This is a genomic window from uncultured Kriegella sp., from assembly GCF_963975415.1.
GTDB lineage: Bacteria > Bacteroidota > Bacteroidia > Flavobacteriales > Flavobacteriaceae > Kriegella.
Genome location: NZ_CAXBGN010000004.1, coordinates 1 through 57671, shown reverse-complemented (window position 1 = coordinate 57671; position 57671 = coordinate 1). Strand labels below are relative to the sequence as shown.

The 57671-nt window shown below is 38.0% G+C and carries 56 protein-coding genes (1 of these 56 running past the window's edge); 18 read left to right on the top strand and 38 right to left on the bottom strand.

Annotation, left to right across the window (positions count from 1 at the left end; translation table 11 throughout):
* Positions 1-532: the 5' portion of a TetR/AcrR family transcriptional regulator gene (locus AACZ88_RS09940; protein ID WP_339709428.1), read on the bottom strand. The gene continues 62 nt to the left of window position 1, outside the view; only the first 532 of its 594 coding nucleotides appear in the window; the start codon lies at positions 530-532; its stop codon lies beyond the left edge, outside the window.
* A gap of 72 nt (positions 533-604) precedes the next feature.
* On the opposite strand from AACZ88_RS09940, the gene AACZ88_RS09935 reads away from it, so the two are divergent.
* Positions 605-1039 (top strand): cupin domain-containing protein, encoded by a 435-nt coding sequence (locus tag AACZ88_RS09935; RefSeq protein ID WP_339709426.1) that lies wholly within the window; start codon positions 605-607, stop codon positions 1037-1039.
* A 172-nt stretch (positions 1040-1211) separates the two neighbouring features.
* Here the strand turns inward: AACZ88_RS09935 and AACZ88_RS09930 are convergent, their stop codons facing one another.
* The 4 genes from AACZ88_RS09930 to AACZ88_RS09915 form a co-directional block, all read right to left on the bottom strand.
* Positions 1212-1664 carry a DoxX family protein gene (locus tag AACZ88_RS09930; RefSeq protein ID WP_339709424.1) on the bottom strand — a complete coding sequence of 151 codons (453 nt, stop codon included), beginning with the start codon at positions 1662-1664 and terminating at the stop codon, positions 1212-1214.
* A 63-nt stretch (positions 1665-1727) separates the two neighbouring features.
* Positions 1728-2294: a Crp/Fnr family transcriptional regulator gene (locus AACZ88_RS09925; protein ID WP_339709422.1), complete on the bottom strand. Its 567-nt coding sequence runs from the start codon at positions 2292-2294 to the stop codon at positions 1728-1730.
* A 387-nt stretch (positions 2295-2681) separates the two neighbouring features.
* Positions 2682-3872 (bottom strand): FN3 domain-containing metallophosphoesterase family protein, encoded by a 1191-nt coding sequence (locus AACZ88_RS09920; RefSeq protein WP_339709420.1) that lies wholly within the window; start codon positions 3870-3872, stop codon positions 2682-2684.
* A 306-nt stretch (positions 3873-4178) separates the two neighbouring features.
* On the bottom strand, positions 4179-5036 hold the full coding sequence (locus AACZ88_RS09915; protein ID WP_339709418.1) for an alpha/beta hydrolase: 858 nt from the start codon (positions 5034-5036) through the stop codon (positions 4179-4181).
* Between the two features lie 54 nt (positions 5037-5090).
* Between AACZ88_RS09915 and AACZ88_RS09910 the strand changes: the two genes are divergently transcribed.
* Positions 5091-5720, top strand: a complete 630-nt coding sequence (locus tag AACZ88_RS09910) for a TetR/AcrR family transcriptional regulator (RefSeq protein WP_339709416.1) — start codon at positions 5091-5093, stop codon at positions 5718-5720.
* A gap of 140 nt (positions 5721-5860) precedes the next feature.
* On the opposite strand, the gene blaOXA is transcribed toward AACZ88_RS09910, so the two are convergent.
* From blaOXA to AACZ88_RS09835, 15 genes are all read right to left on the bottom strand, one after another.
* Entirely contained in the window at positions 5861-6718 is an 858-nt protein-coding gene (blaOXA, locus tag AACZ88_RS09905; RefSeq protein ID WP_339709415.1) for a class D beta-lactamase, read from the bottom strand.
* Between the two features lie 23 nt (positions 6719-6741).
* Complete coding sequence (locus tag AACZ88_RS09900) at positions 6742-7623, bottom strand: TraB/GumN family protein (RefSeq protein ID WP_339709413.1); 882 nt, start codon at positions 7621-7623, stop codon at positions 6742-6744.
* An 87-nt stretch (positions 7624-7710) separates the two neighbouring features.
* Positions 7711-8253, bottom strand: a complete 543-nt coding sequence (locus AACZ88_RS09895) for a DinB family protein (protein ID WP_339709411.1) — start codon at positions 8251-8253, stop codon at positions 7711-7713.
* Between the two features lie 171 nt (positions 8254-8424).
* A complete protein-coding gene (locus tag AACZ88_RS09890; RefSeq protein ID WP_339709409.1) occupies positions 8425-9018 on the bottom strand; it encodes a helix-turn-helix domain-containing protein in 594 nt (197 codons plus the stop codon).
* Between the two features lie 294 nt (positions 9019-9312).
* Positions 9313-10116 carry a carbohydrate-binding family 9-like protein gene (locus tag AACZ88_RS09885; RefSeq protein ID WP_339709407.1) on the bottom strand — a complete coding sequence of 268 codons (804 nt, stop codon included), beginning with the start codon at positions 10114-10116 and terminating at the stop codon, positions 9313-9315.
* A 206-nt stretch (positions 10117-10322) separates the two neighbouring features.
* A complete protein-coding gene (locus tag AACZ88_RS09880; RefSeq protein ID WP_339709406.1) occupies positions 10323-10769 on the bottom strand; it encodes a hypothetical protein in 447 nt (148 codons plus the stop codon).
* A gap of 101 nt (positions 10770-10870) precedes the next feature.
* Positions 10871-11527, bottom strand: a complete 657-nt coding sequence (locus AACZ88_RS09875) for a hypothetical protein (protein ID WP_339709404.1) — start codon at positions 11525-11527, stop codon at positions 10871-10873.
* Positions 11511-12002, bottom strand: a complete 492-nt coding sequence (locus AACZ88_RS09870) for an RNA polymerase sigma factor (RefSeq protein ID WP_339709402.1) — start codon at positions 12000-12002, stop codon at positions 11511-11513. Before AACZ88_RS09870 ends, AACZ88_RS09875 begins: the two co-directional genes overlap by 17 nt.
* A 295-nt stretch (positions 12003-12297) precedes the next feature.
* Positions 12298-13350 carry a glycosylase gene (locus tag AACZ88_RS09865; protein WP_339709400.1) on the bottom strand — a complete coding sequence of 351 codons (1053 nt, stop codon included), beginning with the start codon at positions 13348-13350 and terminating at the stop codon, positions 12298-12300.
* A gap of 172 nt (positions 13351-13522) precedes the next feature.
* Positions 13523-14752 (bottom strand): Gfo/Idh/MocA family oxidoreductase, encoded by a 1230-nt coding sequence (locus AACZ88_RS09860; protein ID WP_339709398.1) that lies wholly within the window; start codon positions 14750-14752, stop codon positions 13523-13525.
* A gap of 226 nt (positions 14753-14978) precedes the next feature.
* Entirely contained in the window at positions 14979-16349 is a 1371-nt protein-coding gene (locus tag AACZ88_RS09855) for an MBL fold metallo-hydrolase (protein ID WP_339709396.1), read from the bottom strand.
* Positions 16350-16381: 32 nt separating this feature from the next.
* On the bottom strand, positions 16382-17269 hold the full coding sequence (locus AACZ88_RS09850) for an ATP cone domain-containing protein (RefSeq protein ID WP_339709394.1): 888 nt from the start codon (positions 17267-17269) through the stop codon (positions 16382-16384).
* Complete coding sequence (locus AACZ88_RS09845) at positions 17250-18149, bottom strand: mechanosensitive ion channel domain-containing protein (RefSeq protein ID WP_339709392.1); 900 nt, start codon at positions 18147-18149, stop codon at positions 17250-17252. Before AACZ88_RS09845 ends, AACZ88_RS09850 begins: the two co-directional genes overlap by 20 nt.
* Positions 18150-18563 (bottom strand): hypothetical protein, encoded by a 414-nt coding sequence (locus AACZ88_RS09840; protein WP_339709390.1) that lies wholly within the window; start codon positions 18561-18563, stop codon positions 18150-18152. It abuts the gene before it with no gap.
* Between the two features lie 121 nt (positions 18564-18684).
* Positions 18685-19530 (bottom strand): universal stress protein, encoded by an 846-nt coding sequence (locus tag AACZ88_RS09835; RefSeq protein WP_339709388.1) that lies wholly within the window; start codon positions 19528-19530, stop codon positions 18685-18687.
* A 205-nt stretch (positions 19531-19735) separates the two neighbouring features.
* Between AACZ88_RS09835 and AACZ88_RS09830 the strand changes: the two genes are divergently transcribed.
* From AACZ88_RS09830 to AACZ88_RS09805, 6 genes are all read left to right on the top strand, one after another.
* Positions 19736-20314 carry a DUF308 domain-containing protein gene (locus tag AACZ88_RS09830; protein WP_339709386.1) on the top strand — a complete coding sequence of 193 codons (579 nt, stop codon included), beginning with the start codon at positions 19736-19738 and terminating at the stop codon, positions 20312-20314.
* Positions 20315-20395: 81 nt separating this feature from the next.
* Positions 20396-21478, top strand: a complete 1083-nt coding sequence (locus AACZ88_RS09825) for an HlyD family efflux transporter periplasmic adaptor subunit (RefSeq protein WP_339709384.1) — start codon at positions 20396-20398, stop codon at positions 21476-21478.
* Positions 21478-22740, top strand: coding sequence for an FtsX-like permease family protein (locus tag AACZ88_RS09820; RefSeq protein WP_339709382.1), 1263 nt, complete (start codon positions 21478-21480; stop codon positions 22738-22740). Before AACZ88_RS09825 ends, AACZ88_RS09820 begins: the two co-directional genes overlap by 1 nt.
* Before the next feature lie 2 nt (positions 22741-22742).
* Entirely contained in the window at positions 22743-23426 is a 684-nt protein-coding gene (locus AACZ88_RS09815) for an ABC transporter ATP-binding protein (RefSeq protein WP_339709380.1), read from the top strand.
* 173 nt (positions 23427-23599) lie between these two features.
* Positions 23600-25036, top strand: a complete 1437-nt coding sequence (gene cls, locus AACZ88_RS09810; RefSeq protein WP_339709378.1) for a cardiolipin synthase — start codon at positions 23600-23602, stop codon at positions 25034-25036.
* Positions 25037-25385: 349 nt separating this feature from the next.
* Entirely contained in the window at positions 25386-26261 is an 876-nt protein-coding gene (locus AACZ88_RS09805; protein WP_339709376.1) for a sterol desaturase family protein, read from the top strand.
* A 121-nt stretch (positions 26262-26382) separates the two neighbouring features.
* Here AACZ88_RS09805 and AACZ88_RS09800 read toward each other — a convergent pair whose 3' ends face one another.
* The 7 genes from AACZ88_RS09800 to AACZ88_RS09770 all read right to left on the bottom strand — a co-directional run bounded on the left by AACZ88_RS09800 (position 26383) and on the right by AACZ88_RS09770 (position 33622).
* On the bottom strand, positions 26383-26538 hold the full coding sequence (locus tag AACZ88_RS09800; protein ID WP_339709374.1) for a hypothetical protein: 156 nt from the start codon (positions 26536-26538) through the stop codon (positions 26383-26385).
* Between the two features lie 12 nt (positions 26539-26550).
* Positions 26551-26922: a rhodanese-like domain-containing protein gene (locus AACZ88_RS09795; protein WP_339709372.1), complete on the bottom strand. Its 372-nt coding sequence runs from the start codon at positions 26920-26922 to the stop codon at positions 26551-26553.
* 243 nt (positions 26923-27165) lie between these two features.
* Entirely contained in the window at positions 27166-28905 is a 1740-nt protein-coding gene (sulP, locus tag AACZ88_RS09790; RefSeq protein WP_339709370.1) for a sulfate permease, read from the bottom strand.
* Between the two features lie 134 nt (positions 28906-29039).
* Positions 29040-30689 carry a hypothetical protein gene (locus AACZ88_RS09785; protein WP_339709368.1) on the bottom strand — a complete coding sequence of 550 codons (1650 nt, stop codon included), beginning with the start codon at positions 30687-30689 and terminating at the stop codon, positions 29040-29042.
* Between the two features lie 265 nt (positions 30690-30954).
* Positions 30955-31995, bottom strand: a complete 1041-nt coding sequence (locus AACZ88_RS09780; RefSeq protein WP_339709366.1) for a hypothetical protein — start codon at positions 31993-31995, stop codon at positions 30955-30957.
* Entirely contained in the window at positions 31941-32429 is a 489-nt protein-coding gene (locus AACZ88_RS09775; protein WP_339709364.1) for an N-acetyltransferase family protein, read from the bottom strand. The genes AACZ88_RS09780 and AACZ88_RS09775 overlap by 55 nt, the downstream gene beginning before the upstream one ends.
* 86 nt (positions 32430-32515) lie before the next feature.
* A complete protein-coding gene (locus AACZ88_RS09770) occupies positions 32516-33622 on the bottom strand; it encodes a DUF5009 domain-containing protein (protein WP_339709362.1) in 1107 nt (368 codons plus the stop codon).
* Positions 33623-33942: 320 nt separating this feature from the next.
* Here AACZ88_RS09770 and AACZ88_RS09765 point away from each other — a divergent pair, with 320 nt between their 5' ends.
* Both AACZ88_RS09765 and AACZ88_RS09760 read left to right on the top strand, forming a co-directional pair.
* Positions 33943-35130, top strand: coding sequence for a hypothetical protein (locus tag AACZ88_RS09765; RefSeq protein WP_339709360.1), 1188 nt, complete (start codon positions 33943-33945; stop codon positions 35128-35130).
* Between the two features lie 585 nt (positions 35131-35715).
* On the top strand, positions 35716-36576 hold the full coding sequence (locus AACZ88_RS09760; protein WP_339709358.1) for a helix-turn-helix transcriptional regulator: 861 nt from the start codon (positions 35716-35718) through the stop codon (positions 36574-36576).
* A gap of 104 nt (positions 36577-36680) precedes the next feature.
* Here the strand turns inward: AACZ88_RS09760 and AACZ88_RS09755 are convergent, their stop codons facing one another.
* Positions 36681-37184 carry a hypothetical protein gene (locus AACZ88_RS09755; RefSeq protein WP_339709356.1) on the bottom strand — a complete coding sequence of 168 codons (504 nt, stop codon included), beginning with the start codon at positions 37182-37184 and terminating at the stop codon, positions 36681-36683.
* A 226-nt stretch (positions 37185-37410) separates the two neighbouring features.
* On the opposite strand from AACZ88_RS09755, the gene AACZ88_RS09750 reads away from it, so the two are divergent.
* The 4 genes from AACZ88_RS09750 (at position 37411) to AACZ88_RS09735 (ending at position 41531) form a co-directional block, all read left to right on the top strand.
* On the top strand, positions 37411-37860 hold the full coding sequence (locus tag AACZ88_RS09750) for a MoaF C-terminal domain-containing protein (RefSeq protein ID WP_339709354.1): 450 nt from the start codon (positions 37411-37413) through the stop codon (positions 37858-37860).
* Between the two features lie 439 nt (positions 37861-38299).
* Positions 38300-39151, top strand: a complete 852-nt coding sequence (locus tag AACZ88_RS09745; RefSeq protein WP_339709352.1) for an NAD(P)H-binding protein — start codon at positions 38300-38302, stop codon at positions 39149-39151.
* A 91-nt stretch (positions 39152-39242) separates the two neighbouring features.
* Positions 39243-39971: an SIP domain-containing protein gene (locus tag AACZ88_RS09740; protein ID WP_339709350.1), complete on the top strand. Its 729-nt coding sequence runs from the start codon at positions 39243-39245 to the stop codon at positions 39969-39971.
* 114 nt (positions 39972-40085) lie between these two features.
* Entirely contained in the window at positions 40086-41531 is a 1446-nt protein-coding gene (locus tag AACZ88_RS09735) for an alkyl/aryl-sulfatase (RefSeq protein ID WP_339709348.1), read from the top strand.
* A gap of 90 nt (positions 41532-41621) precedes the next feature.
* Here AACZ88_RS09735 and AACZ88_RS09730 read toward each other — a convergent pair whose 3' ends face one another.
* Complete coding sequence (locus AACZ88_RS09730) at positions 41622-41969, bottom strand: hypothetical protein (RefSeq protein WP_339709346.1); 348 nt, start codon at positions 41967-41969, stop codon at positions 41622-41624.
* 760 nt (positions 41970-42729) lie between these two features.
* Here AACZ88_RS09730 and AACZ88_RS09725 point away from each other — a divergent pair.
* From AACZ88_RS09725 to AACZ88_RS09715, 3 genes are all read left to right on the top strand, one after another.
* Entirely contained in the window at positions 42730-45825 is a 3096-nt protein-coding gene (locus tag AACZ88_RS09725) for a TonB-dependent receptor (protein ID WP_339709344.1), read from the top strand.
* Positions 45826-45843: 18 nt separating this feature from the next.
* Positions 45844-47313: a RagB/SusD family nutrient uptake outer membrane protein gene (locus AACZ88_RS09720; protein ID WP_339709342.1), complete on the top strand. Its 1470-nt coding sequence runs from the start codon at positions 45844-45846 to the stop codon at positions 47311-47313.
* Between the two features lie 311 nt (positions 47314-47624).
* On the top strand, positions 47625-48476 hold the full coding sequence (locus AACZ88_RS09715; RefSeq protein ID WP_339709340.1) for an endonuclease/exonuclease/phosphatase family protein: 852 nt from the start codon (positions 47625-47627) through the stop codon (positions 48474-48476).
* An 870-nt stretch (positions 48477-49346) separates the two neighbouring features.
* Here the strand turns inward: AACZ88_RS09715 and AACZ88_RS09710 are convergent.
* On the bottom strand, positions 49347-50219 hold the full coding sequence (locus tag AACZ88_RS09710) for a hypothetical protein (protein ID WP_339709338.1): 873 nt from the start codon (positions 50217-50219) through the stop codon (positions 49347-49349).
* A 263-nt stretch (positions 50220-50482) separates the two neighbouring features.
* Between AACZ88_RS09710 and AACZ88_RS09705 the strand changes: the two genes are divergently transcribed.
* Positions 50483-50701: a transposase gene (locus tag AACZ88_RS09705; RefSeq protein WP_339709336.1), complete on the top strand. Its 219-nt coding sequence runs from the start codon at positions 50483-50485 to the stop codon at positions 50699-50701.
* A 95-nt stretch (positions 50702-50796) separates the two neighbouring features.
* On the opposite strand, the gene AACZ88_RS09700 is transcribed toward AACZ88_RS09705, so the two are convergent.
* The 8 genes from AACZ88_RS09700 to AACZ88_RS09665 all read right to left on the bottom strand — a co-directional run bounded on the left by AACZ88_RS09700 (position 50797) and on the right by AACZ88_RS09665 (position 57140).
* Complete coding sequence (locus AACZ88_RS09700; RefSeq protein ID WP_089895960.1) at positions 50797-51333, bottom strand: NAD(P)H-dependent oxidoreductase; 537 nt, start codon at positions 51331-51333, stop codon at positions 50797-50799.
* The gene (locus AACZ88_RS09695; RefSeq protein WP_339709332.1) at positions 51333-51791 is read right to left on the bottom strand and encodes a DoxX family protein; all 459 of its coding nucleotides are present in this window, start codon (positions 51789-51791) and stop codon (positions 51333-51335) included. The genes AACZ88_RS09700 and AACZ88_RS09695 overlap by 1 nt, the downstream gene beginning before the upstream one ends.
* 22 nt (positions 51792-51813) lie before the next feature.
* On the bottom strand, positions 51814-52458 hold the full coding sequence (locus AACZ88_RS09690) for a hypothetical protein (protein WP_339709330.1): 645 nt from the start codon (positions 52456-52458) through the stop codon (positions 51814-51816).
* A 53-nt stretch (positions 52459-52511) separates the two neighbouring features.
* Positions 52512-53105, bottom strand: a complete 594-nt coding sequence (locus tag AACZ88_RS09685) for a Crp/Fnr family transcriptional regulator (RefSeq protein WP_339709328.1) — start codon at positions 53103-53105, stop codon at positions 52512-52514.
* Between the two features lie 126 nt (positions 53106-53231).
* Positions 53232-54734 (bottom strand): M20/M25/M40 family metallo-hydrolase, encoded by a 1503-nt coding sequence (locus AACZ88_RS09680; protein ID WP_339709326.1) that lies wholly within the window; start codon positions 54732-54734, stop codon positions 53232-53234.
* Between the two features lie 187 nt (positions 54735-54921).
* Positions 54922-55293, bottom strand: coding sequence for a nuclear transport factor 2 family protein (locus AACZ88_RS09675; protein WP_339709324.1), 372 nt, complete (start codon positions 55291-55293; stop codon positions 54922-54924).
* A 79-nt stretch (positions 55294-55372) separates the two neighbouring features.
* Positions 55373-56128: an SDR family oxidoreductase gene (locus AACZ88_RS09670; protein ID WP_339709322.1), complete on the bottom strand. Its 756-nt coding sequence runs from the start codon at positions 56126-56128 to the stop codon at positions 55373-55375.
* 91 nt (positions 56129-56219) lie between these two features.
* Positions 56220-57140, bottom strand: coding sequence for an AraC family transcriptional regulator (locus AACZ88_RS09665; RefSeq protein WP_339709320.1), 921 nt, complete (start codon positions 57138-57140; stop codon positions 56220-56222).
* Positions 57141-57671: the final 531 nt, after the last annotated feature.

Below are 57671 nucleotides of genomic sequence, written 5' to 3'. Positions count from 1 at the left end.
TAGATTCCTTGTTATTTAATCCGCAAACATCTTTAGTAACTACAAGCGGCTCTATGCCCATCAAAATCGTAAAAAGGTTTGAGAGGTCTTCTTTTTCTTTATTTGTAAAATTTGTTTGCTCAAAGAGCAACTGCAATGTTTTCTTTCTTCTAGCACCCCTTTTTGGAGTAGAAATATTCAAATCCAGCACGGTGCTCAAGTATTTTCGAAATAGTTTTTCATGGTCTATGACAAGGGTATTGTAATAGTCTTGTATTTCAAGAGCCTTATCTTCCATGCTCGTTCCCTTAAGGTTTTTACAAATTATTTCTGGACTTTTAGGGATTATATCGAGTGCGGCCTCTGCGGCCAAAATATCAACATTGGGAAAGTATCTGTAGACTGTTGCTCGCGAAATTTTTGTCCGTTTTGCGATATCCTCAAGATTGAATTCCAATCCATTGTTCAGAAAATACTGGGCACTGACCAAAATTTTGCTTCTGGTTTCTAATTTCTGATTTGTACGACCTGAATTAACGTAGCTTTCGTTCATGAGACAAATATCCCATAAAATTTGGAAAATAAAAAATGAACGCTTAAGTTTGTGAGACAAATATCTCATGAAATGGAGTTAAACAATACAAGATGGGTGTTGGGTCATAAAGTGACAGCTCATGAAACGACCGGCGATTACGACCTTATGATAGCTGAAACTCCTCCAAAAGTACCGGGGCCACCACCACATTTTCATAATTCGTATAAAGAAACGTTCTTGATGATTGAAGGCGAAATGGAGTTCATGGTAAATGGTGAGACAACCATTGTAAAGGCAGGCGAATCAGTTGATATTCCCCCAAAGACTTTACATACCTTCGGGAACAAAAGTGATAAACCATGCAAATGGGTAAACATTCATAGCCCGAAAGGTTTTAGAAATTTCTTCGAACAAATGGGTATTCCTGCAACTGAAGAAAATGCAACTGAAAAATCGTTAGATGCGGCCGTAATCAATAAAGTGATGACAACAGCATCTGAATTTGATATGATAATAAAGGTTTAAAATCCAGAAGCTTATTTATTTGCTAGACAACTTCGCAAGGCACTGGAAATTGGTTTTTATCGCTGACTGAAACCAAAAAAGTCCTCTTAAATAGGGGTAGATAAAACTGTTTTTTCTGTAGTAACGACTTGTACAACGGTTGTCGTTGTTGGCCACTGACGTTGCCTTCTGATTACATTCGGATGGAACACATATAAACCCAAATTATAAAAAGGATTTGTAAAGGAATTCTAAACCACAAATACGAAAGACCATGTCCGTCAAATGTTCCTTTTTGATAATTCACATGGTTTATTGAAGCATAAATATTAGCTGGTAGCATTAGCAGCAGAAAAATGATTAGCGTCCACGCAGCTATATATTTAAATCTTGGAATTAGGAGCCCTATTGCCATGAAGATTTCAAATACTCCTGTGAGATAAACAAAACTTTCTTTGTAAGGTATAAGATTAGGGATCATCATCGACATTCCTTTTGTAAATGCAAAATGCCCGATAGCTGTAAATACAAGCATTATCGACATTGCAATTCTTGCAGATAGGAGAAAATCATATTCATTTTTGATAATTTTAAGTACAAAAAGGGCGATAATAAAACTTGATAAAAGTACAATTAGCGGTTTCATATTTTACATAATTGGTGATATGCAAAGGTCAGCAAGCACCAATGTAAAAACAATGAACCTAAGTTAAGTAATGCGTCTTCTTATTCTGCTCAATGCTTGCGGAGTTACGCCAATATAGGAAGCAATATATTTTAATGGAATTTGCCGTAACAATTGTGGTCTGTCAGAAAATAAGTCCAGATAGCGTTCTTCCGCTGTTTTGCTCAATAAGGAAAGTTCTCTTTTCGATTTTATGAGAAACATATTTTCAGCCATTTTTCGTCCAATACTATTTCCACTGTTTGTGCTTTCATAGACCTCCTGTAAGTCTTTGTGTGAAATTGTCCATAAAATGGTATCCGTCAACGTTTCAATTTGGTATTCAGAAGGGGTTTGCTTTAAAAAGGAATCATAACCTGTGACAAATTCATTTTCGAATAGAAAACCAAAAGTTAAATCGACCTCTTCCCTTGGGACATAAAATCTGACGATTCCTTTACTTATAAACGATAGTTGTTTTTCGATTTCCCCAATTTTTAATAAAGGCGTATTTTTTTTGAGTTTTACTTCTTGCAATTTTGAAGAAAAAAACTGCCAATCAGCATCGTTCATTGGAGTGATGTTTTCAATAAAATTTCTGATTTCGTTCATGGGTTACGTATGCTTATTTGTTTGTGGCTAACGTTTTATATCGACACTAAATATAGCTTTATCGTCTTTGTTTCAGGGGCACAAATTGGGGAAAGTCTTGTGCGCTACCCTTTAAAAATACATGAAAAAATGTAAGTTAAAAACCAATTTTTTTAGGTGGGGGGTGTTGGGAGGTGGTACTTTGTTGCACTGCCCAAGTTCATTATTTATATCGACAGTTTCGTAAACTGCCTGGGCTTGGTTTACCTATCGCCGGCAATCATCAAAAAGCTTCTATGAAGGGTCTATAAAGCTACTTTTTCTGTAATAATGGTTTGTGCAGCGGTTACGGCTGGTGGCCAAAGTTTCTCAATTACACTTTAGTCCCCTGTTTAAATTATGGGCAGCTTAATTATTTTTCTCGATGAACATAGTTAACACCTCTTTATCATCGCTATCGGTTCCCTTAATTTTAATTCCTGTTTTATCAATTAATAGCTTATAGCGCGTCTTATGGTCTGCAACTAGAATGGGAAAATTGTTTTCTTCAACCTTTGCAGTTTGAAAAGAGTACCGGTGTCTATGGCCATTGACCATTAAATCGATACCTGCCTTGTTAAGTATGGGTACAAACTTTGATCTTACTTCAAGATCCCCGTGCCATTCTTGCCCTCTGTTGTGATCATAGGGGGGAATGTGCATAAAAGCGATTTTGTGTTCGGCATTTTTAAAAGCGTCTGATTTTACAACTTCTGATAACCATTTTGCCTGTTCGCTACGATATGCATCAAAATCTGCAAATCCGCTATATTCTATGTCAGAATCAGCCTTATCTTCTCCTGAATCTAAAATAATAAACAATGTTGTTCCGATCGAATAGGTATAATAATATTTGTTTTCCGGGAAATGAAAGTATTTTTTTAGTTCATTTGCCTTTCTACCTCTTGTTTCATGATTTCCCCTTACAATAACCAGCGGTTTCGTTTGTGCAAATATAGCCACACAGGTATCCAGTACCCCGTTGTATAAATCCGATTCCGAATCAAAAGAATCCACAAAGTCACCATCTAACAATACAAAGTCAGTTGTATCCCATTCAACGCCCTTCAAAAGACTGCTTACTTTAGCCGTTTTTTCATGCATATCACTCAGTACTACAAGTGATATTTGTTCTTTCTTTATGGGCTGGGTTGTAAAATAAAGAGGTTCTTTTTTGTATACTTGGGTCGCCACAGTTTTTCCAAAACTCATATCATCTTTTACTTCTTGTGAATAAATACGATAGGCATATTTTGTGGCAGGAGTCAAGTTTTTTAACGTTACACGGTGTAACATACTTATATTCTTTAGTCCGTCAGCGGAGTTAAAAATTTTAGTTCGTTCCTTTTGATAAAAATTTGATCCGTCTTCTTTATAGTATTCGACCCATGATATTGAATTTTCAGAAGTACTCCAACAAATGGTTACTTCATTGGAGGTGAGGTATTGAAGATAGGGACCATGTGTAATTTCAAGATTTTGAGCATGAATCCATTGCGTTGAACACATGAACAAAACAATGGCATAAAAAGAGCTTTTGATGTTGCACTTGCTTCTCATAAGTGGTTGTCTATTTTTTAATAAATACGTTCTCTAGCATTTAAAAATACATTAAAATGTGTAAGCTAAAAACCAATTGTTATAAGAGGGGTTGTTGGGAGGGGCTATTTAGTTACAATGTACCGGTCGTTGTGGCTATAAGCCAATTCCCAAGACACCCAAAAATTGGTTTTATATGTGATGGACATCCAAAAAGCTTTGATTTTTACAAAGCCAAATCAACAAGATGTAGCGAACTTGTTAATAAACATATAACTGTGGGAAAGCACCAAAACCCGTATTGATTTTGGCTGGTTTCGTCATACGTTATTTTTGTAATATGAGTTGTTCAATTTTTTTATTATCGGTGCTGTTTTGAACGTGTTTTGAATTTTCTAACAAAACAGACGCTTTTAAAGAAGGGAAAATTTTATGGGCACGTTTAAGCATTTTTATACCGGGAAACATAATATCCTTTTTTGCAGCAATTATGGTGATAGGCGTTTGTATTGATTTAGCCTCTGCTTCTTTTATTACAGGAACAGGAGTAAAATCCATTTTGAAATATAAAAATACCTTTGCCAGATAATTTAAGGCGAAAGAATCTGGCTCGGTAAATAGTGTTCTTAAAAAATTTTCAAGATATTTCCTTTTTTTAGTTTTTATATAAAATTTCATAGGAACAAATACCTTAAACAATAGCACTAAAGGGTTTCCATTTACAATAAATGCAGGCGCAGCTAAAAACACTTCTTTAATATTTTTTTCGTTGTGAATCAGCGTTTTGAGTATGATCAACCCTCCAAACGAAAAACCGGCCATGACCACATCTTTTAAACCCAATTTATTTATAATCTCATTGATCCAGATACCGTAACTATTGTCTTTCATACTTAATCGCGTCTCTGTACTTCTATTGGGTTGCGCTAAAACATCTAGGGCAAATACTTGAAAATCTTTATAAAGGTTCGAATAGGTTTCCAAGGCAATAGGGGCACAGCCATTTGAACCATGTATAACGAGTATTGGTGGCTTTGTGGCATCTCCAGTTACAATAATATTGGTCTTTCCGAAATCAGTATCAATAATTTGATCTGTATAAACGATATCGAGCGCTCTTAGCTTTTGGTCATAAAGATTCAGTATTTCTTTTTTACCTGATGCCGATTTATATAATGATTTCATTTTGTAATTTTAGGACAAATTTACTAATTATAATTTATTAGGACAAGTTTACTAATGCAAAGAAAAAAGAAACAGATTTTAGATGCCGCTAGAGCCTTATTTAACGAAAATGGTTACCATGATGTAACCATAAGAATGATTGCCCTAAAAATGAATATGAGTTCAGGAAATCTCAATTATCATTACAAAAAACGAGAGGATATTTTTGAAGCCTTATATTTTGAAATGGTTTCGGAATTTGATGATCGGGTACACGCATTGAATGAAACAGAAGTTTCGATTGAACAAATTAAGATTGACGTGGAGAGAAGTATGAAAAGAATGTTGGACTATACATTTTTTTGGACTGATCTATATAATCTATTGTCGATAAGTACTACAGTAAACGACCATTTTCAAGCGGTTTATAAAAAGAGAGTTGAGGGTTGTTTTTTATTATTTGAAAAAATGCAGGAAAAGGGCTTAATGCAAGATGCATCTTTTGAACTGGAATATAATTTTCTCGCTGAAAGAATGATCAATTACGGTAATACCTGGTTATATTCTAGCGGACTTTATTCCAATAAGTCAAACCCGTATACCATCGATTACCACGTGAACATATTCTTAAGTATTTTATTTCCGTTTCTTACGTTGCAGGGAAAAGAAGAAGTTCAAAAATTAATACCGGCGATTTTTGAGTGATATATACAGCTCGTTTTATAGGTAAGCCGTTTCGCTAAGCACCTGCAATGGGCAATTCGTCACTGACAGAAACCCAAAAAGCCTTTTAACTATTGGTATAGGAAGCTATTTTTTAGTAGGAACGCCCTGTGTAAGGTGTATTATGGTGAGTGTACCTTTAATTTAATTCTTTTCAGTTGTTCGAAGGCCTTAAAAGTCACATCTTTTCTAATCATAGGAAACATATTCATATCAAATTGTGCTTTAGGCGATACGTTTGTAGCAAAAAAATAAGTTTTGTTTTTGTACTGCAGATATCCTACAAACCAGCCGTTGTTATTTCCATTCCTAATTGACCACCCTGTTTTTCCACTGAGTATGTGTTCATCACTTACCTCGATTACCAACATCCTTTTCATTATTTTTTTAGTCCGTTCGGAAATCGGGAGATCGGATTGATAGAAGCGCTTTAAAAAGTCTATTTGTTGAAATTGATTAATTCGGGATGCTCCTTCGAGCCAAAAAAGATCAATATTCGTTGAGTCAACTATCATGTTTCCATAGTCCAGTTTTTCCAAATATTCGGTCATTCTTTGTATTCCGATATTTCGTGCCACCTCTTGATAACAGGGGACACACGAAAAATGAAAGGCATCGCTAAAGATTAAATCTTGCTCCCAATTTTTAAGTCTTCTTTGTTCCCCATTCCACTTGAAAAGTGTACTGTCGTTTTCAACAACCCCCGTTTCCAATGCTATAATTGAATTCGCTATTTTAAATGTAGAAGCCGGTAAATTCCCTTTTTTAGTCCATTCAAAGTCATTCGAGTAGTAGGTGTCATCTTCAAGGTCATAGATCAGAATGGCTCCTTCAATATTTGAAGTATCCATAATTGTTTGAAATTCCGGGACTACAATTTCACGTGCTGTAGCGTTGTCTTGATTTTTATCAGAAGCGGTCTTCTTACCCGAACAGGAAAAGAATAAAGCTAATAGTAATGTGAAATAATATATTTTCATTTGGCTGTGATTATGTTAGTTTTTTACTCTAAGCCCATGGGGGTAATGGTATAACCGAGTTGTTGCAACTGGTTGATGAGTCCGCAGTCGTACATTAAATGACTTAAGCCGACGGCGATAAAACAGTTTTTGGTTTCCAGCAATTCCTTAATTTTCTTCATCCATTTGTTATTTCTATCGGTTAAGATAAGTGTGTTGCTACAGGGGCTATGCAGTTGGTAGTCCATTTTCATTTGGGCATACCAATCGGTTTCACCACAGTCTTTGTTGTTTTCAGATCTAATTTTAGCGATACTGTTTTTGAGTCTCCTTTTGTGGGTTCTTTTGGGCATTCCGGCAATGTCTTCGTTGATCAGCGCTATTTGTTCGGCGGAGGTTTCTAGTCCGTACAGTGCTATCTGTTGTTCCTTGGCTTTAAACCCGATATAGTCATCCAACGAAAGAGAGGTGTCATTGGAACTTTTGTTTAAACAGATGTACTGTTTGAAATGCCGGTTTAAAAAAGCGTACATTTCTGCCGGGGTCATTTTGTTGAAATCCGTTGGACTTTTGGCAAACAAGTTTTTGATGAATGTCAAATCGTTTTGGTCTAAATACGTACGCCATTTCACTACTTTTTTCCGGCTATTGATTATTTCTTCCGCGGTATGCCCCGGTATATTTAAATTCTCTTTTATTAGTATTTCAGAGGCCGATAAGGCTTTATTGGCTGTCGTTAACGAATCAAAAAATGATTTTCCGAAAGCGTGATGCGTGCCAAATATATAGGACGTTTTTGTCGAATTTTCGGCCGTAACTTTAAAGAGAACCGTGTTGTTTAGCAAGGTATCACGATTATTTTGACCTAAAACTGAAGTTGAAGTCCAGAGTAAAAGCAGTAGCGTTATAATTTCCCTTGTATTCATAACAGTTGCTACACGCTTGTTTTCGTTTTTACAATGTCAATTATATGCTTTAATTCCCCGACTGACACAGCTGTTTTTCTATTTGAATTATTGGTAAAGAACGTACCTTGGGGGCTTTAATCCATTCAATCGCATGTAAACAAGCATTTGCCCTCGGTGGTGGGTAATGTGGTCGGCAAGTAATAATAAAACCTGTCTCTTTGTTCTATCCGCGCCAAAATAATCTAATCTTTCCTTCAGCTTGTTTGTGTCAAAATTTGAAATAAATGCTATGGCGGCATCAAATGTTCTATCAATGGTCTCAATCATTTCTTTTTTAGACTTGTTGTCGACTTTAAGTTCGGTGTCGGTATTCCAATCCCTGGCTTTGCGGCCACCCATCAATGATTGACTATGCCAATCCATTGCCCAGCCGATATGCATCAGGTTTTCTGCAAAACTCATGGCTCCCGGTGTTGCTTTGAAATCATATTTGTCTTCCGGCATGGTTTCCGCAACAAGAATCAAGTACTTTTTCGAATTTTCCAACCGCTCCAAGTATTCCTTGATAAAGTCATTTCCTTGAGCGAAAAGAGGCGATGCAATTGCGGAAAATAGTAAGATCGAAGTCAGAATCGATAATTTTTTCATAGGGTTCAATTTCTTAGTATTTAGAATTCTCGTACTTTTTTTGCGATGAATGGCAACGCGGTTGTATACGGTAAGGCCCACGGTTCAGCAACTAATTTAGCAAATACGCAACTACCTTTGTTTTAGCACACAACCGCAATTATTTTTAAACGATTTTGTGCGGCGTACCTTTTATCTTAAAATTCGTAATGCCGGTCTATATTTAAATGATTTTCTATTGTAAACTCTAATGGTATTATATACTGTAACAATTATATTATATGCATATAGGATTATCAAAGGGATAAACATTGTAAATATTCCAAAATTCCAATTTGGTAATATTCCACGAAAACCGCCTCCAAACATTCCAATTATAATGAAGATATAATATAAGAATAATGAAAGTGTCCACGATATTTGAAAATTCAGCATTGATTTTCCTAATTCGTTCACATTTTTCAGTTTATCTTTTTTAAAAATCCACATTGTCAATGGAATAATAATTCCAAGTATGGGAAAGAACAAAAATCCAAGTGCAGAAAGACTCATAATAGTCAAATAGTTTTGGTCTTCTTGTATTTTCCAATCTACTATTTCATCTGGTGAAGTGTCTAATGTAATGGCTAATCTTTTCAAAGTATCTCCTCTAGGAACAGTTTCGTTGTTTTCAATTCTCTGAATTGTTCTTAAGCTTAAACCCGATTCTTCAGCCAAAACTTCTTGTGATATTCCTTTTCTATTCCTTAAATCTTTTACTCTTTGTGCCAAATTTAAATTGTTCATTTCTATATGGTTTTTAATTTGAAGTAAAAGTATTTTGGTTTCGTCATATTGATAGCGTCTTTGTTATGTCATTCTTACGTCATTTGTGTCCTAGTCACATTTGCGCATGACAAACAACTCGCTATGTAACTATAAAATATGCCTTTATTCGTTTTTGGCACAAGAATAAATTATGGGGAAGTCTTGTTTTTACCTTTTAAAAATACATTAAAATGAGCAATCTAAAAACCAGGTTATTTAGGTGAAGGGTTCGCCGCAGGTTCGTTTCTATTCGTTGCTAGGCTTTAAATTTTACTAAACCGTGAATTTGATCCGACTCCATTTTTCTGGTAAATGTGTATCATAGGTTCCATGGCTATTCAATACCATAGCAGGATGTGGTTGTACTTCATTGTCACCGACCATCAACTTTTGGAATCGCCCTAAAAACATATTCCATATATCTCCGTCCGAAGGAGGTATCGTTCGGCCATTGGCCAGCAATTCTAAGCTTTTCCAAGGAATTCCAATTTCTAAACTCCAGCCGTTATCTATATCACTATTGTCATTCAATGTTCCATCTATTTGTACGGCAGTCTGTAAATCTTGTAAATCAAAATTGGTGAATGCCCAACGTATTCCCCTAGGGTGTGTTCCTTTCCAGAAAGATGCCCCTTTTCTGTCATAATCGCCCCCAAATGTATAGGCTTGATCATGATGTACATCGAATTGGGGAATATCAAACTTACTTCCTTTTTTATAGGCATCTTTCCAGATAAAAAAGACTTCATAAATGGTATTGGCGGCATTCACTTCTAATTCATAATAGCAGTCACCACCATCAATAAATAATTCTAAATCGTTTTCTAAAAAAAGAATACTGTCTCTTTCCGTTAATTTGGCCTCTACGAAAGGTTCTTCTGCTTCAAAAGCTAAATAAAGATGCGAAGTATTCCAAAGTATTGCCACTTGTGTATTATACATTCCCAAATCTCCAGATACCATATCTACAAATCGATTGCTCCATTTGGCATTTCTCCAAACCGCCTTTTTTGTATTACCATCAATTTTTATGGAGTCCTTGATTTTTTTGGCGATATAATCTGATTTTACGGTCATTCTTTTGTTATGGATATTCGTTTTTCTTGCTTGCAATGCATGTCTTGTATATGAAAAGTTGCGTTTATAGCGTCGTAATATCTTCGACTAATATAAATGTATTAAAAAAGCGCAAGTTTTAATCACCTGCGCTTCATTAGCTGTTTTTGTTCTTTTGTCCGGCACTTTTATGCAGGTTGAATTTTTAGGTTTGATTCTTGTGCTTATTAGAGCATGTTTCCAGTGGCTTTGGCTTGGGCATCTTTGCTACGGCCCATAATTGAACCCACTACCATTCCGCCAATCAAACCTAGGGAAATACCTAGCGAGCGTTCTAGGTTAGATAAAATTGCAACTCCAAATAACAAACCGAACACTAACCCTAAACCACCATATAAAGTCGTGTAATGCCCTTTGGTAGTTAATGAAAATGTGTCTTTTAAATACTTTTTAAAATCACGAAGTGCTTTTCTGAAATATTTTTTTCTGTTCTCAAGATTTGATTTTAAACTATCCAATTCCGTTTCTATAGCGTGAATTTCATTTTCGGTCAAATCTTTCTGTTCTAAATTGGTTATAATTTCAATAAATTCTTGGTAAACCTTTATCTCCGATTTTTTACTCGTTTTAGCTATTAAACTTTCAAAAAAGTCAAATGCATTTTTTAGTGTCATAAATTTTAATGTTTTCTTGGTTAGTGGCCCAAAGCAAAAATTATTACACCTAACATTTATTTTTTTTAAAAACTTTATAATCACCTTCCATAGGGCGGTGTTTAGCTCCTTAAACGTTCTATATCGGACATCAATTCTTCTAATTTTCGGAATATTTTTCCATAAACGATGTTTAAATCCCATTTATAAATTCGACCTCCAAAAAATGCCAATAAAACTAAAATCAATAATGCGATAACGATTCCTATCAACGGAATGCCATATACCAAATAAATATTTGGAAAGCCAACAAGAATTTCATTTACAAGTCTTTCTCCCAATGGAATGCCTTCGGCATCTTTAAACCAAAAGCCTACAATCATTGACATAAAGATAATCGGGTACAAAAATTTTGACATTCTCTTATTGATAGCTACTTGCTTTTCTTTCCATTGGTTAAATGTCTTTAAGTATTGATAACTACTTGCACCCATATCTATTTTCTCTAAATCATCTAATAACTTCTTATTGATCATAACAAGCACTGAAAGGGTAATAAAAAATATAACACCCGTTATTGGTATCCCCACAAAAAATGAGACCGTTAAAAAAATAAATGAGAAAGCTACAATTGCAATCAAATTTATCTTAAACATTCTTTTAAATTTATCAATGATATGAATTGATTTTTGGTTGTATAGGTCGTTTATTTTTGGAGCGACTAATGCGTCGCTCTTTAGAAAACCTTCTTTCCATATATTTTCAATTGATTTTTCCATCTAATATTTTTCTTAATCTAATTTTAATTCTTTTAACCCGTACCCCAATATTATTGGCATTTGTTCCTATAATTTCAGCAATTTCCTTATACGGTTTTTCTTCTAAATAAAGCGTGATAATGGCTCTATCAATTTCTGAGAGTTTTCTAATTGCATCATATAGTAGACTTAGGGATTCGTCTGAAAATGCATAATTTTCTTCTGTCTCTTCAGCCGTCAAAGAATCGGACACGAAATGACGCCCATTGTTTTTCTTTTTTTTCAATAAGGTCAAACAAACGTTCAGTGAAATTCGGTACACCCAAGTACTCCATTCCGATTCTTTGCGAAAGTTTTTTTTACTCCTCCAAATTTGTAAGCATACCTCTTGATAATAATCTTCAAAATCTTCCTGTGAATTGGTATACGCCCTGCACAATTTGATGATTATTCCTGAAAACGGCAGGATAGATGTTTTATAAAAATCGCTACTCAATATTGCTTGTTTTTTAGTTAGTGGTGTGAATTGATAATTATTACACGCAAATGAGCTATTATTTCAAATACAAAAGAGCAGCTTTGAAAGTGTGTTGGGCATAACTTCCTATATAGCTTTATACCTCCTATACATGGGGATAAAAATAAGGGTGGCTAATTTTATGATTTTTTAAAAATACATTAAAATTTATAATCTGAAATGTGTTTTTAGTAAGTAGATTGGCAGTCGGCCAAGTAGCTAGTGTAAGCCCTCGCCCCTTTGGTGGTTCTGCGCAATTCGATGTTAATTTTTATTATTTTGACAAGTCTTTTGAGGTCGCCAAGGCGATTACCCTGCCCTGATCTCCTACGGCATTGTAGAAGTGGTACACCACACCCTTCCATTTCACCACCCAAGGTTTATGGGCATATTTTGTGTCATAGGCTTCAGAAGGGGCTATCAGGTCTTCGCCTTCCCAGTCGGTCCAGTTGATCAAATCGTACGAGCAGGCGAACCGTTCAAAAGCGCCGGGTTTCCAAAAAGCCCCAAAATAGAACATAACGTACAGATCATCTATTTTAGCTATCTGTGCATCACCACAAATGCCTTTTTTCCGAGTTATAATGGGGTCCTCCCCAAATCGCTGCCAGGTTTTCATGTCGTCAGATACGGCCATAGCAATACTTTCATAGTTACCCGTTTTTCCCTTGGCATTATAATACATCACAAAGGGGTGGCCCGTATGCTGAAGGCTATCGCGAATAACCAAACTTTTGTAAATGGTTTTGTTTTCGAACCAACGCACATCTTTATCTTCGGGAGACAAGAGCGGTGCATTGGTGGTGTTCCATTCCTTAGCTGTCGTTAGGGTCTTCGAATTGGCCAAGCCTATTTTTAAGGTGCCCGATTCGTAGCCGGCGGTGTTTCCGCCCAAATAGGTCATCCAATAGTTGTCTTGGTAATTTTCTACCGAATAATCACCGCCCCATTCGGTATTCACCAGTGATACATAGCCCGCTTTTTGATTGGCATCCCAAGTGTCATCTGTAAATGACAGTATTTTTCCTTTCGACTCCCAATGCAGTAAATCATCACTTTGTGATAACCACGTTTCATAGCCTTGGCCATCAAAAATAATGTAGGTCATATACCAGACTTTATTTTTTCGGAATATAGTGGGACTATCCACCATTTTTGTGCTATCTGGCTGTTGCACTACAATACCATATTTAAAAGGTGTTTTGATCTCATTGAAAACGCGTTGCATCTCTTCTTGAGGTACCACTTTTTGTAATGGTGTTGCTGTCTGCTTACACCCCATTAATGATAGTATGACTATGATTGCTACGCCTATTATTCTATTCATCTGAAAGTTTTTCATTCTTTTTTTGAGGCACTATAACTTCTTTGTCAAATGAGCTGGTAGTTTTTAAACAGGTCTTGGGCCTACGACAACAGATTCGATCCCGTGGTTACGAATTGGCCAATGAGCGCGGCTTTTGGCGTACGAAGGGGTCTGACAAAATTTCTGAAGAACACTATTCTTCATCAAAATTGGGAATTTGTTTGTATTCCCCGCCCTGTAATGCCGATTCATGGGCAATAATCCCCGGAGCGGTATAAGCCAAGGCTTCATAGATATTCACTTCCGGTTCCCGGTCTTCAATAATGGCTGAAATAAACTCGTGCGTAATAAAGGTATGGGAGCCGCCATGCCCGCTATTATGGCGCATCGCCTCTGGCAAAGCATCGGTTTCATACCACTTCTCTTGATCGTAGGGTTTTAGTTCAGGGTGGGCTACCGTAAAGCCACCGTCATCTTTTACCAATGTATCACCGGCATGAACCGTGTGTATCGGTTCATTCTTATAACCCATATAGTAACTCATTTTATCACCACGCCATTCCCCTTTTTCACAATGTGACAAGGCACCCCGCCAGCATACTTCGCCTGTAAACGAATTTCCGCGATCGGTTTTAAAGAAGGCGGTTTCATTCCAAAACGGATTGTTGTACGGATTCCCCTTAAGGATGGGGTCGTTATCGCCCCAACCAATTCCGGTCACATGGGTCAATCGTTCCCCGGTCACGGCAATCAAAAAAGCGGTAACATGGGTAGGATACAGCATGGGTGGAAAGCCATGGCGCCAAGTAGCGGAACCATCGGGGTTGAAATACAATTCTTCAAGACCCGGATGGTAATATTGGGCCGAACTACTAAAAATGGAACCAAACTTGCCCGCTTTATACATCTTTTTTGCGGTAATCGTTTCTTGTCTGTAGGTGGAAGTTTCGGCCATCATGTATTTCTTTCCGGTCGATTTAACGGCTTCTAAAATTCGATAACAATCTTCGATGGTCAAGGCCGCAGGTACCGCACATAATGCATGTTTGCCTGCTTTGAGGGTTTGAACAACATGGTCGGCATGATCTGGGGCAGGGGTGAAAATACCTACAGCTTCGATTTTTGGGTCTTTTAATAATAGTTCCAACGAGTTGTAGGCCGTATTACATTTATAGGTGCTCATAAGCGCCGCCCGACGATCAGCCCGCAGATCACTAACCGCTTCGACGATGACATTGGGGTGTTCATTAAAGAAAAATCCAAGACCGAATCTTCCGCCGACGACACCTACACGTACTTTTCTTGATGAAGTCGGTATGCCCGCAAAGGCGAAGCGTGGGGAAAGGGCAAGGGCGGTTCCCGTTGCAGCGGTCACCCCTAGAAAATTGCGACGGGAGTATTCTTTATTATTTCGATTGTTCATTCTTTTATTTTGGATATTAAAAGTTCTATACCTGTGCCACGATTCAAGAAGATTTAAGAACGATGACATCCTAATTTTGGTCTACCGTATTGCTAGGCACCCGCTGTATTCTCTTCGTATGGGAAACCTAAAAATACATTACTCAAAAAGACCCTGCAAGTTACAATCGAAATTCCCTCGCTTTTGGGTGAAGTACATGTCATATACCTATGTAGCAATTGATAAATTACACCATAACTTCAACCGTATCGTATAACTTTGGAATCTGTACGTGCCACCCGAAGGTATCTTTAATTTTGACGCGAAAGGCATCCAAGGCCAAGGGTTCGCCATGTACCAAAAATACTTTTTCAGGAATGTTCTCGATGTCTTTTAGCCAGTACACCAATTCCTCTTGGTCGGCATGGGCCGATAGACTTTCAAAGTGTTCGATTTTTGCTTTTACAGGGCTGTATTTTCCGAACAATTTAATTTCGTGGGCCCCTTCAAGCAATTGCCGACCCCTTGTGCCCTCGGCCTGAAAACCTATAAGCAATACGGTTGTGCTGGGAATATCGATCAGCTGCTTCAAATAGGTCAGCACCCTGCCGCCAGTTACCATTCCGCTTCCGGCAATGACGACTTTAGACCTTTTATCGTCGATGGTTTTCCAAGTATCCCGATAAGAAGTGATGATGTTGAAATGGTTGCACATGGCACGGCATTCATCGGGTGGAAGCTTATGCCAATCGGTATGGTTTTCAAAAACGGACAATACATTATTGCCCATAGGGCTATCTATAAAAATGGGGATATGGGGAATGCGGTTCTTTCTGTACAATTTCCATAGCACATACATCAACGATTGTAAACGTTCTACAGCGAAGGAAGGGATAATTAAATTTCCCTTTTGATGAATGCTCTCTTTGATAAGGGTGACCAAAATTTCCTCTACATTTTCTTTAGGATGCACTTTGTTGCCATAGGTACTTTCCATAAAAAGATAATCTGCCCATTTCGGATGTTCGGGAGCCGATAACAATACATCTTCCTTTCGGCCAATATCTCCTGAGAAAACGAATACTTTTCCAAAAACAGACAACTCGACGAACGTTGCGCCTATGATATGCCCGTTGTATCGAAATTTAAAACGAATGTTTTCAGATAGTACTATCCATTCATCTTTTTCCCCATATTGAAAAAGATCTATGGCTTTTTGGGCTTCCTTAATGTTGTAAAATGCTAAAGCGGGATGATGCTTGCTATACCCTTCTGCATTAGCCTTTTCGGCTTCTTCTTCATGAATTTTGGCGCTGTCCCTTAAAATAATGGAGGTTATGGCCAAAGTCGGTGGGGTGGCGATGATTTGACCTTGAAACCCTTCTTTGACCAATCGTGGTAGATACCCTGTATGATCCAAGTGACCATGGGTCAATAGTACCACATCGATCTTGGAGGCGTCAATGGGCAGCGGTTGCCAATTTAGGCTGCGTAACTCTTTTAAACCCTGAAACATGCCACAATCGACCATAACGTTCAGTTCTGGAGTTTCGAGGTAATATTTGGAACCCGTTACCGTTCCCGAGGCCCCTAAAAAATGTATTTTTACTTTTTTCATTTGAATGAAAGACTGTTTTTAGCAATGGTATTTCATGAACTGCACAGTTGTTGCACCTCCGATACTATTTTTTCTTTTCGGGTTTCAGAAATTCCAAGATGGTCTAAAAAGAATTTATCTTTGAGTAGTTGTCGGCAAAGCACGACATCCCTGCTTAACAAAAATTGTTTCTCACGCTCAGTAAGTAGTTGCGATACGGTTATAGGATAAAGACCCAAACGGTCGATTTTATCTTTAAGACCGTTGTCTTTGGGGTGGTCCCAACTCAAAAGGTTTAGTCCGATACATTTGCCATAGGTAATGGCATCGGCCGTAAAACGGGTGTTGGTGACGACCATGCCGCGACCCATTTTCAGCGTTTCATCCTTTTTTTTGTCCCATTGTTGTTTGACATCTTGATATCGCGAGTTGATATACAAGGGCACTTTTATATTACAGTTTCGGCCTTCTTCACTATGGAATTTACATTCGATAATGCTCACCTTCTCATTTTTTACCGCAAAAACATCAATTTCATGTGTCACACAAATACCTTGCATTATTTTACCGACCTCCGTTGTATATCCCGAATAGGTTAAAATGGCGGCCACGAATTTCTCAAAAGGAAATCCTGTAGGTCCCAATTCGTAAATGGCTTTTTTAAGTTTGTATTTAGAGGCGAAAACTGACTTTTTCTTTTGCAATAGGGAAAAGGCCCGGTTATAAATTTCATTGGTTGAGATACCGTGATAGAGTTCATCCCGTACGGTATTCACAATTTGTTTCACTATGGCATCGGAGGCTCCGCTATGCCGTAGCGAACTGCGCAATTTATCCATAGAAAACCGTACTTTTTCGCCAGACGATTTAACAATATCAACCATTGTCTCTTTGTTGGCCAAGGTATCTTCGTTTGCCATGCTATTTTTTAATGTTGACATCTAATTCAGGAATTTTAAGAAGTTGTAAAGTGGTCGAGGCCAAGATTACTTTTCCGTGCGTTTGGCGCACCGCTTTTTGAATGGCATCGAACAGTTCGTGTTTGGTCGCACGTCTGCGTTTGTAATCTGTGATGTATCTTAGGTTGACCTCGATCCAATTATCGGTCAAATTGATAGCAATAGTGGGGTCGATAGTCGCATTCTCGATGTAATAGCGTTTTACCATTTCTTCCCATTTCGCCTTAGAATTTTGGGCATAGTCCGATAGCTGGCTTTCAGCAATTTCTAAAATGAGTTTCTTGGCGAGTTCCACATCTGATTCGTGCGTTATCAGTACGTTGACATCATCCCAAACGAAGGGGAAATCCATCGAATAGTTCTTTATCGGACCCTTAAATACAAAGGCATTGCTGATCTTGATTATCCTGCCTGAATAATTATCACTTGTTACCCATTCGCCCATTTCCATAATGGTGGTATATATGCTATCGATATCGATAACATCGCCTTTGATTCCATTGATTTCAATGCGGTCGCCCGGTTTGTAGACCCGTACGAAAAAGATATAGAACGACCCCGCAATGCTCAGAATCAATTCTTGTAATGTAAAGGTAAGCCCCGCTGTGAATAGCCCTATAACAATTGTATAGTCACTTACATCGTCAAGAGTAAAAGAAACCACGATTAATAGCACAATAAGTGCGTAACCAATGATTTCGATACCCTTTTGAGCCTTATAACGAATCGCCCTGTCTTCTATACGCCGCTTTAATAGCTTGCGTAGAAAGCCAATGGCGAGTAAGATAATGATGAGCCAGAGTAGCATGACCAGTATTTTACTTACCATGGGGGTCTTAAGAAAATCAGACAGTTCTTGCATCTATTTAAGGTGCTTATAAAAATCCCTGACCAGTGCCTTCACCTGATTGTCGGTCATACTATCCGCTTTTCGTAGCGTCTTTAACTTTTTGGCCAAAGCTGTATGCTTTTCTTCCAGTTCTTTTTTGAATTTCTCCCCTGCATCTGCCGGGCCAAAGATTGCTAGGGCATCGGCCCCTTTAATCGAATGTGCCAATTTTTCGAAGTATTCCTTCAATTGATGATTTTCCCTTTCTAAATATTTACGTTCATGTACCACATCTTGCGGTCCACCCGATCTTACCCGGGCCGGTGCACTACTCTTTAAATTGAAAAATTCTACATCGGAAAAAAGAGTGTCCAATTTTTCCCCATCATCGGTCAATGTAACGATATGGGCCTTTTGCCTATCCATCCAAATACCTATTTTTTTCATATTATTGAATTTAGTGATGTTTATATCAGTGCTTAATGCCGGTCAGTACAACAGAGATACTGTAGAAAGTTGGTATATGAAATTTTCCATATTTCTGTGGATACTGAAATTGTATTTGCTTTTATCGCGACAAATTCTGCATGACCAAGAATGGTATTTTAACATGAAGGCCAAGTTTGTCGATGGTAGATTGATACAACATATCTTCGATATAGGAATGTCTGGAATTCACAATCACCAGCATGTCTATTTTTTTATGTACGATATATTTTGATATTGCAATGGTTTTGTCTTTTTCCGGTGTGGTCTCAAAGACCAGTTTATTTTTTCTTAGGCACTGCCTTAGAAATTCTTGATTGTCTTCTTGGCGTAAAGAAAGTCGCTTTATCGGGTCGATATAAAGTAGGTGAATGATGGACCGGAAGGACTCTGTCATGTCAGAGAGCAATTTTAGCTCGCGACGTTTGTAAGGCAATAAATAATTGGTCGGAAATAATACTTCTTTTGGTGGATGGTACGCATAATTCTCTGGAATAGCCAACACTGGACAATCGACATACTTGAGTACTTGTAGGGTATTGCTGCCAAAGGTAATACTGCGATCATTGGTTTGACCGCGAGTGGCCATGACTACAATATCCATATGCTCTTTGTTAACGATATCGTTTACTTCGTCGACTAAAGTACCAAATGCAGAAATATAGTTGTAATTGTGTTTTGGGTTCGGGGAATAGGCGGTTATTGCGTGCTGTACCCTTTGCAGTTCTTCTTCAGACTTCTGAAAGATCGTTTCTTTTAATTCATTTAAAAGAGAACGATCATTATCTACATCGCGACGATATACTTCGTCAGCAAAGGTGTGTACGATAAAAAATTCGCTTTTTTCATATTTAAAGATCTGACAAGCGTATTTTATCGCATTCAAGGCGTTTTCTGAAAAATCTGTGGGCACCAAAACTTTTCTCATATTTCGATTCATTTGTTTTAAAGATAATTGGTGTCTTTTTTTAAAACTATGACATTTGTCAGGTAGTTTAACCCATTGATTTAGTAGTGTTTGTAAATTATTAAATTTGGTTAGTTTTTTACGGAACCATGCAATATGTACATGATTTATATCATTCCAGAACTCAAAATAGCATTGTAGTTTTGATGAGATTAAGTAAAAAATCATGAATTATTTCACACGTAAGCATTACGAACCTCAAACAAAAAAATGGTGGAAACATCTGTTATTGGGAATTCTTTTTTTGCTCTTGGGGACTTGGATATTTATTACCCCGATGACCAGCTATATGTCGCTTAGCCTTTTTTTTACGCTGGCGTTGATTATAACGGGAGTGTTTGAAATTGTCGGTTCGACGCTATACCGCAAGGAAACCAATAATTGGGGTTGGCATTTGGTCGGTGGAATCATAGATTTTATAATCGGGGGAGTGCTACTATTCAATCCTGTAATGACCATGTCCATGCTGCCTTATGTTTTGGCTATTTGGTTAATGTACAAAGGGGTTGTTTCCACATTAATCGCGTTACGCCTCAAATCGTTCGATATTAAAGGATGGGTTTGGATGCTGGCCATGGGAATAGGCACACTGCTCTTCGCCATCTTAATCTATATCTATCCGGTATTGGGAGGTTTAAGTATTGTTTATGCCACTGCAATGGGCTTTTTGGCCTTGGGAATGTTTAATTTCTCGGTAGCCTACCATCTCGGTAAATTGCGAAAACATATCGAGAATTCTTTATAACCTCTTATTTATTATTTACGTAATTAAGTTAGAAAAGAAACCGATAAATAATTTTTAATTAAGAGAGTTAAGCGCAACACCATGTTTCAAAAATTAGTTGTCATTTTTTCGATAGTGTTATTTTTTTCGTGTAAAAGTAAAAAAGATGGAATTACTCCTAAAAGAACCACACTTGTAGAATCGGTTTATGCCTCGGCCTTGGTGCAACCTGACAGTCTCTATGAAGTTTATTCGGCGGTAGCGGGAATTTTGGACAGGCAGTTGGTTAACGAGGGGGATACCGTGATCAAGGGCCAACAATTGTTTCAGATTTTTAATAAAATGCCTGATCTGAATCGTGAGAACGCCAAACTGAGTCTGCAGCAGGCAAAAGAAGATTATAGTGGAAATGCGGCTGTGCTTGCAGGTCTTCAGAAGGAACTTCAAACCGCGCAATTGAAGTTCCAGAACGACTCTGTGAACTTTATGCGTCAGCAAAGGCTCTGGGAACAAAAGATAGGATCTCAGGCCGAATTTGAAGTTAAAAAATTGAACTATGAAGCATCGGCCAATACATTAGAGCAATTGAATAATCGGTACCTGCGTACTCAAAACGATTTACAGAGCCGTGTGCGTCAAGCTGACAACAATTACCAATCGGCTATTATAAATACGAAGGATTTTATGCTCACCAGTAAAATAAATGGCCGCGTATATGCCATCTATCGAAATGAGGGAGAAATTATTACAACGCAACAACCGTTGGCCAGTATGGGTAGTTCCAATGTTTTTATTGTCGATTTATTGATCGATGAGGTAGATATCGTAAAAATCGAAAAGGGTCAAAAAGTCTTGATTACTTTAGATGCCTATTCCGATGCACTTTTCGAGGGAAAAGTAGTTAAGATCTATCCTAAGAAAGATGAACGCACCCAAACCTTTAAAGTCGAAGCTGTTTTTGAAAGTGCCCCCCAGGTTTTGTATCCGGGACTGGCAGGGGAGGCCAATATTGTTATCTCCGAAAAAGAGAACACATTGACTATACCCTTGGAATACTTGACGGAAAACAACCAAGTAAAAACAGATGATGGTCTTAAAGATGTCACTACCGGCAAAAGAAATATAGAGGAAGTGGAGATTATCTCGGGTATCGATGCAGTTACGAAAATCTATAGACCTGAATAATGACCAATTGGAGCATCATATTAAGTATCTCGAAAACGCATCTGCTTTCACGTATCAAACAAACGGGAGTTGCCGCTCTAGGTGTGACTTTTGGCATAGGCACCTTTATTATCTTGGTGAGTTTTATGACCGGACTTAACGGACTTTTAGATGGTCTTATCCTCAATAGAACGCCACACGTGCATATTTATAATGAAATAAAACCTTCGATAAAACAACCCATAGATTTTTACGAAAAGGTACGGGACGGTATTAAAATAGTGCACTCTGTAAAACCCAAGTTTACACAGACCAAAATTCACAACGCTCTTCCGTTAATGAAAAAATTGAATGAAAATCCTGATGTCAAGGGCGCGACTCCTCAAGTGAATGCACAGATATTCTATATTTCGGGATCGATTGAATTAGGCGGAAATTTGGTCGGTATCGATGTGAAAGAAGAAGTACGTCTTTTTAATTTCGGTGATTATGTCGTCAAAGGTGACCCTGAGACACTGGCCAATTTCGATAATGGTATACTTATGGGGGCCGGGGCTGCAACGAAAATGTCCTTGCATGTTGGCAATACCGTTCAGGTAAGTACCGTGGGAGGGGATGTTTTTCCTTTAAAAATTGTTGGGATTTACCAAAGCGGACTCTCTGAAATCGATGATATTCAGAGTTTCGCGAGTCTTAAGACGGTGCAACGCATATTGGGAGAACCAAGAAATTATATTACTGATATCAATATAAAACTCTACGAAATGGAGCAGGCCGTTGCCATGGCTGAACGCCTGGAAAAACAATTTTATGTAACAGCTATCGATATCAATGAGGCAAATGCCCAGTTCGAGACCGGTACCTCCATACGTAACTTGATTACCTACGCCGTATCGATTACGCTTTTGATTGTGGCGGGGTTCGGCATCTACAATATATTGAACATGCTTATCTACGAAAAGATGAATGACATAGCCATTTTAAAGGCGGCCGGTTTTTCAGGGAAAGACGTAAAGTACATATTTATGAGCCAAGCCCTCTTAATTGGCTTGGTCGGGGGATTTTTTGGTATTCTTGTCGGGTATGGAATATCTGTCATAATCGATAATTTGCCCTTCGAGACACAGGCTCTTCCCACAATTAAGACGTTTCCTGTCAATTACGATATTTCGTATTATGTTATCGGGGTAGTATTTGCGATGGTTTCGACCTTTTTGGCGGGCTACCTGCCTGCCCGAAAAGCAGAGAAAATAGATCCTGTAGAAATCATTAGGGGACAATAGTTATGGGGAAAGAAATTATTTTGGAAGCCAAAAACATCAATAAATACTTTCGAGAGCCCGTGCTTTTTCATGTTTTGAAAGACATTAACTTTACCATCAAGAACGGGGAGTTCGTTTCGATCATGGGGAAGTCGGGCTGTGGCAAATCGACCTTGTTGTATATTCTTTCTACGATGGATACCGATTATGAAGGTAAACTCTATTTGGGAGGTGATAAACTGACCGGAAAGCATCATGAAGAACTGGCGAAAATTAGAAGCCGGCATATCGGTTTTGTTTTTCAGTTTCATTACCTATTGTCTGAATTTACGGTATTGGAAAATGTGATGCTTCCTGCGAAAAAGTTGGGTATTAAATCGAATCAGGAAATTGAGCATGATGCGATGGAGAAGCTCAAATTACTGCATATTGAAGAACAGGCACATAAACTGGCCTCCCGTATATCAGGTGGTCAAAAACAACGGGTTGCCATTGCCCGAGCCCTTATCAATGACCCTGATATTATAATGGGGGATGAGCCTACAGGAAACCTCGATAGCCACAATACACAAAACGTAATGGAGATTTTTAAAGACTTGGTTCAAGAGCGCAACCTTTCTTTGCTTATCGTTACGCATGATACTGATTTTGCCAATAAGACGGATCGTATTATTGAAATGGAAGATGGATACATCATAAAGGAGTGAGGCGAATTACCTTAATGATTTTTGCCAACACTCGGTAAATTACCCTTTGCCGTCTACTGGTTTTTGGTTATTAATAGTCATTACCGTCAAATGACCGATGTCATTTTGAAACTCACCTGCTAATCATAGTTTAGTGGCATGATTTTACACCATGTTTAGAAAATGGTAGGCATATGACCATCGCACTCATTATTTATTTTTTACTCGCCATGGGTATAGTTGGTAAATTATTGCTTAATGGCATTCGACCCACCAAAACTTTAGGCTGGCTTCTCGCTATTTTTACCATCCCGGTGGGTGGTATGATGTTTTACTTCGTGCTGGGGCGCAATAGGCGCAAGAATAAGTTTTATAAGCTCAAAAAGACAAAGGAGATTTCAGCATATCTCGATACCGTTGAAAACTATTGTGATGATATCGAGAACAACGAACATGGTAATCTCCCCGATCCTATAAAAAGGCATGTGAAATTGGTAAGGCTTATCGCCAAAAACTCCAGTTTTTTACCAACTATAGGTAATGTGTTGACTCCGTTCAATAATGGATCCGCAACTTTTGATGCCATTTTTCAAGCCTTGGAAGGTGCCCAAAAATTTATACACATTCAATATTATATTTTTGAGCAAGGCGAGTTGGCAGATAAGTTTTTATACATACTACAACAGAAAAAAAAGGAAGGTTTAGAAGTGCGATTTTTGTACGATGGGGTGGGCAGCAAAAGGCTGGGCCGTAAATATATTCGCCTGCTCAAAGATGCGGGTGTTGAGGTTTATGGGTTTCTACCTATACGTTTTGGCAGGTTGTTATCGTCAATTAACTATCGAAACCATCGGAAAATAGTCATAGTCGATGGTGTAACGGCATTTATGGGCGGTATCAATGTATCTGACAAGTATCTGATAGGAGACCCCGTTCTGGGAACATGGCATGATATGCACCTTCGGCTCAGGGGGCCTGTAGTGAATAGTCTACAAGCGGTGTTCGCCATGGATTGGAATTTTGCCAGCGGCAAGGATGATATTTTATCCCTGAGGTATTTTTCGGAAGTTCCGAAACTAGGAAAATCTATCGTTCAAACCGTCTCAAGTGGCCCCGATTCCGATTTCTCGTCAGTGCACCAACTCTATTTCTCGATAATCAATAGGGCGAAGAAGTACGTTTATATTGCAAACCCCTATATCATTCCGGGAGAATCGCTGATGGAGGCCTTACAGGTAGCGGCATTGGGGGGTGCCGATGTTCGACTCATGCTTTCGACGAATTGCGACAGTCTTTTACTCAAGTGGGGTGTTCGATCTTATTTTGAAGATTTTCTAAAAGCTGGGGTAAAGATTTATTTATATCCCGATGGATTTCTTCATAGTAAAATGATGCTTTCGGACGATGAATTGACTACGATAGGTACCGCAAATTTAGATGTTCGAAGTTTTGAGCAGAATTATGAGGTCAACGTTCTGGCATATGACAAGGTACTTACCCAACAATTAAAAAATGATTTTCTAAAGGACTGTGAAATAAGCCAACGAATAGATTATCAAGAGTTTATAAAAAGAAGTAAGGTCGACCGTTTAAAGGAGGGCTTTGCCAAAGTTTTTAGCCCGGTTTTATAGGCGACATCACCAGTATCAGACTTTTGACATGCGAAAAGCGGTGTGATAAGGTCACCGATAATTTTAAACAATCTAAGTGATATCCAAAATGAAAAATGTTTTTAAAATCGAGTATTGTTGATGACGATGGAGGTTGTTCCGACCAGCATAATGGCTAAGAATCACCATGAACAAAATCCTCTTTTTTGAACTCATATATTTTGGGCAAAAAATAACCAATTCAATTCAAAAAAAGTACAAGTACTACAATAGACCAAGGTCAAACAAATTCATTGCATCGTGTAACTTAGGTTACTTTACGGATAAAAAGTTTGCTATATCTTTATGCACATAGTGATGAAGTGTTATAATGAAGAAATATATAGATGCTTTTGTAAAAGCGTTTGAAGGAACGGTAGACTGGACATGGAAATCGATAATATTCGAGGTTCCATGGTATACCAACTATTTTTGGGGACTTATCATAATTTCCCTTGTGGTGTGGTTGCTGGAAATCTTTTTTCCATGGCGTAAGCAGCAATCCGTTTTTAGGAAAGATTTTTGGCTGGATGGTTTTTATATGTTTTTCAATTTCTTTCTGTTCGCCATTGCCATCAGCGGTTTTTATAAATTGATAGGCGTGTTATTTGGAGATATTGGTATAGGCATACAAAGTTTGGCTTTAATTGACCCAACAAGATGGCCGATGTGGTTACAATTACTTGTATTTTTTATTATACTAGACTTTGTACAATGGTTTACTCACATTTTATTACACAAATATGCCTTTCTGTGGAAATTTCATAAAGTGCACCATAGCGTTAAGGAAATGGGTTTTGCAGCACATCTGCGCTATCATTGGATGGAAAATTTACTCTATAAACCCCTGAAGACTTTTGGGGTTATGATTTTGGGAGGCTTTGAACCCGAACAAGCCTATATCGTACATTTTTTTGCCATTGCAATCGGCCATTTCAATCATTCCAACATTAAGATCACATGGGGACCGTTGAAATATTTGTTGAACAACCCCGTAATGCATCTGTACCATCACGCCTACGATCTACCCAAAGGTACATACGGCGTTAACTTCGGAATTAGTTTAAGCATTTGGGACTATATTTTTGGAACACACCATATTCCCGAAGATAGCGGCACCATTGAACTAGGGTTTCCTGGAGATGAGCATTTCCCCAAAGATTTCATTCATCAGAATACGTATGGTTTTAAACGTGGGCAAAAATAAATTTGCGCCTTCTATTTAGTGCCATTTATCACTTCATCCGATTCTTTGATGTTTCGGTAATAAACTACGGGCGGTCTAATCAGACCGTTTTTTAATTTGACTCAACCGCTGTTTTTTGGGTTTATTTCATTTTCTTCTCCAAACGGACTAGGCGCTCTTCGATAGCCATTAATTTTTGTAATATCAGGATATGTGTTTTTTTGGCGTCTATTCCCACCGGGCTCGTATCACTATGTATTTCTTTGGCGATGGCCTCGAATTGTTCCTTTTCAGTCATTTTAAATTGAATTTAGTGCTGTTTGCTCCATTCCCCATATCCACCGGAGTAATCGAATATGGTTTTAAACCCCATCTTACGTAATTGCTGGCTTGCCTTGTTACTTCTGCCACCCATTTGACAATAGACGTATATGGGCTTTTCTTTATCAAGATTTTGAATTTCTTTGGTAAAAGTGGCATTGTTCGAAATGTCTATATTGATTGCGTCGTCAATGTGCCCGGCGTTATATTCTTTTAAGGTGCGAACATCGACCAATTGAACATCTTTGCCAATTACTTCTGTTTTAAAAGTGTCAATATCAATGACCTTGGCGACCCCGTCATTTTGAGATTTACAGGATAGGGCGATAATGAGAACAACAAATAGGAGGTTTCTTTTCATCAAGGTATGTTTTTATCTTTAATTATCAGATTGAATTATTCACCTTCCGTAAAATTAATTAAAATGACTTTATCAAACCACTGGCTGGTCGATAATCGCAATTTCGTCTTTACTTTCAATGTGCTAGGCGCCTTGTGCCAGATAACCGGTGTAAATGTGTTCTATTTTCATGATTTCCTATTTTATTATTTTGAGTTATTAGACATCTAATACCGATTGAATTTTTACAATTTGTACAATTGCTCAAGTTGCATAAGTCGATTTCTGCGATTGTAACGAAATCTGCTCTTCTATATCCGATTTTTTACTAAACGCTATACAATGCTGATAGGCTTCATGAGTCGTTACGAAAATGTTCTCTTTTCCTATGTCATGGATGAGTCCACTTGAATAAAGGATATCACGTGTAGGACCGATGGCTCCTGCTATAATTAGTTTTATTTCTTTGTTCTTTAATTCTTGAATAGTTTGCCTGAGTAGGTGTACCGCGCTGCTATCAATATAGTTTATGGCTTCTGCATTAAGAATTATATATTTAAGTGAACTTCCTTTTCTGTCAATTTGTTTTTGCAGTTCATTTTTGAAATAGTCTTTGTTTCCGAAAAAAAGCTGTGCATCAAAACGAATAATCAAGAACTCGCTGTAAGTTTCAATAGTTTCCCCGAAGCGTGACACATTTTTAAAATAATTAGTACCCGGTATCCTTCCCAATACGGCCATATGGGGCATTGATGTTCGGTATACCAATAATAGTAGTGAAATAAGTACGCCTAATAGAATTCCTTCCTTAATACCAATTGTAAGCGTAATAATGAAGGTTGCCATTAACAGGAAAAATTCATCTCTTCTATTTTTAAATAGATAAACGGGAAATTTAACATCGATTAATCCGAAGACGGCTACTATTATTATCGCGGCGAGCACGGCGTTTGGTAAATAGTAGAACAATGGTGTTAGGAAAAGGAGTGTCAGGCCAACGATCATAGCACTTATCATGGGTGCAACACCCGTTTTTGCACCGGCCAAATCGTTTACTGCGGTTCTTGAAAACCCACCAGATGTAGGGTAAGATTGGAAAAAAGAACCGATGATATTTGAAGTGCCCAGGGCTATCAATTCTTGATTAGCATCAACGGTATAGTCTGTATGGCGCTCTTGTATTGCTTTTGAAACGGAGATGGCTTCCATAAAAGCGATGAGCGCCAAAGTAAGCGCAATTGGGGTAAGTTCAGAAATTCTTGAAAAATCAAGGTAATGGACATTAAATTTGGGTAACCCTTTGGGTATTTCCCCGATAATTTTGACGCCTAGATCATTTAGCCCGAAAAAGTATATTCCTAATATACCTAAGATAACAACAATAAGGGCCACCGGTATATTTTTATTAATTTTTGTCATTGTTTTAATCAAGACAATTGAAACTATGCCAATGGATAATGTGATAAGGTTTGTTTCAGAAATCGTTGAGAAAGCATTTTGCAATAAAATGTGCACTTTACCGCTTCCTTCTATCGTTGTTCCCAAAAGATGTTTTAATTGGCTGAGACCGATAATGATAGCCGCAGCCGAAGTAAATCCACTGATTACAGGTTTCGATAAGAAATTGACTAAGAAACCCATACGCAACAATCCTAAAAACAATTGAATTGACCCCATAAACAACGCCAAAAAAATGGCCATAGCAATATACTCGTCAATACCTGAAAGCGCTAGCGCTCCCAGCCCGGAGGCGACTAAAAGTGAGTCCATTGCTACTGGACCGACCGACAATTGACGAGAAGTTCCCATAATGGCGTATATGATTTGGGGAACGAGGGAGGCATACAGACCAAAAACTGGAGGGAGACCAGCAATCATTGCATAGGCCATACCCTGAGGAACAAGCATTATTCCTACGGTCAATCCCGCAAAAATATCTCCCGATAAATAAGCTTTCTTATAATCGGGGAGCCACTGTAATATAGGAATGTATTTCTTCAGCACGATATAGGTTTGGTTCCAAAACTACGAACCATAGCCTCGCCCTACAGTAACATTGGTTACCGAACCGTTAGAATTAATATTCTGTATGATTGCTATAAAGGGCAGTCTAGCCCCCTTAGGTATAGAGGGCGATGTTAATCGGTATGCACTTGCACATCTTTGAACATAAAAGGATTGTTGCTGATATTCAGGTCCTTGCCACTTTCTGTGGTCACATTCTTTAAAAAGATTTCGCTAGCCCTCACATAAGGAAATTTCTCTTGATAAGAACCGTCAGTCATTTGTTGATTGAAATCTTTAAAAATGGTAGGACCTTGGTAATCATCCGGTTGGTTTGAATCATTGATATGAAGGTTTTCGATGGTAATTCGTTCAGGCAGATAACAGGTGTAGCCGAAATTATGCAACCCAGAATAGGAACCACTAATCAGGCTGACATTTGTAAGCTTTTCTCCAGGGGGCGCAAAAACACAGTTTCTAATTACGATTTCCCCCTGCCAAGTACTGCCATAATCGGAGCGTAGATTGACAAGGCTCCTTCCGCGGATCGTGCTATTCTCAATAGTCAAGGTACCACTGCCAATGGCATTGATTCCCATATGCCCCAATTCAGAGTTACGAATAGTGGCATTGGCGACGCCTTTATGGGCATCAAACCTAGAAAAGGTACAATTGTCAAAGACAAGATTTTTTGAGTAGTTTGAAGCCAAGATGCCCCAGTATTTTCTATCGTTGATATCATTTGTCTGGCTACAGTTTAAAAATGATACATTCAGGGCGCGGTTGACCTGAAGGTCATAAGACCCCATGGATACGGGTTTTCCTGCCGAACCAATGGTACTATAGGTCTTGTGTCCGGTAAAGATAGAATTCTTGATGGTAATATAAGCGCAGTCACCCACATTGATAAAGCCTCCATAGGGAGCGCCATGATCTCCTTCGCCAACGATGCGGTGTTCCATCCCCTCCAAAACCACATTGGAGCGCCTGATCGCTATGTTACGACTATAATAAGTGTATTTAGATGCTGCTTTATTGGCAATGGTGGTAAAACGTCCTCCCGTGATTTTTAGTGTAGTACCGTCCATGGGAAGTGCAGTCGCATTGGTAATCTGGTCGAAGTCCCAGATAATCGGAGCATCTAAATCTACATTACCGTTTTTATCAACGACAAAGATATCCGTTTGCTGCGAGCCGTTGTCTTGGTTCAGCCCAAAGCGGATATAATGTTTTATATTGGAATTGGTGACGGTTATCAGGCAGGGTCCGGGCAAGGAGACATCGATTTTCTCCTGATTCCTCTTAAGCGACGATATGCCCTCAAGCTTAAACGGTTGCAGGTTAGAGCTGACCACAAAAATTGAGGCGCGACGGTTTTCGATTTTGGTATCGTCAATACTAAAGGCGGCTGTACCAAAGTCGGTATCTGTTCGAATGACCGCTGTTCGCTCTTTTCCTCCAATGTAGTATGTATATCCCTCGTCGGCTTTTACCGTAAGGCCGTGCTGATTGGCGAAGGCATGGGTTGCGGCAATTGCATCGATGTCATCTGTTTTGCCATCTCCAATGGCCCCGAAATCGCTATAGCGCACTACACCAAGGGCTTTAAATTTATTGACATCCTTTGGGGATACATTTATCTGCAAATCCCCATTTTTAGCTGTTGCTACTTGGGTTTTTTTCTTAGTGGAGGTAATCACAACATTTTCAACCGGCCTTTGAGTCTGTCCCAGTACTGTAACAGCACAGAAAAATAAAAAAATAAATAAGGAGGAATATTTCATGTTAGACGTATTTTATTTGATAGCAATTCTTGTATAGACCCAATGGAATTGTTAAAGATTAAGTGTTTGTAAATTTTATCAAAACTGGTGAATTTCATTTGTAAACACAAAAAACATTTAATTGAGCAATACATTTTTCTTAAATAACAACTGGAAGAATATAAAGGCCAAGTAGGTAGAAATATCGCTGTAAAGGCGTTATGTTACCCTTGACAATTCGTTGATAGTACATTGTTCCGGCCAGTTCCTTTGCTACGGATTGTGTTTATTTAGCTGCTTTTCCAGGCCAATCCCAATGCAATAAATCGTCACTCCAAGCTATGCCTAATGAAGCGTTTTTATCAAAATCTCCTTCTTGCTCAGTTCTCGGACCTGAACCATGAAAAAACATTAGATATTTACCAATCGTAGGATTTTCAGTGAGGTTGACTACCGTACCTGCCGAAATTCGGCCTTTAGCCCAATTCCATTGCCTTTGTCCTAAAACAACCAAATCTCCCCAATCTTTCCAGTGTTTAAGGTCGGTCGAGCGTTTAATTGCGATACCATTGTGCGGAGAATGGAACAAAATGTATGCATTATTTTCGGTAAGTACGGTAACATTCTCACCCGATTCCGTATGGCAACAAAAGGTCCAATTCTTAAAATCATAAGTATAAGACATGCTGACACCATTTTGTTTGTAGAAGCACCACCACTTTCCTTTTTCATCTTTATCCTCTACGATATAAGGATCAATCATTCTTCCCATATCGGCTTCTTTTACATCAGCTCCCTTAACTTTCAATAACTCAGGAGCGCTCCAGTTTTCTAAGTCTTTGCTTCGCATTATAAAAATTCGCGCATCTGCAGATCCATAGGTGGTTTTATCTTTTACACCTAGGCCGGGTCTGGGGTATGTCTGTAGGTTTAGAATCCACTCATCTTTAAATCGGATGATGTTTCCGGGACTACTAAAATTTAAGTTTTGATCTTTGGCCGTAATAATTTTAGCCGGACTCCAATGTTTTAAATCTTTTGATGTACTGCAAGCCGTATAGGAGTAAATAAGCCCATTTTCAGACCTCACAAGGGTATAAAACAGGTGAAACACATCTTTATGGAATAAAATTGCAGGGTCTCGATAGGCTATTGAATCGTTCCCTTTAAAAATAATGGGAGAATTTAAGTCACTTAATATATTGCTTTGTGCTTCTGTCTGTTTTGAAAACAACAGTAAAATAAATAGTAGTAAGGGGAGGCTGAGGCTTCTTATGATAATCCGACCACTCGACTTCTCCGCTCCAATAATATCGTATCTCTCCATTTGTCATCAAGTTTAGCGATTTTTTCTCTTATACCAATAGTTCTAAATCCAAATTTATCATGAATTTTAAGTGTTGCCTTATTTTCAGGAAATACGCTCGAGAATAAAGTCCAAATACCATGTTCTTCAGATGAAGTTATCATTTTATCCATGAGTGCCAAACCAATTCCCTTACCCAGCCTATTGGTATCAATATAAGTGCTTACTTCTGCCACGCCTTCGTACACCAATCTTTCGGAAACCGGTGATAAAGCAATCCACCCGACTACCTTGTCATTATCGAGATAGACGAATCTTGAATGTTTTAGATGTTTTAAATTCCATTCATTCCATGTAGGAACTGCGGTTTCAAATGTAGCATTCTTGGTGTCAAGCCCCATCTGATAGATTTCAAGAACTCTTGAACTATCGTGGTCGATCATTTCTCGGATCATACTTTTTTTCTTATGCTTATAAGTGCTTTTTTTGGTACTTTAATAATTTAAATACTTGTGTCAAAAAGAGGGTTTTCTAAACCATTTTAAACTTTTATAAATATTTTTTTCTTGTATAGTATAAATAGTAGCAGCCATACTAAGACCAGCGCACCCAAGGCTACGACTACTTCGTGCCATTTCTCGGCAAGGGGGGCATAGAGGCCAGCTAACAATTTTTCCGAGGTATGAGAGAAACTTATAAACCGGTAGGCAAAATAAATTACGAGGGAATTCAAGCCGATTACTTTAAAAAAGAATGTCCATTTTTGATAGCCCTTTACATCGATGATCCAATAGAAAACTGCCAATGTCAAAAAACCGAGTCCGCTCGTAAATACTATAAAAGAACTTGACCAAAGGCGTTTGTTTATCGGAAAATGAAGGTTCCATAACAAACCAATGGCAACACATAATATGCCGATCACTACCAGTGTTATTGTTTTTTTATTTTCTGTGGATTTACTTCTAAGTATTTCTCCTGCAATGCTTCCAAAAATAGAAATACAGATGGCGGGAAAAGTGGTCAATATGCCGAGTTCATCGTAGGTAACTTGATGAAGGCGGCCGGGTAAAAAAGTGCGGTCGAACCAACCCACTAAATTACCTTCGAACGATAAGTCACCCGAGCCATAACCAGGTACCGGCACCAAGAATAGGAGGGCGTAGTAGCTTAAAAGGATACCCGCGATCCAGTATACTCGTTTTACAAGGGAAAAATTAAGGTAGAGCAAACCCGTGATAAAACTAGCAATACCGATACGCCCTAAAACACTCCCCATCCGTATTTTGGAAGGTTCAAAAAATGGGAAAGGACTGTTCTTGTAAAGGATTCCCAAGAGAATAAGTATGACCATTCGCCAAAACACTTTTTTATACAGGACCTTTTTGGGAACGCCCACCGAAACTCCCTTGCTGAGCGAAAACGTAAGGGATACTCCCGTAATGAACAAGAATAAAGGAAAAATAAAATCATAGAAAACAAAACCGTTCCAGGGCACATGTTCTAGTTGATTGGCCATTGCATCGACCCATGGCATTTCAGTCTTGCCCCGCAATAGCGTTATAAAGGTTCCGCCCCCAGCGATAAAAAGCATATCGAATCCTCTTAATGTATCAAGGGAGAGCAGGCGTGCGTTTCGTTTTTCAGACATGGTATGGTCGCTGTTTGTCGCGTTTTATTTTTGTGTCAGGCAATTTCAGCGAACCGATTCAACCTAATTTGAACTTGTCAAATGTGTTTTGCTGCACATTTCAACATCTAAATTTAGTAAATGCAGAGCAAATAAAGGCCTATAATTTATGTGACTGCTTGTTTTTCCTTAGGCAAATCGAGTCAATGTTCGTAATGACACGATGCCATACCATTCACTCTGATTTAAATAATTCGATGGCTTTATTTAAATTCAAAAAAACTTACTTTCATCGAGCTCCCAAGTTAAAAGGTTAATTTCGCTATCAAATGAATAACTTTATGAAGCTAAAAACTATTTTACTTCTATTTTCTTCACTTTTTTTTCTTTTGGTGAGCAGCTATGGGGCATTTGCTCAAATGACCAAAACACCTGAAATTTATTTAGACCCTATCTTCAAAGTTAATTATGGAGATGCTACTGCGGACAAACCTCAATCAAAATCATGGACGACGAATCATGGGCAATGGCTCGTAGTGGGTGATGTAGACGGCCCTAAATTATTGAAAAAAGATACTTTTGGGTGGACAAGCCAATCTACCGTTAATAGAGCGTGGCATGGTTTACCGAGTAAGGCAGATGTGTGGAGCAGGGGTGACGAGGCGCATATAGTTTTAGTTGGTGAATGTGTTTTAAGTGTAGTGCAAATAGCACATTCCGAACATAGCGGTCAATATGAACATCAGTCGCAAGTTCATCTTCCCATTCCTCCTAACTGTCATGCTATGGAAACTGCTACTATTACCCAAGATTTAAAAAATCAATATTGGGTCTGCGCTGACCTAAATGAAAAAATTATGGTTTGGCATTCTTCTAACGGAAGAGATTGGTCAGAGCCATTTACGCTGGCAGATAACATCAACAAAGACGATATCTCTTTAATCGTTCGGCTGAAAAATCAAGTTTCGGTTTTCTGGTCGAACCAAAATACGGAATCGATTAATGAACGAATTCACTATGATGGGGATGCCCCTAACGAGTGGTCATCGGTTGTAGTTGTTCAGCAGGGCGATAATAATGCAGATGATCACTTGAATGCTACGATGTTTAAAAATGGGGAAATGGCCATGGTCACCAAAAATAGTGTTGACGAAATCGATCAACCTCAGTTTGTCTTTCGAGTACGGGACGTACAGGGTAAATGGACCAATATTCCATACGAAAACCTTACTAGGGAAAGAAGTCCTAGCCGCCCCATTATTAATCACGTTGAATCTGGGAAAATATACGAAGTACATTCAGTCAGAAATCGAGAGAGCAATCGATATTTTATTTCAGTCAATGAAATTATAAAGAAGAAAGGTGGTTGGGAGTTTAAAGAGCGCATTCAATTAAAGACCCGGATAAATGGGAAAAACGGGGATGCTACTTCGAGTAAGGCTAGTTTTTTACCCGATGAAACTAAACTTATATTTTTCTCCGATGACTTGGGCAATATTTATTCTTTTGACCTTGATACCTTACCGTAAGTTTTGTTTTTTATGTTGTCTAGCTATTTTTTAGACGTTATTTGGTAGGTCGTTTTTTCTTTTTCTAATTAAAAAGGTTAACAAACCACTTAATAATCATACAACAAGGTACGGAGTATATTTAAAACTAAAACCAGCGTTTTCCGCTTTCCGTTTTTTTCAACTTCCATTTTTGAGTGCTATATTTAATGCATGGCCGTTATCATGATTTAGAGCATATTTATCTTTCGGAAAGCCAGCCAACCATAAGATGACAACGGACTGGTTATTCGGAATATCTTTAAATAATTCATTTTTTGGGTGGATAGCATTACTATTTCGGGTAGTACGATAATTTCCGAAACCAGTTTGGTCTATGACCTAAAAAAAACCTCTGGGTTTTTAAACGGTACTGTGATGTTCACGTTTTTAAGAATTGAAAAGTTAGTATAAGAATGTTTCGAACCAAGTTTTGAAAGTCTTCGGGTGATTTGTAAGCACCTTCCCTGTGAATATGATGGGACTAGGCATGCGCTATGCATCAAATATCGCTGTATCTTAGTCAAATTATAGCCCTAGTTTAGTAGCTGCTTAAACCGTATCGAATTGAATAACATACCCACCATATCATTTCAAGGTGAAAAAAACGAAAGGGAGTTCGAATTTATTAATCTGAATGACTTATTCGTTAAAATAAAGGAAGGTTTAGACCATAATCCTAATAAACCTCATAGACTTGGCTTTTTTGCATTGTTGGTTGTTACAGAAGGTGAAGGAAGTCATCACGTTGACCTTAGTGAGTATTCTTTAAAAAAAGGTACAGTATTAAAAATAGCGAAAGGGCAAGTACATGCATTTGAAGAGAATCCGAGTTACGATGGATTCCTTATTGTGTTTACCGAAGAGTTTGTGTTAAACTATTTTTCAAAATCATCCATCGAGTTTATATCCCATCTTTACAATTACCATATATCGAAAGCTGCCGTTGACGGAATTAATTTTAACGAGCCGTTTATTGAGCAACTAAAAATTGAACTTGCGATGGAAAACACCTATGCCCAAAAAAATATCGTGGCTGCAATGCTTGAATTATATTTGCTTAGACTAGAACGCCTTTCTCAGACTGTTGCCCCACCAAAACAAAGTAAATATTATCCCTTGTTTCTCGAATTTAAAAATTTGGTGGAAAAAAACTATGTCACTACACGAAATGTCAAGGATTATGCAGATAAGCTACTGGTTTCTTCAAAGCATTTGAATCGAATTGTCAAAGAATTTACCCTGAATACGGCCAAGCATTTTATTGATGATTTTGTCATCCTTGAGACAAAAAGAGCCATTGCAAGCACCAACTATAGTTTAAAGGAAATAGGATATGCAGTGGGTTTCGATGAAGTAACAAATTTTACTAAATTCTTCAAAAAACATACAAACACTACACCAAAACAATTTAAAACGGGGCTATAGTCGTTTCGTTTACAGCGCCCAATCGTACGTTAAGCTTGAGTTTGTGGCGGAAAGAAATTGTTCCTAGGTTTTGCAAGAGTGGGCATAGTATATTATTCGGATTTTTACTCTTTTTCAAAAATTACACCTCCGGGCGATTTGAGCAGTATCTTTCCGTTATTTAACTCTTCGGTAAGTGTAATTATATTCATTCTTTGACTGTCTCGAAAATATTTAAGCAGTACGCCAAACGTTAGCTTTACATCGCCGCCCAAATTATCCCCAATTTTCATCGAATACTCGGAATCCTTATTGTCCCAATCACCTATAACCGTTCTAGTTCCCAATGAATCGGACAATAGCATGTCAGCTTTTAAATCCTCCTTAAAATTAATACTCATAATATGTAGTGCGGTTTTTTTTCTCTGAATTTCCGTAGTACCTGTTTGTACCCACTTACCCAATAATTCAGTTTTACTAATTCTAAATTTTTTAGGGATGTTATCTTCCTTTAGTTCAGAGGAATATTTATCGGCTGATTTATCGACTTTGTTAATATTAAATTCACAGGAGGTAATTGTTAAACCAATAAACAAAATCAGAATAGGCAGTACATTGGTTGGTTTCATATTCCAGGAAATAGTTGAACATAGTTTGTTATGCATCCTAAAGATAGCAAAATATAATGAGATTTGTTGTTAGACCGAGCTTTCGGTGAAAGGGAGCTACATGAATACTGATCAAAATAGGGGTGTAGACACTATGTTCCCATATTTACCATTATTTATCGAAGATTAACCTACCCGGTCATCGGAGATAGTGCCAATTTTGTACCCAACTTTAAAGTCATAGATAATGAAAACAAAATTAGCTGCATTTATTTGCCTTGTACTATTCAGTGTTGGGCATAGTTTTGGGCAAAGCAGCACAACGGAAGAAAATAAATTTCAATTTGGGGAACCTGAACATTTCCTAGACGGTTACACCTTGAATTTTCAGTATCAAAATGCTACGGCAATACATATGGAATTTAATGACGGCCTAGCCAAATATGAGTGGGTTGCCGGACCCGCAAAGGGAAATGGAAATCAAGATATTCCATACCGCTCCCTTAAAATTGGTGAGAATCTTTATTTGGTCAATTGGCACGAAACAGGAATAAAGGACTATTTGACCATTGTTTTTGATTTTGAGAAAATGATTGTACATAGTTCCATTATAATCGGTTATGAAAACAAGCCCGAAAGAACGTTAAAAACGGTATTTAGAAGTGGTATTATCGATCACCTGAAGATTCCTGAATAACTTTAAATCAACATTATAACCACATATGCTGGGGAATTATACGAATGGCAAAATAGGGATGAATAGAAAACGTATTTTGGATGCCATGATGGTTGCTATGGCTTCGTAAGATTTTTTTTTCATAGATAATGGATTCCTGACACCCCCTGTTGGCAACAAGAAGCATATTGGTTTCTTGAAATATGTATGTAATGGGAAAGCTAAGGCTATTTTGGTATACGCCTTTGATATAGAAGTCGTCACTAACCTTTGGTTCCACTTTTACCATTTTTATGAGTCTTCTGCACGTGGCAATTTTAGATAAAACATGGATTGTTTATGCCATGATCGTAGGCTTGGGCCTTATCATTAGAATACCATATATAAAAGATAAATTAGTGACATTGCGAAAAGAAAAAGCAGTAACAACTTAATTTTAAAGTTATTAAATCAACGTAATATGAGAATAGCGGTAACATCGGCAAGTGGAAAATTAGGTGCTTCAATTATAAAACATCTTATTAAAAAAATCGGAAACCAAAATATTGTTGGAATTGCGCGAACACCTGAAAAAGCAAATCATCTCGGAGTCGAAATTAGGCAAGGAGATTACAACAATCGCCATGATTTTGATAAAGCTCTACAGGGAATCGATGCTGTGCTTTTGGTTTCAGGTATGGACGACCCTCAAAAAAGAATTCAGCAACATAGAAATGTTATAGCGGCTGCAGAGCAAAATGGTGTTAAAAAAATCGTGTACACCAGTATAGTGGGAAATGATAGCGAAACAGCATTTAGTCCGGTAGTAAAAAGCAATCGACAGACCGAAAAAGATGTTCAGGAATACGGTATGCAATGGGTCATTGGTAGAAATGGCATTTATATCGAACCGGATCTCGAGTATATTGAAAACTATGTTAAAGAGGGTGGTATTCGTAATTGTGCCGGAGACGGAAAATGTGCGTACACCAGTAGAGAAGAATTGGGTTATGCCTATGCACAAATGCTGCTCGATGAAGGAAATAACGGGCAGATTTATAACCTGGTTGGTGAGGCCATTAGCCAAGCAGAATTAGCTGCCCTTATCAATCAGGTGTACCATACAAACCTGACTTACGAAGCGGTTTCGGTCGAAGTATATGAAAAGGAGCGAAAAGAAGCCTTAGGTGACTTTTTGGGAACCATAATAGCAGGTATCTATGAAGGGATCAATATAGGTGCGAACGATGTACATTCTGATTTTGCAAAGGCCGCAGGAAGAGCGCATAAAACCCCGCTTGAAATGGTTCAAGAAATCAAAGCTCAAGAATAGTTGGTTTTTTTTATCGATGAAAGAAGAAGGGCGTAAGGGCAAATTTGGTTAAAAGTCACAATACATATGAATCTTTTACGAAAATTAATAAATGGGGCTTATTGAAAATATAATAAAGAAAGTTGTACTTCAAGAAACAATAATTGAAGAAAGAACAAGGCTTTCAGAAGCCGTCTGGAAAATTCGTTTGCGAAGCGATAGTATACATAAAGCTGATTTTGTACCGGGGTATTTTTTACGAGTGGGAGTTGGACTAAACGATAGAGAACTTTCTTTAAAAGAAAAAATAAGAAGTTACAGCGTTTGGAACATTAACCAAGCCGAAGGTTATTTAGATCTGGCCGTAGCTACCCATAGTAATGGTATTGGCGCCAAATGGGCGACGCATTGTAAAGTCGGGGATAAGGTTTATTTCAAATGGAAGAAAGGAAATTTTTTGGTAGATGATTCGGCAGATAGTTACTTGATGATCGGTGATGTATCGGCGTTGTCTCATCTGTATATGATTCATCGCAATGTTCCCCGAGACCGGAAAATGAAAAGCATCATCTATAGCCAAAAAAAGAGTGAACTGTTTTCTGATGTTGATGGTACAACGCCATTTGATTTTTATGAAATGGCCACAAACCCTTACCCTGATATTATTGCTAAGGTAAACGAAATAGTACCCAAAATGACGGGTAAAAAAATGGCTTACATTGGTGGGGATAGCAGAATATGTGTTGCACTAAATCATTACCTTAGAAAAGAGCTTCATTGGGAAACCAAACAAATAAAAACTAAACCGTTTTGGAATCCGAATAAAAGGGGACTCGAATAAGACGATCGAACGAGGGAAATAGGAAGCGTCGCGCCATTGGGAGTCCTACTGATATGGTTCGACCGTTGTGGAAGAAGTAAAGAAGCAATTGCAAAATATAAGAACTATAAAATTATGGAGATTAATAGAAATAAACTAACTAATATTGATACGTGTGGTGCTTTGCGACATAGGTCAATCCTAAAAGCCTTAATGCTTCTGTCGGCAATTATTTATTTGCAGGGGTGTAAAAATCCCCCTGACGAAATTGCATCCCAGGAACAGGAAAAAGAACATCCGAATATTACCAAATTAAAAGCCCAAAGTTCCGAATTTACTCCTGAAATCATCAAATTGAATGAAAGCGTGTATGTAGCAGTCGGATATGATGGTTCAAATGCTTCCATGATCATAGGGGAAGAAGGAGTGGTGATAATCGATGCACTTCGCGCCTTGGGTGCTGCGGAAAAGGTCGCGCAAGAGTTCAATAAAATAAGCGGCAAACCTGTAAAGGCGCTCATTTACACCCATGGCCATTTGGATCATACCGGTGGTTCTTCGGCTTTTATTCGAAATAGTGAAGATGTTACGATAATCGCAAGAGAAGGGTTTAAAGACGAGCTTCAGGAACATTCGCCCGTAGAAGCTATTTTAAAGAAGCGTAACGGACGGCAATTTGGACGAGATTTACCCGTAAAGGATATAATTAATAGAGGCGTGGCACCCGGTATCACTTCAAAAGACAGGGCTGGAGAGGGGTATATTAAACCAAACACGCTATTTAAAGATTCTATGAAAGTTGAATTGGCAGGCATCGATATTGAGTTGCATGCCGCGGACGGGGAAACAAATGACGAGCTTTTTGTATGGACTCCCGAGTTGAAAACCTTATTTACGGGTGATAATTACTACAAGTCATTCCCCAACCTTTATGCCATTCGAGGTTCACAATACAGAGATGTCAAATCATGGGGTGAATCGATACAACAAATGAGTACTTTGCCTGTGGAGTACCTCGTGCCCGGCCACACACGACCATTATCGGGAAAAGCAAAGGTCCATCGTAACCTAAAAAATTACGCAACAGCTATTTTAAGCGTTTATCAGCAAACGATAGATGCCATGAACAAGGGATATACACTTCAACAAACGGTTGATCATGTTAGGTTGCCCGATTCACTAATTAATCAGCCGAACTTACAGGAATTTTACGGTTCGGTGCCTTGGGGAGTTCGTTCTGTATTTCTTCACTACGTCGGTTGGTTTGATGGAAACCCAACAAATCTCTACCCGCTTTCTTCACCACAAGAGGCGAAACATATCATTGCACTTGCAGGGGGGAAGAAGAAGCTATTTGAGAAACTAAGTACATCGGTAAAGGATGGTGATTATCAATGGGGATTGCAACTGGCCGACCATCTGCTTCAAACAGACTATGAGACATCAAGAGTCATCACAATCAAGGTAAAGTTGTTAAGGTCATTGGCAGCGCAACAAATAAATGCTCCTGCGAGAAACTACTATCTTTCGTATGCCTATGAATTGGAGAAAAATGAAGGACAAGACATTCTAAATAAGTAATAGCAGGGAGAGCGACATTTTAAAGCTTAGGTGCCCCTGCTCATTCAACAAATGTAATTATGAATTAAAGGAGGAGGGCTATTTTTCGAACTACTTTTCTTTTTGGAATGTGATTGCAGTTTTTCCATTAACTAAGCCTGTATTCGTTAAGGTGCCAAACCCTAATTTATTGTTTGCTATTGCGGCTAAAAATTTAATGGGCATTCTTTTATTGCCCAAGTAAGCAAAAATGGCGTCGTGCTTCCTTGATAACTTCATAGCGCCGAATACCGTTCCATTAGTAACAATGGTATTCGAATCTAAATTTGTAAAGTTAATAATAGAACCTGCGTTAATAATTTCGGTACCTGTTTTCCATATAATGTCATTTTCATCAAATCCAAAGCGATTTCCATTCCATTCAGAATCTGTGAAGTGTATTTGTGTTTTGGGAGGCATGTTTACAAAACTGGGCGATAGCGATCATGATAAATCACCTTTCTAACAACGAACCGCTGAAAGGTTTAGAAAAAATCGGATAACTACGCTTTAGAATTCGCTATAAAAATAGAAGTTAATAAAGCAGCTATTTAATTTAGATGTTACCACGTATTGTACGCCATTTCATCAAAACATGTAATTTTTAAACTGCCCTTTTATAAGTACTATACATGCCTAGCTAAATATGGAAGTTAAAATTATTAACTATTTGTTAATAAATAATTCATATATTTAAAAAAATTAACAAGTAAATTACATTCGCTAAAAAAATCGGGAAATGTGTAAGCATTTCCCGAAACCATAAAAAGCGATTAAAACAATGTCTAACCACCTTAAGCACTACAAATATATGAAAAAACTTCAGTAGCATTTTGGGTTTGCCACCCCAGTTGCGGTTTACACCAATTTTAGAACCACACTTTTTTCGTTTAAGCATGTAAGACTTGTCATGATGTTTCATGACGAAGTGCTTGCGTATGCCTGTTGGATAAACTGGTTATCGTCAATAGTAACATCACTATTTCAAGTAAAAGTAGCAGTGGATTTATGGTATGAATAGAAGAGCAGAACAATTTTGAAACTACATCAAAAAGTGCTCATTTACGCATTATATAGACCCAAAATCATCATTTGTAACGAGCGTGGAACATTACTTTGCATACAACGCCAATTCAAGAATTTAATAAAGAAAATAATCAACCTAAGAACTTTAAAGAAAATGAAAATAAAAACGAAATTAATACACATGCCTAGGGCACGAAGTTTATTCTTATGCGCTTTGCTATTTGTATCGGAAATTCATCTCATGTCTGCCAAAGACACCGTGAATACTATTTTCACGCTAAATGCTCAATCGACAGTCGTGACTGGTGTCGTAAGCGACGATAATGGTGTGCCACTGCCAGGGGCCAGTGTTGTTGTTAAGGGAACCTCTATAGGAACCGTTACAGATTTCGACGGCAAATATGCTATTGAAGTCGATTCTAATAGTATAATTGTTTTTAGTTATTTGGGTTATAAAACAGTCGAAGTAATGGCGAATGGCCAGACCATCATAAATACCATTCTACCTATAGATGCAACCCAATTAGACGATGTAGTTGTTGTGGGTTACGGAACTCAGAAAAAGAGTGAGATAACTTCTTCTATCTCTCGGATAAACGGAAAGGACTTTCAAGCTTCTACGGCCTCAAATGCCGCGATGGCACTTCAGGGGAGGGCATCGGGCGTTGAGTTTGTAAATTCAGGTACCCCTGGAAGTACGCCCAGTATTAGAATCAGGGGAGTTGGCACTATAAACAACTCTCAACCACTGATAGTCTTAGATGGAGTGCCGGTATCTTCAGATGTTCTAGGGCAACTAGCTTCTTCTGAAATACAATCTGTAGAGATATTAAAAGATGCGGCATCAGGTGCCATATATGGTACTCGTGCTGCCAATGGTGTTGTTTTGATTACAACGAATAACGCTAAATTTAATGAGAAAACAACGGTAAGGCTTAATGCTTCCACTGGCTTCAACAGTGTAATTAAAAAATACGATGTAACCACTGCCGAACAGCTCTATGAGTTAAAAAGGGAAAGGTACATTATGGACGGTCTCCCTATTGATCCAAATTCGCCATGGGCAGATGAGTACTACAATCAGACTAGAACGGATTGGCAGGAAGAAATGTTCAGGGATGGCGTTTTTCAAGATTACAATATGAACATTAGTGGAGGTTCTGAAAAATCGACTATTAATGCCAATATTTTTTATAGGGATGAAGAAGGAACCCAGATAAATACCTATTTCAAACGCCTGGGAATTTCTTTGAGGGGTACTCAGAAAATATCCGATCGTTTTAGAATTGAAGAAAACATAAGAATAACGAACAATCACACCTTGCTGACTCAAGATGACGGGGCAACGGGAACATCTCAAACTATTTATTCTTCCTATAGATTTATGCCAGCCATTCCAGTGTTATATGAAGACGGCAGTTATGGCTCAGGAAAGGCCTCTACCCAATTGGGAGACATGTGGAACCCCGTATATAAAGCTAAAGAAGAGTGGAGGCATAGGTACAAGTTCAATACGCTGGTGAGTATGAAAGCCGATTATGATTTTACCGATGCTTTAACGCTTACAGCTAGGGCATCTTATCAAAAATCAACGTCGAAATATGAAGCATTTCAAGACATAACCCCAGATCAGTCCAGAACTGAAAACCTGCCGATTCTAAGAATCAATACTGATGAAACCACAGTAACTTTAGGCGAATTGTTTACAAGCTACAAAATGACCTCAGGATCGCATAACATAGGTGCGGTACTTGGGGTGTCAGGACAAGTAGATAAGGGTCATTTTATGAATATGTCGGGAGAGGGTTTTGCCTCTGTAGAGAAAAACCAATTGGTTATGGACAATGCTTCTATTATAAAAGGCGGCGGAAATGACTATTTGGCCACAGGTCTGGCGTCTGCCTTTGTAAGAGGTACCTATAATTACAATAACAAATATTATGTGTCGGGAATTTTCAGGGCCGATGGTTCTTCAAGATTTGCTGAGGGCAACCGTTGGGGGTATTTTCCTTCAATTTCAGGTGGATGGAGAATTTCCAATGAGAGCTTTTTGGAAGATCACCCAACAATTTCCAATATGAAATTGAACATGGGCTGGGGGCAGCTTGGTAATCAAAATGTGAGTGCGTTCCAGTATCTGAACGTTTATAATAAAGACACAGAGTATATATTGAACGACACCAATTTAACGGGAACCCGTTTGGCATCTTTTGCCAATCCGGATATTACTTGGGAAACTACAAGTGCTTTAAATATCTTATTGGAACTAGGTCTATTTAATGATAAATTTAATTTGGATGTCGCCTACTTCGATAGGTTAACTTCTGATATGTTGATTCCGTTACCAGGTTTGGGTACCGCAGGTTTGGTGGCAATACCAGATTCCAATATTGGAGAGATGCATAACTCAGGATTCGAAATAGAGCCATCTTATGCAGGAACAGTTGGGGATTTTAATTTTGAATTGGGGGTAAACGCTACCCTAATCAAAAACGAGGTTACCAAACTTTATGGTTCTAGCAAATTTATTTCTGGAGGAGATCAAACGAGAACTTATGAAGGTGAGCCAATTAGCTCATTCTATGGTTGGAAGACCGATGGGATCTATCAAAACCAAACAGAAATTGACAATGATTCCAACATTTCAAGTGATCCACGTAAAACGGATATTACTCCAGGGGATGTTCGTTTTGTAGATGTCAATGGCGATAATATTGTCGATGAACAGGATAGGGTACATATTGGAGACGCCAACCCCAACCTACTGCTGGGCTTCCATGCAGATTTGAATTACAAAGGGTTTGACTTTTCTGCTGTGTTCAGTGGTGCATTTGGCCATGAGCTATATGATGCTATGATGATGCGCGGAATTGACCCAACACAAAGTGCCAATATGGATGCTGTGGCCTACCAACGATGGACCGGCGAAGGAACAACGAACACCTATCCTAGAATGTCCACAATTCGTGCGAATGATAATTATAGGGTTTCCGAACTGGGTTTGAAGAGTGGTAATTATCTAAGAATGAAGGATGTTGTTTTGGGTTACACGATTCCCCAAACCATTACAGATCAAATAGGTGTCAGTAATATGAAGTTTTATATTTCAGGACGCAACCTGTTGACCTTTACTAAATTTGATGGGGTAGACCCCGAAGAAAGTGGGACTGGTAATTTGGCACGTGGTGTAATTTATAACAATTATCCTCAGTCTAAAAGCGTCGTATTTGGGGCTAACATTACCTTTTAATTTTAAAACAAAGTAACGATGAAAAACTATATAATTATATTATTTGCGGTAATCATGGCAGCTTCATGTGATGATATATTGGAACAAGATTTGGTAGGTAAGCGAACCGATCAAGATTATTGGACTACCGAAGCCGACATGGTAGATGCATTGGCAGGTGCTTATGGGCAGTGGGCTACACGGGCCTTGGGTATGCACGATTTATTTTTCGACAATCAGGGCGATGATCATTGGAGAGCAGGTGATCATGCCGAAGACGAAGAGATTGAAACCTTTAACACCAATCCATCGAACTATAAATTAAGAGATACCTACCGGTATAAATATGAAGTGATCAGTAGCGCCAATGGCATACTGATCAATGGTCCAAAAGTAAAAGATTTAGGAGCGATAGGTGATGCTTCCTATAATTCTATTATGGGGCAGGCCTATTTTCTACGTGCATACGCCTATTACCGTTTATATCTTATTCACGGGCAGGTTCCCATTATAACCGAAGAAAATGTTTTGACCAATGAATATAATATACCGAAATGTGAGTCTCCAGAGGTATTGAGCGATTTTATTCTATCTGATTTAGAAAAAGCTGTTGATCTTCTTCCTATGGATAATGTTGCGGGTAGTGTTGGCAAAGGTGCAGCCTGGGCCGTAATGACGTCTATATACATGCACAGGGCCGAAGAGTATAGCAACACGGAGTTTTTGACCAAGGCTATATCGGCCGGTCAAAATGTAGTAGACAATTATCCCTTAGCAGATGATTATCTATCCCTTTTTCGAGAAGGCAATCAATATTTGAAGGAGAACCTTTTTATTATGATGAATGATTTGGAGTGGATAAACCAAAATATAATGTCGAAGCATAGGGGCCCCAGACCGTGGGGGATGTATGGGTTTCAAGAACCTTTAGACGATTTGGTAAACGAGTTTGAAGAAGGGGACATTAGAAAAAGTGTAACGATTATTTCAGATGGAGAGTTCGCCCTTCAAGGTTCCCTGGGGTTGGTTGAACACACCTCCGATTTAACCAATACCGGCCATAGCTATTTTAAATATATGGATTGGACAGAATCTGGAAATTTTAACCATGGTCTGAATATTCCATTTTTGCGAGCGGCAGATACCTATTTGTTGGTAGCGGAGGCACAAATTCGATTGAATGGTGCAGGAGCTGGTGACGATTTAATCAATGCAGTTCGCCTTAGAACCGGTCTTGAACCAGTATCTGGAGCCGATATAAATGACCTGATTCATGAAACAAGGGTTGAACTTGCGGGAGAAAATTTTCGTTATCAGAATTTACTTAGATGGCACAAGGCAGGAATTTATGACTTGGAAGAATTCTTGGCGAGGCCAGAAAAAATGATTCCTAGTGATGTAGGGAGAAAAATTTGGACTAGTCCCAAAAATTATTACCAACCCTTATATCAAACCGATATTGATAATTCTGATGGTGTACTCGTACAAAATCCTGATTGGATAAATTAAAGAACGAGATGGTTATGTTAGTCAAGGGAAGAATAGGTAACCATATTCCCCCTTGACTAATTTGTTTTATATGATCTGGGCACTCCCTGAATGATTTTTAAGAAAAGGGCTTAGATCAATTTTATCGGGCTATATCATTTTAAAAGTAGGTAGGAACAATGCTTCGTAAATCAGGCAATTATCGAAGTGCTAATACAGTAAATAGCGAGTACTTCCATATCAACGCATTAACTTTATCGGTAAGTATGAAGGTTATGGGTAAACCATGTTTCCGATACTAACAAATACAAACTGATTTAAAATCATGTACAATGAATTTTATAAATAATAAAAAGATAAATCCGTTAAAACACGGAGCTTTTCAAGCTATGCTAATAGCGACCGCCTTTGTTTGCCTCATACTACTTTTATCCTTCAGCGAAAATTCTAGGGAGAAAACTCAAATAAACTTAAAGGTGGCAGCCTATAACGTGCAGTATGGTGACAAAGGCTCTGCAAAGGAAATTGGAAAAATGTTGCGTTCCTTCGGATTTCATGTGGTGTGTATGTCTGAGGTTCCCGGTGGGGACTGGGCTAGCCAAGTAGGCAAGGAAATGGACCTGGAATATGTGATTTTGGGAAAATACACTACAGCGGGACATGATGACAAATACAAAGCCATTTTATCAAAAACCCCATTGTATGATATCACGGAAGTTTTAATGGGAGACACGTTACACACTGCGGTCAAAGCCAAAACGAAAATAGGGGGGCAGGAAATAAGCTTGTATTCTGTCCACTTTCCCTTCGGATGGCGTGATCAGGCCCATATTGATGAGACCACCCATAAGATTCAAACTTTTGTCGAACATCTAAAGACGCATCGAGACAATGAAACAGCCGTTGTCGCCGGAGACTTCAATTTTGTGCCCAGCAAAGTGGACACTATGAACATGTATCATGAAATGTTTAAGGGTATAGGGTATAAACTTGCTGGAGAAAATGTTGGTATGCCTTACGATTCCTTGAGGTCTATGGTTGGTAATAAAAAGCGGATTGGTCGTGTGATTGACCATATCTTTTATGATCCTTCAAAAATGAACGCCCTACAAGCTGAGATTATAGAATTAGAAAAACCTTTGTCTGACCATAAGCCCGTCTGGGCGTCTTTTCAATTGGAATAGTAGCGCTCAGAAATTGATTCGGTTGAACGACCAAAAGCGTCTCTTGTTATCTACGACATTCGCCGTAAAATCCAACTCCAAGTTGTAGTTTGTATGTTTTCATGGCTATAGATGTTTTAGGTTATTGTTCTCCAAATTAAAACTTGTAGAAAATATCGCTAGGCTTTTTACTTTAACCTTCAACCTATAAAACGGGTAAGTTTAGATCATGACAATACATGGTCGGATACCGTGAATTTGGCCCAAATTCTGCAAACTTCAAAGTTCGGTTGTTTTTAATGTGCTTCTTTGATGATTCTATTCATTTGAAATTCGAGTGTTGATTATTTCCGCAGACAGCTTAAGCTCTATAATTGCTACAACAACCACGATTATGATTTCAATAATAATGTATAACCAACCTAGAATAGTGATTTTACTAAAGTGTAAAATGGTCAAAACTAGCGATAGAAAACAATAGAGCAAATTGGTAAGCGCAATGATGCGAATACTACATTTATTAACGATTTGCCTACAATAACAATAGAGGTCATATATTAAGAAAAATATAGGAAGAGTAGCAAGTATGTAAAGTACATTTTTTGGTATTCCGAAATAGGGTTCTAGATTGACTAAAACTATGCCCAGCATAAGAATAGAAATAATTGCACCTATACCATCTAGTAGAAAGATTCGCTTGGGATTATTTTGTAGTCCGCTTACCATGCATTGTTGTAGTTAGTGTGCCTAAAATGGTTGGCGCAAGTTTGGTAATAGATTTAAGTGCCGTTATCTGTCTGAAAAGAAAGGATAATTGGGCGTGAAGCTAACCTTGGAAAACCCATCGAATCCGTTATTAAATTTTTTACTGTGGGCATGTTGATTTCTGTTTTAATTAATGGATATCCCATCACCAATAAAGTTTTTGAATTTTTGTGGGTTTCCATTGTCGTCACCTATAAGTAAATAATAAATTAAACCACAATCTGAAATATCAGCATGTCCCATACTATGTGCCTGTATACGTGTATACATCCATCTAATGTTTAGGTCTTTGTGGTCTCTCATCCAGTACCAAACTGAAAAGTCATCCATGGAATGCCATAGATTATTAGGGTTATGTTTGTCATTCTGGTCTTGGATCTTTTTGTATTTAATGCGATTACCACACAGGTCTTGTATATTTTTCCAAGTATGATGATAATCTCTGCGAGTCTCGTTTTCATTGAACGTACTATGTGATAAAAGATAAACATGATTGAGCGCCTCAATTTTTCCTTGAGAAATTACCTCTTCTACTACCTGGTATAAAAATTCCGAGAGGCCAGCATGTAAAAAATACAATGGATCTTGGGCGGTTGATTTCCCCATCTCTGTTGCTAAACTTGCCCTTGCCTTGTTTAGTTGGGTAGTAACATCAAAAAAAACATTTTTGTCGAATCCCCATCGGGAAATACACCCGTCAGCGCTAATTTTTAGTTGATTTTTATCATCAGGTCCGGCAGGGGCGTCAATAAAATTATTGTAAGAACAATGTACAAGTTTATCCTGCAATCCTACTTTAGCTATAATGGCACAAGAAGCTACCAGTGCCCCCCAATCATCGGGGTCTCCCGTAGGCCATTTATATTGATTATCAGGGGCGCTATTACCATCAAAACTAATAGCAAATCTGTTGTTTGAATAGTTAAACTCTTGAGGGAATAACTCAAAAAAACCGAACAAGCATATTATCAATATCGTTACTTTTTTAATGCTATTCATAATATAATTTTACGGACAATTAGTCATAAACGCACCTTAGGATCATTAACTATACACGGTGTGCCTGTTGCACAAGTTAACGAAAAAGTCTTTGTGGATCATTGCCGATCTGGATAACGATCGTAACTTTAGGTAAGTAGGGAAAAAAGGACTATCAGGAAAAACCGTTCGCCAGTTTCCAATTTAGCGAACGGATCCCCAAGGACAATTTTTACAGGTGCTTGAAAGCTGCATTTGAACTGGACTTTCTTTACCCGTTGTTCATGGGGCTACGGAAAATAAATACCATCGGGCTGGAACAGGGCAATAAGTGCATGCAGCTCTCGGTAATCGCCTACAACATTAAAGAATACCTGAAATTCATTGAAAAACGTTCAAAGAGCGGGGCAGGGCAACTTGGTTTAATGGCATTTGTGGAAAACACCATAGAATACGTTTTCGGCACCCTTACAAAGCATGAAAAATTAACTTTCCACTTCTAACTTGACACGAAAAAAGCCTCTTAAAGAGGTTTGAATGGCTCCGTGTTTTCTGAACTAACGGCTTGTACAACGGTTACTTTGTTTGCAATAGTTCATTAATTATTTAAATGCTGTTCAAAGAGCATAATTTTTTTGTTTAATTCTTCTTTCAATTCATTATCAGAAATTGCATCTTCTGAAAAATTATCGTAGAAATTTGGTAACGAGAAATCTGAAGCTACTTTAGCTCCAAGAAAAGGGAAATAGGCTTTTGCAGACTGTAAGACAGTTGTGCCGCCTCTACGGCCTGGTGAAGCAGCCATTAAAAGCATTGACTTTCCTCTCCATATTTTCATGTTTACTCGAGACAACCAGTCTATTATATTTTTAAATGCCGTCGTGTAAGTCCCATTGTGTTCTGCTAACGCAATTATAAACCCATCAGCCTTATCAAATAACTCGTCTAGTCTTTTAATGGCGGTAGGTATGCCATTTTCGGCTTCAAAATCAACCCCATATATTGGTAAAACATAATCGTTTAAGTCGATTGAAATAATTTCCACGTTTTCTAATAAACTAATTGTATGGGACAGTAAACTTTTGTTGATAGATTTTTGACTGTTACTCCCTGCTATTGTGATTATTTTTTTCATTAGTACTGTTTTTTAGAAATTAAATTATCAATTGACCATTTTCCACTACCATTAACTATTATGCCTGACGCAAGACCGATAATTAGAAGAGAATATTCGTAACCTTCACCTGCTTGATTACCAAACCAATTCATGAAAAATCCATGCTCTAACTGTGTCGTATAAATGATGCCTATGAACATTCCTGCGAGTGCTAATGCCCAAAATCTACTGAAGAGTCCTAGAATTAGTGAGATAGAACCAAAAAATTCTATCATTATTATTGAGAATGATACAAAGCTTGGTAATCCCATCTGAGTTGTAAATGTTTCCATAGTTGCCGTATAACCATAACCACCAAAGAGGCCTAGTAATTTCTGTGCACCATGCGGAAACATAACTAAACCAAGTGTTAATCGTGCAATGCTAAACCCAATATTTGGATGGGTTTTTAAAAGTTTTTGTACTAAATGTTTCATAATGTTTAAGATTTAAAATTGTCTATAAAGTTTTTCGGTAATACACACCGAAAGATGATTTTTCTATTGGGATAGGGCCATACTGGTCAAAGTCCAAACCAAAACCGAACTGATGTCCCGCGAATGATACGCCAGCTCTTAATTGCTGAAAACTCCTGGAATGTGTTTTAAATTCATCCCATACGGCCAAAAACTGTCCGTTTAACCCAAGAGAAACTTTATCATTTATTGGCATATTAAACTGAAACTGCGCAAATGTTTCGGCATAGCTGGCATCCTTTTGCTCGGAATATGCTACCGTAGGAATAATAACCAATAATACTCGTGAATTTTTTACTGTGAACTTTGCTGACAAACGTTCTGAATACCCAGAAAAACTGTTGTAATATAAAGATGGACCAATTGAAATATGCTCATTAATATTCCAAAATACCGTTGGTTGTACACCTGCCTCGTCAAAGACTTGGTTTTCTTCGTCCCTAAATTTTTGAAAGAAAGCTAGTGTATTAATGCTGAGCGTTTTACTCTTATTAATTGTATAGCTAGAGAATAATGTAAAATCTGTTTTATCAAAACTGGAAAACAGTTCTACTTGTGTAAATTGAGCTTGCAAATAGTTAGCAAGTCCGATTGTTAGAAAAGATGTAATGAGTATTATTTTTTTCATGCTTCAAAATTCCCATAGAAGCACATGAAAAAAAATGAACTAGTTTAAGACTTTTACATTCTGTTGACCTTAGAAATAATTTTACTCATAAATTCTGGTGTAATGCCAATATAACCCGCTAGGTCTTTTTGGGTAATTCTATTGACAATTTTTGGATATTTCTTTTTGAACTCAATATATCTTTCCTCAGCGGTTAAGGACATGCCCTGGTTGGCACGTTGTATATAACTTATAAGTGACCTTTGATATAGGATGCGATAAAACTTTTCGAATTTGGGTATTTCCTGAAAAAGTAAATGATAATTAGTCCTAGATATACCTAATAATTCTGAATGCTCCGTAGCCTTAATAAAATAACGTGTTGGTTCTTTGGTCATAAAACTAGCCATATCACCAGTCCAATAACCCTCTACCGCAAACATTGATATGTGCTGTGCACCATCTTCATCTAATGTATAAACCTTTAAGCAACCCTTTGTTATAAAATACTCGTATTTAGTAACATCATTAGCCTGCATTAAAAATGCCTTCTTTTTTACTTTTATTTCAGTAAGTAAAGAGAGGTATTTTTGCTTTTCTAACTCGGTTAAATCAATAAACCTCGCGATATTATTAAGTATTAGAGTATGTGATTCTTTATAGTACAATTCATGCTTATTTTGAGTTGGTTACCTTTTTTTATTATCTATTTGTAATTATTGTCTACTCTCGGGCTATGATACGTTGCATCCTCTAGGATGCTATGATTTCATATACCTGGTTGTACGTAGTATTTATTCATTCAATTGATTCACAAATGCATGAAGCAGGTTCACGTATATACGCTGACCTTTCTTAAAACTCTCAATACGCATATATTCATTGTCAGCATGAAAATTTTCGTCACTCCTTTGGAAGCCTATGGAAACTAAATTTGGGCCACCACCATCGGGAATAGACGACAGGGCCGGCACTGTGCCTCCAATATAGCGTATGATTGGAGGAGTCCCGAAAAAGTCTGTTAATACTTTTTTACCTATTCTAAAGCCCAAATCACTTTCATCGAAAATAGGAGCAGTGCCGATCACTGTTTCTTTGAAATCCACTTTCAATCCCCATGGGAGACTATCTTTGACGTGTTTTTTAAGCATTTGCAATACTTCTTTAGGATCATGGTCAGGCCCCGTACGTGCCATCATTCTGAACCAAGCAGTGTGAGGTATAATAGAGGCCTTACCTTGAATGTAACCAGCTTTAAACCCTGTAATGTCTACTGAGGAACGAATCCAAGGACGCTCATAAAAGGAGTATTCCCTCTCTCCGATCCATTGGTCGATGCCAAATTTCTTTAAATCCTTAGCTTGTTGCTCTGGGTCTACAACAGCAGCAATTTCCTTTCGTTCTTTTTCAGAATATTGCCTTAGGCCATCATAAAATCCTTTAATAGCTATTGAACCATCATTATTCCAAAGGGAAGCAATCACTTTAGAAGCTGCTAAAGCAGCATTCGGTGCAACACCTCCATAGATGCCCGAGTGCAAATCGGTATTTGCCGATGTAATAGTGACTTCAAGGTCTGCGGCTCCTCGGAGTCCTTTCCACATCATTCCTTGGTTGTCATTATTCATCATGGCATCTACATTAACTCCAAAATCAATGTCACTTAGCCATTCTTGATTTGAAGCTAACCATATTGGTAAATGTGGACTCCCCATTTCTTCGCCACCATCCAATAGCAGCTTGATGTTGACAGGAAGTTTGCCATCCACCTTTATCAATCCCTCTATGGCACTAATTAAAGCAATAATAGGTCCTTTGTCATCGGTGGCTCCTCTTCCATAAAGCCTTTCATCTCTTATTTCTGCACTAAATGGGTCGCTTTTCCAACGTTCTTTATTGACAGGTTGCACATCAAAATGTCCATAAAAAAGGATGGTGGGTTGCTTTTTGTTCCGTGTATAGGTGCCAGTAACTACTGGCAATTCATTGGTGAAATACACTTCTGTGTTTTCCATACCAATGGTATGGAGCATGTCTTTAAGTAAGTCTGCAGCTTTTTTGAGTTCTGGCTTGTTTTCTGGTTTCATCGACATGGTCGGGATGGCAATCAGTTCAACTAACTCACTGATATGTCTTTTATGATTTTCAATGAAAAAACTATCATATTCCTTTAGTTGGTTTCGAGTCGCCTTATTTAGGATCAATGAGTTATTCCGATCGCTACTTTGAGCGATAGCATCATGAAAATAGCTAAAGAAAACTAGCAGCGTGAAATAGTAGATTACATTCTTTTTCATCGTTAATTATATGGCTTACAACGTTTAGGTGTATGGGCAGTAGCAGATTTTAAGCAACTACTTTTCAGATATCAGATAGTAATATACTTTATTTAAACGAAAAAACGGTTCGAGTTTCTGCTCAAACCGCTATTGCTTATGCACCGTGTTGGGCGTAGTGTTTTTATTTTTTACAATACAAGCTGTATTAATACCTCATTTGCCAGCTCTTAATTTTGCCATTCTCTACAGAAAATAAAAAGTTAGCTTTATTTGTATAACCGACACTACTGTATTGTCCCGTTACAACCACCTTGTCTCCATCGGCAGAAAATTTAGCAGTATCTACCTGACCTTTTCGGTCAATAATGTCACTTTGTAGCCACTTAAAAAAGGCTTCACCCGATTTCCAAGAGCCGCTTTCACCATAGGCTTGCTTGGCATCTTTATGAAAAAGAGAGCGAATCTTTGCAGCATCGTTGACCGACATGGCTTCTATTAATTGAATCACAACCTGCTCTGGTTGTATGTTTTGACTGTTATCACTTGCCATACTTAGTTGTTTTTTATTTTCTTGCATTGTGTTTTCTTACTTTATGCTTGAATTCGACCGCACGCAGACAACCAAATTCAAAGCTAATAAAGTTAAAGTTTGCATCCTATTTGGTTGTATAGCCACCATTTGCCAAAATTGTTTGTCCTGTTATCCACCAACCTTCTGTCGCTAAAAATGTGATTATAGGAACGATATCCTCAATTTTTGTTAATCCTCCTAAAGCCGATGCAGATTTGTGGTAAGCAACTGCCTCTGGTGATTCTTGTCCATAGAAAAAAGGGGTATCCATCGGTCCAGGTGCTACAGAATTAACAGAAATTCCACGCTCTCCAAATTCTTTTGACGCAGCTCTTGTGTAATGTTCAATAGGAGCTTTTCCTCCTGCATATGTGGAATAAAAACCAGTATAAGCGCCTAATAGTGATGTGGCAAGAGTTATGATTTTTCCATTGTCTTCTAATGATTTTCCAGCTTCTTGGATGAAGAAATAAGCCGATTTACTATTAACGGCCGACATCGTATCAAATTCCTCTTCCGTGGTTTCTGAAAATGGTTTTTTCAACACCATTCCAACAGTATTTACTGCAACATCTACACGTCCCAATTTATCTTTTGCTTCTTTGAAAAGTGCCGTAACATTCTCGACTTTTGTCAAATCACTTTGAATTAAAATTGCTTTTCTTCCTAAATCTTGTACAGCTTTTAGGGTTTCTTCAGCAGCTTGTTTTGTGCTGTCGCTGTTATAGTGAACTACAACATCAGAGCCATGTTTTGCAACTTCTCTGCTTATCAAACCACCAAGGTTTTTTGCACCACCTGCAACTAATACTACTTTGTTCCTTAAATCAATTTTTGCCATTGTTTTTATTTTTTATATTAACGATGGTACAAAGGTATGAGTGACGCAAAGCTACTTTGTTGCGAAATTTTTAGCTTGTGTTGCGAGGTTTTTAGTTCTTGTATTTTTTTCGGTACGCAGAAGGCGAAAAGCCAGTTTGTTTCTTGAAAAAATTGCTAAAATGAGCAGTTTCTCCAAAACCCAAAGCAAAGGTTATCTCTTTGATGGACTTGGATGTTTTTTTCAAAAGTGCCTTGGCATATGAAGTTGTTCGTTCGTTTATCCATCTACTTGGCGATTTGCCTGTCTTACTTTTTATGACTTGACTGAAATAGCTCGAATTGAGTTGTTGTAAATTGGCATAGTCTTGCGGTTGAAAAACGTTATCTACTTTTCCTATAGCCAAGTTGGTGTAGTGCTTTTCTAAATTCTCTTTAAATGTTTTTACAATTCGTGATTGATTGCTTCCCTCTTCTAAAGGATAATAATTTTGCCAAAACAAAGCCTTTATTTTAAGTAATAGAGCAACAAGTAAACTGCTTATGATTTTCTCTTTATACAATGAACTTCCTTGGTATTCATTCAGGATTTGAAGGTAAATCGTTTCAATTTCCGTGTATTCTTGCTTATTTGGGTTTTGTGGTGGTACAGTTTCGGAAAGCAGAAATGGAAAATCGTTAAAAATGTTTTGGTGAATGTTGGTCTTTAAAAACTCCTCGCTAAAGGTAATTAGATAAGCTTCTTTCAGTTCGTGAAATTCAAAGGATTTGATGTGTCCGGGATTTGTAAAATAAATGGTTCGCGAGCCATACTCAAAAGTTTGCTCGTCTGTGGTATAATTTCCTTTTCCGTTTTTGACGAATATAAAAGAATAATAATTCGTTCTGAATATTGGCGATTTATACGGAATGGTTCGGTGAATATCCAGCAAATCATTCATCGAGAATTGACTGTCTTGTTCAATTGGAATATTCAATGCGTTGTACAAATCAACTACTCGTTCAAAAAATGCTATTTCTTTTGTTTCAGTCACTTTCTATTTCTGTGATTCAACATTACTTACAGCGGTCTCGGCTCGTATGTTTGTTTCTTGAGTTGAAGATAAGATATTTAGAATAATCCATTAGTTTAAAGGGAAGTCTGATTTCGTGGTAGGGTCAGATACTAAATAGAGATATCGTCGCTTAGGTTTACACTCTTTCCAAGCTAATCTTTAAAGCATTAGCTTGGAAACTTAGCAACAGGCTTAAATAGGAGGGACAGGGAGGTCTCGACCATCGCCTATAACCTGAAGAAGTACCTGAAATTCGTCGAAAAACGTTCAAAGAGCGGGGCAGGGCAACTTGCCCTGTCGGCATTTATGGAAAACACCTTGGAATACTTATTGGGAGCTTTTGCAAAGCATGGAAAACTGGCTTCCCATTTATGACCTGACCCGAAAAAAGCCTCTTAAAGAGGCTTGAACGGATCCGTTTTTTATGAACTAACGGCTTGTGCAACGGTTACCGTCTTAAGTTTGATTCTCTTTAAATTTATAGTATTAACCAGAAAGAACAAAAGAGCG

Bases quoted from the DNA above. Each gene is read 5' to 3' on its own strand.
- AACZ88_RS09775 (WP_339709364.1), bottom strand. From the start codon at position 32,429: ATGATCCGAGAAATGATCGACCACGATAGTTCAAGAGTTCTTGAAATC.
- AACZ88_RS09800 (WP_339709374.1), bottom strand. From the start codon at position 26,538: ATGACTGAAAAGGAACAATTCGAGGCCATCGCCAAAGAAATACATAGT.
- AACZ88_RS09735 (WP_339709348.1), top strand. From the start codon at position 40,086: ATGGAGATTAATAGAAATAAACTAACTAATATTGATACGTGTGGTGCT.
- AACZ88_RS09750 (WP_339709354.1), top strand. From the start codon at position 37,411: ATGAAAACAAAATTAGCTGCATTTATTTGCCTTGTACTATTCAGTGTT.
- AACZ88_RS09860 (WP_339709398.1), bottom strand. From the start codon at position 14,752: ATGAACAATCGAAATAATAAAGAATACTCCCGTCGCAATTTTCTAGGG.
- AACZ88_RS09865 (WP_339709400.1), bottom strand. From the start codon at position 13,350: ATGAATAGAATAATAGGCGTAGCAATCATAGTCATACTATCATTAATG.
- AACZ88_RS09915 (WP_339709418.1), bottom strand. From the start codon at position 5,036: ATGAAATCATTATATAAATCGGCATCAGGTAAAAAAGAAATACTGAAT.
- AACZ88_RS09730 (WP_339709346.1), bottom strand. From the start codon at position 41,969: ATGCCTCCCAAAACACAAATACACTTCACAGATTCTGAATGGAATGGA.
- AACZ88_RS09930 (WP_339709424.1), bottom strand. From the start codon at position 1,664: ATGAAACCGCTAATTGTACTTTTATCAAGTTTTATTATCGCCCTTTTT.
- AACZ88_RS09875 (WP_339709404.1), bottom strand. From the start codon at position 11,527: ATGGAAAAATCAATTGAAAATATATGGAAAGAAGGTTTTCTAAAGAGC.
- AACZ88_RS09880 (WP_339709406.1), bottom strand. From the start codon at position 10,769: ATGACACTAAAAAATGCATTTGACTTTTTTGAAAGTTTAATAGCTAAA.
- AACZ88_RS09770 (WP_339709362.1), bottom strand. From the start codon at position 33,622: ATGTCTGAAAAACGAAACGCACGCCTGCTCTCCCTTGATACATTAAGA.
- AACZ88_RS09680 (WP_339709326.1), bottom strand. From the start codon at position 54,734: ATGAAAAAGAATGTAATCTACTATTTCACGCTGCTAGTTTTCTTTAGC.
- AACZ88_RS09890 (WP_339709409.1), bottom strand. From the start codon at position 9,018: ATGAACAATTTAAATTTGGCACAAAGAGTAAAAGATTTAAGGAATAGA.
- AACZ88_RS09885 (WP_339709407.1), bottom strand. From the start codon at position 10,116: ATGACCGTAAAATCAGATTATATCGCCAAAAAAATCAAGGACTCCATA.
- AACZ88_RS09805 (WP_339709376.1), top strand. From the start codon at position 25,386: ATGAAGAAATATATAGATGCTTTTGTAAAAGCGTTTGAAGGAACGGTA.
- AACZ88_RS09670 (WP_339709322.1), bottom strand. From the start codon at position 56,128: ATGGCAAAAATTGATTTAAGGAACAAAGTAGTATTAGTTGCAGGTGGT.
- AACZ88_RS09850 (WP_339709394.1), bottom strand. From the start codon at position 17,269: ATGTCAACATTAAAAAATAGCATGGCAAACGAAGATACCTTGGCCAAC.
- AACZ88_RS09830 (WP_339709386.1), top strand. From the start codon at position 19,736: ATGAATTATTTCACACGTAAGCATTACGAACCTCAAACAAAAAAATGG.
- AACZ88_RS09820 (WP_339709382.1), top strand. From the start codon at position 21,478: ATGACCAATTGGAGCATCATATTAAGTATCTCGAAAACGCATCTGCTT.
- AACZ88_RS09700 (WP_089895960.1), bottom strand. From the start codon at position 51,333: ATGAAAAAAATAATCACAATAGCAGGGAGTAACAGTCAAAAATCTATC.
- AACZ88_RS09740 (WP_339709350.1), top strand. From the start codon at position 39,243: ATGGGGCTTATTGAAAATATAATAAAGAAAGTTGTACTTCAAGAAACA.
- AACZ88_RS09780 (WP_339709366.1), bottom strand. From the start codon at position 31,995: ATGGAGAGATACGATATTATTGGAGCGGAGAAGTCGAGTGGTCGGATT.
- blaOXA (WP_339709415.1), bottom strand. From the start codon at position 6,718: ATGAAAATATATTATTTCACATTACTATTAGCTTTATTCTTTTCCTGT.
- AACZ88_RS09855 (WP_339709396.1), bottom strand. From the start codon at position 16,349: ATGAAAAAAGTAAAAATACATTTTTTAGGGGCCTCGGGAACGGTAACG.
- AACZ88_RS09900 (WP_339709413.1), bottom strand. From the start codon at position 7,623: ATGAATACAAGGGAAATTATAACGCTACTGCTTTTACTCTGGACTTCA.
- AACZ88_RS09785 (WP_339709368.1), bottom strand. From the start codon at position 30,689: ATGAAATATTCCTCCTTATTTATTTTTTTATTTTTCTGTGCTGTTACA.
- AACZ88_RS09725 (WP_339709344.1), top strand. From the start codon at position 42,730: ATGAAAATAAAAACGAAATTAATACACATGCCTAGGGCACGAAGTTTA.
- AACZ88_RS09910 (WP_339709416.1), top strand. From the start codon at position 5,091: ATGCAAAGAAAAAAGAAACAGATTTTAGATGCCGCTAGAGCCTTATTT.
- AACZ88_RS09690 (WP_339709330.1), bottom strand. From the start codon at position 52,458: ATGAAAAAAATAATACTCATTACATCTTTTCTAACAATCGGACTTGCT.
- AACZ88_RS09845 (WP_339709392.1), bottom strand. From the start codon at position 18,149: ATGCAAGAACTGTCTGATTTTCTTAAGACCCCCATGGTAAGTAAAATA.
- AACZ88_RS09745 (WP_339709352.1), top strand. From the start codon at position 38,300: ATGAGAATAGCGGTAACATCGGCAAGTGGAAAATTAGGTGCTTCAATT.
- AACZ88_RS09765 (WP_339709360.1), top strand. From the start codon at position 33,943: ATGAAGCTAAAAACTATTTTACTTCTATTTTCTTCACTTTTTTTTCTT.
- AACZ88_RS09715 (WP_339709340.1), top strand. From the start codon at position 47,625: ATGAATTTTATAAATAATAAAAAGATAAATCCGTTAAAACACGGAGCT.
- AACZ88_RS09795 (WP_339709372.1), bottom strand. From the start codon at position 26,922: ATGAAAAGAAACCTCCTATTTGTTGTTCTCATTATCGCCCTATCCTGT.
- AACZ88_RS09840 (WP_339709390.1), bottom strand. From the start codon at position 18,563: ATGAAAAAAATAGGTATTTGGATGGATAGGCAAAAGGCCCATATCGTT.
- AACZ88_RS09935 (WP_339709426.1), top strand. From the start codon at position 605: ATGGAGTTAAACAATACAAGATGGGTGTTGGGTCATAAAGTGACAGCT.
- AACZ88_RS09675 (WP_339709324.1), bottom strand. From the start codon at position 55,293: ATGCAAGAAAATAAAAAACAACTAAGTATGGCAAGTGATAACAGTCAA.
- AACZ88_RS09825 (WP_339709384.1), top strand. From the start codon at position 20,396: ATGTTTCAAAAATTAGTTGTCATTTTTTCGATAGTGTTATTTTTTTCG.
- cls (WP_339709378.1), top strand. From the start codon at position 23,600: ATGACCATCGCACTCATTATTTATTTTTTACTCGCCATGGGTATAGTT.
- AACZ88_RS09815 (WP_339709380.1), top strand. From the start codon at position 22,743: ATGGGGAAAGAAATTATTTTGGAAGCCAAAAACATCAATAAATACTTT.
- AACZ88_RS09925 (WP_339709422.1), bottom strand. From the start codon at position 2,294: ATGAACGAAATCAGAAATTTTATTGAAAACATCACTCCAATGAACGAT.
- AACZ88_RS09705 (WP_339709336.1), top strand. From the start codon at position 50,483: ATGGGGCTACGGAAAATAAATACCATCGGGCTGGAACAGGGCAATAAG.
- AACZ88_RS09755 (WP_339709356.1), bottom strand. From the start codon at position 37,184: ATGAAACCAACCAATGTACTGCCTATTCTGATTTTGTTTATTGGTTTA.
- AACZ88_RS09710 (WP_339709338.1), bottom strand. From the start codon at position 50,219: ATGAATAGCATTAAAAAAGTAACGATATTGATAATATGCTTGTTCGGT.
- AACZ88_RS09835 (WP_339709388.1), bottom strand. From the start codon at position 19,530: ATGAGAAAAGTTTTGGTGCCCACAGATTTTTCAGAAAACGCCTTGAAT.
- AACZ88_RS09720 (WP_339709342.1), top strand. From the start codon at position 45,844: ATGAAAAACTATATAATTATATTATTTGCGGTAATCATGGCAGCTTCA.
- AACZ88_RS09895 (WP_339709411.1), bottom strand. From the start codon at position 8,253: ATGAAAAAATTATCGATTCTGACTTCGATCTTACTATTTTCCGCAATT.
- AACZ88_RS09695 (WP_339709332.1), bottom strand. From the start codon at position 51,791: ATGAAACATTTAGTACAAAAACTTTTAAAAACCCATCCAAATATTGGG.
- AACZ88_RS09920 (WP_339709420.1), bottom strand. From the start codon at position 3,872: ATGAGAAGCAAGTGCAACATCAAAAGCTCTTTTTATGCCATTGTTTTG.